At 63.5% G+C, this 57,671-nt stretch carries 44 protein-coding genes (2 of these 44 cut by a window edge); 18 read left to right on the plus strand and 26 right to left on the minus strand.

Annotated elements, in window-relative coordinates:
• Nucleotides 1-2,818 carry the 3' portion of a PDDEXK-like endonuclease domain-containing protein gene (locus AC56LW_RS10795; protein ID WP_499634152.1) on the plus strand. Its footprint begins 1,730 nt before the window's first position, so 2,818 of the gene's 4,548 nt are visible here — the last part of the coding sequence; the start codon falls outside the window, past its left edge; the stop codon is at nt 2,816-2,818.
• Here the strand turns inward: AC56LW_RS10795 and AC56LW_RS10800 are convergent.
• The 9 genes from AC56LW_RS10800 to AC56LW_RS10840 all read right to left on the minus strand — a co-directional run bounded on the left by AC56LW_RS10800 (nt 2,757) and on the right by AC56LW_RS10840 (nt 13,146).
• On the minus strand, nt 2,757-4,160 hold the full coding sequence (locus AC56LW_RS10800) for a sensor histidine kinase (RefSeq protein ID WP_499634154.1): 1,404 nt from the start codon (nt 4,158-4,160) through the stop codon (nt 2,757-2,759). The genes AC56LW_RS10795 and AC56LW_RS10800 overlap by 62 nt on opposite strands.
• On the minus strand, nt 4,157-4,822 hold the full coding sequence (locus AC56LW_RS10805; RefSeq protein ID WP_332531667.1) for a response regulator transcription factor: 666 nt from the start codon (nt 4,820-4,822) through the stop codon (nt 4,157-4,159). The genes AC56LW_RS10800 and AC56LW_RS10805 overlap by 4 nt, the downstream gene beginning before the upstream one ends.
• A gap of 22 nt (nt 4,823-4,844) precedes the next feature.
• Nucleotides 4,845-5,495, minus strand: coding sequence for a tetratricopeptide repeat protein (locus tag AC56LW_RS10810; RefSeq protein ID WP_499634156.1), 651 nt, complete (start codon nt 5,493-5,495; stop codon nt 4,845-4,847).
• Nucleotides 5,492-6,310, minus strand: coding sequence for an SDR family oxidoreductase (locus AC56LW_RS10815; RefSeq protein ID WP_499634158.1), 819 nt, complete (start codon nt 6,308-6,310; stop codon nt 5,492-5,494). The genes AC56LW_RS10810 and AC56LW_RS10815 overlap by 4 nt, the downstream gene beginning before the upstream one ends.
• 1 nt (nt 6,311) lies before the next feature.
• Nucleotides 6,312-6,983 carry an iron-containing redox enzyme family protein gene (locus tag AC56LW_RS10820; protein WP_332531664.1) on the minus strand — a complete coding sequence of 224 codons (672 nt, stop codon included), beginning with the start codon at nt 6,981-6,983 and terminating at the stop codon, nt 6,312-6,314.
• Between the two features lie 11 nt (nt 6,984-6,994).
• Nucleotides 6,995-8,461 (minus strand): AMP-binding protein, encoded by a 1,467-nt coding sequence (locus tag AC56LW_RS10825; protein WP_499634160.1) that lies wholly within the window; start codon nt 8,459-8,461, stop codon nt 6,995-6,997.
• Nucleotides 8,442-9,062 (minus strand): thermostable hemolysin, encoded by a 621-nt coding sequence (locus tag AC56LW_RS10830; protein ID WP_499634162.1) that lies wholly within the window; start codon nt 9,060-9,062, stop codon nt 8,442-8,444. Before AC56LW_RS10830 ends, AC56LW_RS10825 begins: the two co-directional genes overlap by 20 nt.
• Nucleotides 9,063-9,174: 112 nt before the next feature.
• Nucleotides 9,175-10,284 carry an esterase-like activity of phytase family protein gene (locus tag AC56LW_RS10835; RefSeq protein ID WP_499634163.1) on the minus strand — a complete coding sequence of 370 codons (1,110 nt, stop codon included), beginning with the start codon at nt 10,282-10,284 and terminating at the stop codon, nt 9,175-9,177.
• 84 nt (nt 10,285-10,368) lie between these two features.
• A complete protein-coding gene (locus AC56LW_RS10840; RefSeq protein WP_499634165.1) occupies nt 10,369-13,146 on the minus strand; it encodes a TonB-dependent receptor in 2,778 nt (925 codons plus the stop codon).
• Between the two features lie 213 nt (nt 13,147-13,359).
• On the opposite strand from AC56LW_RS10840, the gene AC56LW_RS10845 reads away from it, so the two are divergent.
• Nucleotides 13,360-14,064, plus strand: a complete 705-nt coding sequence (locus AC56LW_RS10845; RefSeq protein WP_499634167.1) for a hypothetical protein — start codon at nt 13,360-13,362, stop codon at nt 14,062-14,064.
• Between the two features lie 18 nt (nt 14,065-14,082).
• Here the strand turns inward: AC56LW_RS10845 and AC56LW_RS10850 are convergent, their stop codons facing one another.
• Together AC56LW_RS10850 and AC56LW_RS10855 are read right to left on the minus strand one after the other, a co-directional pair.
• Nucleotides 14,083-14,442, minus strand: coding sequence for an H-NS histone family protein (locus AC56LW_RS10850; protein WP_499634169.1), 360 nt, complete (start codon nt 14,440-14,442; stop codon nt 14,083-14,085).
• 54 nt (nt 14,443-14,496) lie between these two features.
• A complete protein-coding gene (locus AC56LW_RS10855) occupies nt 14,497-15,747 on the minus strand; it encodes a TonB C-terminal domain-containing protein (RefSeq protein ID WP_499634171.1) in 1,251 nt (416 codons plus the stop codon).
• Between the two features lie 329 nt (nt 15,748-16,076).
• On the opposite strand from AC56LW_RS10855, the gene AC56LW_RS10860 reads away from it, so the two are divergent.
• The gene (locus AC56LW_RS10860; RefSeq protein WP_499634173.1) at nt 16,077-17,468 is read left to right on the plus strand and encodes an ethanolamine ammonia-lyase subunit EutB; all 1,392 of its coding nucleotides are present in this window, start codon (nt 16,077-16,079) and stop codon (nt 17,466-17,468) included.
• Nucleotides 17,469-17,478: 10 nt separating this feature from the next.
• Nucleotides 17,479-18,294, plus strand: coding sequence for an ethanolamine ammonia-lyase subunit EutC (gene eutC, locus AC56LW_RS10865; protein ID WP_499634175.1), 816 nt, complete (start codon nt 17,479-17,481; stop codon nt 18,292-18,294).
• A 54-nt stretch (nt 18,295-18,348) separates the two neighbouring features.
• On the opposite strand, the gene AC56LW_RS10870 is transcribed toward eutC, so the two are convergent.
• The 5 genes from AC56LW_RS10870 to AC56LW_RS10890 all read right to left on the minus strand — a co-directional run bounded on the left by AC56LW_RS10870 (nt 18,349) and on the right by AC56LW_RS10890 (nt 23,767).
• On the minus strand, nt 18,349-19,431 hold the full coding sequence (locus tag AC56LW_RS10870) for a porin (protein WP_499634176.1): 1,083 nt from the start codon (nt 19,429-19,431) through the stop codon (nt 18,349-18,351).
• A gap of 90 nt (nt 19,432-19,521) precedes the next feature.
• Nucleotides 19,522-20,214, minus strand: a complete 693-nt coding sequence (locus AC56LW_RS10875; protein ID WP_332531653.1) for an RraA family protein — start codon at nt 20,212-20,214, stop codon at nt 19,522-19,524.
• Nucleotides 20,215-20,230: 16 nt separating this feature from the next.
• A complete protein-coding gene (locus AC56LW_RS10880; RefSeq protein ID WP_499634179.1) occupies nt 20,231-21,163 on the minus strand; it encodes a hydroxyacid dehydrogenase in 933 nt (310 codons plus the stop codon).
• A gap of 8 nt (nt 21,164-21,171) precedes the next feature.
• Nucleotides 21,172-22,560: an MFS transporter gene (locus tag AC56LW_RS10885; RefSeq protein WP_499634181.1), complete on the minus strand. Its 1,389-nt coding sequence runs from the start codon at nt 22,558-22,560 to the stop codon at nt 21,172-21,174.
• Between the two features lie 307 nt (nt 22,561-22,867).
• Nucleotides 22,868-23,767, minus strand: coding sequence for a LysR family transcriptional regulator (locus AC56LW_RS10890; RefSeq protein ID WP_332531650.1), 900 nt, complete (start codon nt 23,765-23,767; stop codon nt 22,868-22,870).
• A 381-nt stretch (nt 23,768-24,148) separates the two neighbouring features.
• On the opposite strand from AC56LW_RS10890, the gene AC56LW_RS10895 reads away from it, so the two are divergent.
• A complete protein-coding gene (locus tag AC56LW_RS10895; protein ID WP_499634183.1) occupies nt 24,149-25,129 on the plus strand; it encodes a tripartite tricarboxylate transporter substrate binding protein in 981 nt (326 codons plus the stop codon).
• A 147-nt stretch (nt 25,130-25,276) separates the two neighbouring features.
• Here the strand turns inward: AC56LW_RS10895 and AC56LW_RS10900 are convergent, their stop codons facing one another.
• Together AC56LW_RS10900 and AC56LW_RS10905 are read right to left on the minus strand one after the other, a co-directional pair.
• Nucleotides 25,277-27,475: an OsmC domain/YcaO domain-containing protein gene (locus AC56LW_RS10900; RefSeq protein ID WP_499634184.1), complete on the minus strand. Its 2,199-nt coding sequence runs from the start codon at nt 27,473-27,475 to the stop codon at nt 25,277-25,279.
• Nucleotides 27,476-27,808: 333 nt separating this feature from the next.
• The gene (locus AC56LW_RS10905) at nt 27,809-28,807 is read right to left on the minus strand and encodes a GlxA family transcriptional regulator (protein WP_499634442.1); all 999 of its coding nucleotides are present in this window, start codon (nt 28,805-28,807) and stop codon (nt 27,809-27,811) included.
• A 137-nt stretch (nt 28,808-28,944) separates the two neighbouring features.
• Between AC56LW_RS10905 and AC56LW_RS10910 the strand changes: the two genes are divergently transcribed.
• The 5 genes from AC56LW_RS10910 to AC56LW_RS10930 all read left to right on the plus strand — a co-directional run bounded on the left by AC56LW_RS10910 (nt 28,945) and on the right by AC56LW_RS10930 (nt 38,244).
• Nucleotides 28,945-29,493: a cysteine hydrolase family protein gene (locus tag AC56LW_RS10910; protein WP_499634185.1), complete on the plus strand. Its 549-nt coding sequence runs from the start codon at nt 28,945-28,947 to the stop codon at nt 29,491-29,493.
• Between the two features lie 612 nt (nt 29,494-30,105).
• Nucleotides 30,106-32,949, plus strand: coding sequence for a TonB-dependent receptor (locus tag AC56LW_RS10915; RefSeq protein ID WP_499634186.1), 2,844 nt, complete (start codon nt 30,106-30,108; stop codon nt 32,947-32,949).
• Nucleotides 32,950-33,050: 101 nt separating this feature from the next.
• Nucleotides 33,051-34,148 carry an amidohydrolase family protein gene (locus AC56LW_RS10920; protein WP_499634187.1) on the plus strand — a complete coding sequence of 366 codons (1,098 nt, stop codon included), beginning with the start codon at nt 33,051-33,053 and terminating at the stop codon, nt 34,146-34,148.
• Nucleotides 34,145-36,838 carry an alpha-galactosidase gene (locus tag AC56LW_RS10925; RefSeq protein WP_499634189.1) on the plus strand — a complete coding sequence of 898 codons (2,694 nt, stop codon included), beginning with the start codon at nt 34,145-34,147 and terminating at the stop codon, nt 36,836-36,838. The genes AC56LW_RS10920 and AC56LW_RS10925 overlap by 4 nt, the downstream gene beginning before the upstream one ends.
• The gene (locus AC56LW_RS10930; RefSeq protein WP_499634190.1) at nt 36,835-38,244 is read left to right on the plus strand and encodes a DUF4832 domain-containing protein; all 1,410 of its coding nucleotides are present in this window, start codon (nt 36,835-36,837) and stop codon (nt 38,242-38,244) included. The genes AC56LW_RS10925 and AC56LW_RS10930 overlap by 4 nt, the downstream gene beginning before the upstream one ends.
• 31 nt (nt 38,245-38,275) lie before the next feature.
• On the opposite strand, the gene agaR is transcribed toward AC56LW_RS10930, so the two are convergent.
• The 5 genes from agaR to AC56LW_RS10955 form a co-directional block, all read right to left on the minus strand.
• On the minus strand, nt 38,276-39,043 hold the full coding sequence (agaR, locus tag AC56LW_RS10935; protein WP_183552891.1) for a transcriptional repressor AgaR: 768 nt from the start codon (nt 39,041-39,043) through the stop codon (nt 38,276-38,278).
• 78 nt (nt 39,044-39,121) lie between these two features.
• Nucleotides 39,122-40,090 (minus strand): N-acetylglucosamine kinase, encoded by a 969-nt coding sequence (locus tag AC56LW_RS10940; RefSeq protein WP_499634192.1) that lies wholly within the window; start codon nt 40,088-40,090, stop codon nt 39,122-39,124.
• The gene (locus AC56LW_RS10945) at nt 40,074-41,258 is read right to left on the minus strand and encodes an SIS domain-containing protein (RefSeq protein ID WP_499634194.1); all 1,185 of its coding nucleotides are present in this window, start codon (nt 41,256-41,258) and stop codon (nt 40,074-40,076) included. Before AC56LW_RS10945 ends, AC56LW_RS10940 begins: the two co-directional genes overlap by 17 nt.
• Nucleotides 41,252-42,562 carry a D-tagatose-bisphosphate aldolase, class II, non-catalytic subunit gene (locus AC56LW_RS10950; protein ID WP_499634196.1) on the minus strand — a complete coding sequence of 437 codons (1,311 nt, stop codon included), beginning with the start codon at nt 42,560-42,562 and terminating at the stop codon, nt 41,252-41,254. Before AC56LW_RS10950 ends, AC56LW_RS10945 begins: the two co-directional genes overlap by 7 nt.
• 3 nt (nt 42,563-42,565) lie before the next feature.
• On the minus strand, nt 42,566-43,537 hold the full coding sequence (locus AC56LW_RS10955) for an EamA family transporter (protein WP_499634198.1): 972 nt from the start codon (nt 43,535-43,537) through the stop codon (nt 42,566-42,568).
• A gap of 289 nt (nt 43,538-43,826) precedes the next feature.
• On the opposite strand from AC56LW_RS10955, the gene AC56LW_RS10960 reads away from it, so the two are divergent.
• The 5 genes from AC56LW_RS10960 to proX all read left to right on the plus strand — a co-directional run bounded on the left by AC56LW_RS10960 (nt 43,827) and on the right by proX (nt 51,400).
• A complete protein-coding gene (locus AC56LW_RS10960) occupies nt 43,827-45,827 on the plus strand; it encodes an NPCBM/NEW2 domain-containing protein (protein WP_499634200.1) in 2,001 nt (666 codons plus the stop codon).
• Nucleotides 45,828-45,845: 18 nt separating this feature from the next.
• On the plus strand, nt 45,846-47,516 hold the full coding sequence (locus AC56LW_RS10965) for a sodium:solute symporter family transporter (protein ID WP_499634202.1): 1,671 nt from the start codon (nt 45,846-45,848) through the stop codon (nt 47,514-47,516).
• A 534-nt stretch (nt 47,517-48,050) separates the two neighbouring features.
• Entirely contained in the window at nt 48,051-49,286 is a 1,236-nt protein-coding gene (gene proV / locus AC56LW_RS10970) for a glycine betaine/L-proline ABC transporter ATP-binding protein ProV (RefSeq protein WP_499634204.1), read from the plus strand.
• The gene (gene proW / locus AC56LW_RS10975; protein WP_499634205.1) at nt 49,283-50,341 is read left to right on the plus strand and encodes a glycine betaine/L-proline ABC transporter permease ProW; all 1,059 of its coding nucleotides are present in this window, start codon (nt 49,283-49,285) and stop codon (nt 50,339-50,341) included. Before proV ends, proW begins: the two co-directional genes overlap by 4 nt.
• A gap of 57 nt (nt 50,342-50,398) precedes the next feature.
• Nucleotides 50,399-51,400: a glycine betaine/L-proline ABC transporter substrate-binding protein ProX gene (gene proX / locus AC56LW_RS10980; RefSeq protein ID WP_499634445.1), complete on the plus strand. Its 1,002-nt coding sequence runs from the start codon at nt 50,399-50,401 to the stop codon at nt 51,398-51,400.
• Nucleotides 51,401-51,829: 429 nt separating this feature from the next.
• On the opposite strand, the gene AC56LW_RS10985 is transcribed toward proX, so the two are convergent.
• Nucleotides 51,830-52,207, minus strand: a complete 378-nt coding sequence (locus AC56LW_RS10985; RefSeq protein WP_332531631.1) for a winged helix-turn-helix transcriptional regulator — start codon at nt 52,205-52,207, stop codon at nt 51,830-51,832.
• Nucleotides 52,208-52,509: 302 nt separating this feature from the next.
• Here AC56LW_RS10985 and AC56LW_RS10990 point away from each other — a divergent pair, with 302 nt between their 5' ends.
• The 3 genes from AC56LW_RS10990 (at nt 52,510) to AC56LW_RS11000 (ending at nt 54,716) form a co-directional block, all read left to right on the plus strand.
• Nucleotides 52,510-52,887 carry a VOC family protein gene (locus AC56LW_RS10990; protein WP_499634207.1) on the plus strand — a complete coding sequence of 126 codons (378 nt, stop codon included), beginning with the start codon at nt 52,510-52,512 and terminating at the stop codon, nt 52,885-52,887.
• Between the two features lie 115 nt (nt 52,888-53,002).
• Entirely contained in the window at nt 53,003-53,974 is a 972-nt protein-coding gene (locus AC56LW_RS10995) for an alpha/beta fold hydrolase (RefSeq protein WP_499634447.1), read from the plus strand.
• A 184-nt stretch (nt 53,975-54,158) separates the two neighbouring features.
• Nucleotides 54,159-54,716: an HD domain-containing protein gene (locus AC56LW_RS11000; RefSeq protein WP_499634209.1), complete on the plus strand. Its 558-nt coding sequence runs from the start codon at nt 54,159-54,161 to the stop codon at nt 54,714-54,716.
• A gap of 176 nt (nt 54,717-54,892) precedes the next feature.
• On the opposite strand, the gene guaA is transcribed toward AC56LW_RS11000, so the two are convergent.
• Both guaA and guaB read right to left on the minus strand, forming a co-directional pair.
• Nucleotides 54,893-56,503: a glutamine-hydrolyzing GMP synthase gene (guaA, locus tag AC56LW_RS11005; RefSeq protein ID WP_332531628.1), complete on the minus strand. Its 1,611-nt coding sequence runs from the start codon at nt 56,501-56,503 to the stop codon at nt 54,893-54,895.
• Between the two features lie 100 nt (nt 56,504-56,603).
• A protein-coding gene (guaB, locus tag AC56LW_RS11010) for an IMP dehydrogenase (RefSeq protein ID WP_183552919.1) crosses the window boundary here: on the minus strand, nt 56,604-57,671 show its 3' portion. The gene runs 393 nt beyond the window's last position; only the last 1,068 of its 1,461 coding nucleotides appear in the window; its start codon lies off the right edge, out of view — the gene reads right to left on this strand; it ends in the stop codon at nt 56,604-56,606.

Below are 57,671 nucleotides of genomic sequence, written 5' to 3' on the forward strand. Positions count from 1 at the left end.
CGCGGATCTCGTGTACTGCAATGCGCGGCTGCCAGCAGCCGACGCCCTGCCCCCGGCGCAGGCCACCGGCCGTCTGCACGACACGCTGCTGGCGATGCACGACATCGAGCGCGACGAAGCCAGCGGCGCGCTGCCGCCACTGCGCGCGACCACGCCTGACGTGTTTGCCGCCGCACAGGCGTTGCAGACGGCGCTGGCCGGCGCCATTGCCACCGCCGCCGAGGTCGAGGCCTCGGGCTTTGACTGGGCGCACGCCGTGCGCCTGAAATCCCGCCAGTCGCAATTCGTCACCGAGCGCGGCGCATTCGAGGCGCTGCTGCCCGAGATGGATGCGCTGCTGCGCGCACGCGCCGAATTCATGCAGCGCCCCGTCACGGCGCCGACCGAAGCACTCGCCAATCCAAAAGCCGTCGACGCCATCAACCGCGCCGTCGAGACGGGCAAGCCGTTCGGCCTGCTCTCATTCGGCGGCGGCGACGTCAAGGGGCAGATCGCGGCGATCCGCGTGGCCGGCCTGGCGCCAGCCTCCAGCGACGACTGGGCCCACGTGCAGCGTTACGCCGCGCTGCAGAACCGCCTGCACTCGTTCGCCGTGCGCTGGAATGCGTTCGCACCCGACCTGTCGCTGCCGGTCCTGGAGGCGGACGTGGCGCAACTGCGCGCCATCGAGCAGATCCTGACCACGGCCCGCGCCGCGCATGCCCAGGCAACCACGCATGACGTGCAGTTGCCTCGCCTGGCCCAGGCGGTGTTCAGTCAGCCGCCGACGAACGACCTGCTGGGCCGCGAGGCCGACCTGCTACGCGTGCGCGACTACCTGGCGCGGCACCTGGCGCGCGCCAATCTCGAACAGGCCCGCACCGCCATGGCCGCGCTGCACGGCTTGCTGGCCGGCGCCGATGGCCCGGTCGGCATGCGTCTGCGTGACTTCGCCGCGCAGACGCTCGGCACGCCTGGCCTGACGGCCGATACGGTCAGCGCCGATTACGCAGCGTTGCTCGCGGAGCTGCGCCGCATCGCTGCGCTGGCGCCCGACCTGGCCGCCGTGCGCGACCTCGCCGGGCAAGTGGCGCAGCATGGCGCGGCGCGGCTGGCGACGCGCTTGACGACGATCCCGGTCGACGCCCACGGCGACGACGCCGTATTCCCGGTGCGCTGGCGCGATGCCTGGACCTGGGCGCGCTTGAAGACGTACCTGGACGGCATTGATGCCCGCGACGAGATGCTGGGCCTGGCCGAGCGCCGCCACGAACTCGAACGGGGCCTGGCGCGCCTGTACGAGCAGCTGGTGTCAAAATCGTCCTGGCTGGCCACGCGCCGCCTGGCCGGCCAGAACGTCCTGAGCGCGCTGGAAACCTACCGCACATCGATGCGCAAACTGGGCAAGGGCACGGGCGTGAATGCTGGCCGCTACCGGCGCGACGCGCAGGAAGCGATGGTCAATGCGCAGGCCGCCGTGCCGTGCTGGATCATGAGCCATGCCCGCGTGTCCGAAACGCTGCCGGCCACGCTCGGTGCGTTCGATCTCGTCATCGTCGACGAAGCCAGCCAGTCCGACCTGTGGGCGCTGCCGGCAGTCTTGCGCGGCAAGCAGCTCCTCGTGGTTGGCGACGATCGCCAGGTCTCGCCCGAAGCGGGCTTTGTCTCGGCCGCCAAGATCACCGACCTGCGCCGGCGTTTTCTGGCGGGCCAGCCATTCGAAGCGGTGCTCACGGCCGACATGTCGCTGTACGACATCGCCTCGACCGTGTTTGCCGCCTCGAAGGTCATGCTGCGCGAGCATTTCCGCAGCGTCGCGCCGATCATCGCCTATAGCAACCGCGTGTTCTACAAGGGCTTCATCCAGCCGCTGCGCATTCCCAAGGCGTCCGAGCGGCTCGATCCGCCGCTGATTGACGTGTTCGTGGCCAACGGCTATCGCGAAAACAAGGGTCTGAACCGCCCCGAGGCCGAATTCATCGTGGCCGAGATCGATGCCATCCTGCGCGATCCGGCCTATGCCGGTCGCACGCTGGGCGTGGTGTCGCTGCTGGGGCCCGAACAGGCGCAGCTCATCGACAAAATGGTGCGCTCGCGCTGCGACATGGCCGAACTGGTCAAGCGCAACTTTGCCTGCGGCGACGCGCGCCTGTTCCAGGGCAGCGAGCGCGATATCATGTTCCTGTCGATGGTCGCCGACAGCAAGCAGCACCACGCGCTGTCCGGCGTGCAGTTCGACCAGCGCTTCAATGTCGCCGCTTCGCGCGCGCGCGACCGCATGTACCTCGTACGCTCGGTGAAGCTCGAAGAACTGTCCACGCTCGATTTGCGACGCACACTGGTCGAACACTTCGCCAAGCCGCTCGAAGCCAATGAAGAAGCCACGAGCCTGATCGAACTGTGCGAATCCGGTTTCGAGCGCGACGTGTACACCGAGTTGTTCGAGCGCGGCTACCGCGTCATTCCGCAAGTGCCGGCGGCCGGCTACCGCATCGACATGGTGGTGGAAGGCGCGCACGACCGGCGCCTGGCGATCGAGCTCGATGGCGACGACTTCCATGGGCCGGACCGGTGGCAGGCCGACATGGGGCGCCAGCGCGTGCTCGAACGGGCCGGCTGGACCTTCTGGCGCTGCTTTGCGTCGACCTGGTCGCTGCAGCGCGCAACGATCCTGGCCGAGCTGCTGGCGCGCCTGGCGGCGATGGGCATCGAGCCGCTCGGGGCCATGGCGCGCACGCCGCTGCTCGTCGAATACCGCGAATGGGGACGTGACGCGCTTACCGAGGAAACGCCACCGTCACCACACAGCCTTGACCATCTGCCTTCCGGGCAATCATGACCGTGGCCCCGTGCTGGTCGGCGATCTGGCGCACGATGCTCAGGCCCAGGCCGGCCCCCGACTTGCCACCGGGCCGTAGCCGGTAATAAGGACGGAATACATTTTCCGTCTCCTCGTCCGGCACCGGATCGCCATCGTTGGATACGCGCAGCAGGCATTGGCCCTTGCTGCAGTCGATGGCCACGTCGATGTCGCCGCGCGCCAGGCCATGCCGGGACGCGTTCTCGATCAGGTTGCGCAGTAACTGCTGCAGCCGGTACGGGTCGCCCTGCACGCTGCAATCGTGGGTGGCGGACAAGCCGAGTGACTGGCCGCGCCGGTCGAGCAAGGGTTCCTGCAGCGCCATCACGTCGCGGCAGACTTCGGCCAGCGAGACCTCGCGCTGCAACTGCATGTCGGTGCCGGACGCAAGGCGGCTGAAGGTCAGCAGCTGCTCGGCCAGTTGCGTCGTGCGCTCGAGCGCCCCAACCGCCTCGCCAAGCGACACATCGCACTCGGCCTGATTGGCCGCGCGCAGCGCATTCTGCACATGCAGCTGCACCGCCGCGATCGGCGTGCGGATCTCGTGCGCCGCCGCATCGATGAATTGCTGCTCACGCTCGAACGCCGCAGCTACCCGCTGCAACAGGCTGTTGAGTTCATCGACCACCGGCGCCAGCTCGCGTGGCAAGTCGGGCAGTTCGACGGGCGCGAGCGACTCCGGCTCGCGCCGGGCAATGGCATCGGCCAGCGTGCGCAGCGGCGCCAGGTTTGTCGCCAGCACCAGGTTGACCGCCAGCACCAGCAGGATGCCGCCGATGATGACGGGCGCCAGCACCGATGCGCCCAGCTGCTCGACCATCTCTTCGCGCACTTCGTCCTTCTCGGCCACGACCACCCACATGTGGCCCGATTTGAGGGCAAACACCTGCCACAGGGTCTCGCCCAGCAGCTTGCTGGTATAGCCTGCCGCCAGGGGTCCGAGCGGCGCTTCGGGCGCCGACGCCGATCGGGCCACCAGGCGCCCTTCGGCGTTCCAGACCTGGAAGGCGATCTTGTGTTCGTACGGATGACCATACGGCGTTGCGCCGCCCGAGTAGCCGAGCCGCCGGGGAATCGGGATCACGATGGGCGCGCCGATGGTGGCGGTTTCGAGCTGGTGGGCCACCAGTGTTTCGAGCACGCGCGCCGAACTGGCCAGGCGCGCGCTGAAGAATTCCTCGGACTCGTAGCTGGCAAACCAGTGGGCGGCCAGCGAGATGCCCCCCAGGATCAGGAGCATGCACGCCATCGTGCGCACGATCAGGCGCCGGCGGATCGAATAGCGACGGCCGCTTATGTGACTGCTCGTGCGGCCGCTCATGTGGCCAAATTCCCGATACGGTAACCAAGCCCGCGCACCGTCTTGATCAGCTCAGGATCGGTCTTGCGCCGCACGTGATGCACGTAGACGTCGATGGCATTGCTGGCCACGCCCTCGCCCCAGCCGTACAGCGACGCTTCGAGTTCGCTGCGGGTAAACACCTTGTTTGGCTGCTCGACGAGCCGCCTGAGCAGCATGAATTCGCGGTGCTGCAGATCGATCGGCTGGTTTTTCCAGCTGACCGCCATGCCCGCGAGATCCAGTGCCAGGTCGCCGAAGCGCAGCTGGTTGACCGACAGGCCGGCGCGGCGCCGCTCCAGTACCCGCACCCGCGCCAGCAATTCATCGACATCGAACGGCTTGATCAGGTAATCGTCGGCGCCCAGGTCGAGGGCGACGATCCGGTCGCGCACCGCATCGCGCGCCGACAGCACCAGTACCGGCACGGCGTTGCCGGCGCGCCGCACCCGTGCCAGGACGTCGATGCCGTCCAGGCGCGGCAGGCCGAGGTCGAGGATGGCCAGGTCGAACGCATTATGTTCCAGCGCGGCGACCGCCGCCACGCCGTCGCCCACGTGTTCGACCGTGTAACAGGCCCGCCCGAGGGCGAGCTTCAGGCCCGATGCCAGCGATTCGTCATCTTCGACAAGTAGTATTCGCATCCCGCGCCTCTCCAGCAGGTTGTTATTTGCGCTTGGCCGCAACCTGCGCCAGCAACGCTTCGGCTTCGGCACGCCGTCCTAAATCGGCCAGCTTGCGGCCTGGCCGCGCCGGCGCCTGCAGCGCCTTGCGCAGGCAGCGTTCGGCGCCGGCAAAGTCACCCTGACGATACAAAAAGTCGCCAAGGAAGTAGTTGGCGTCGATGCCGTCCGGGTTCAGCGCCAGGCCCTGCTGCAGGTACTCGCGCGCCTTGTCCTTGTCGCCAAAGCCGATCGGCCACCCCGGCACCTGATAATACAGGCTCCCGAGGCTCGTGTACGCAGAACCGCCCAGCGCCTTCGGGTCGGCTTGCAGCGCCGCTTCGAAATCCTTCTTCGCTGTTTTGGCCAGGCCCAGTGCGCCCAGGCCGCCCTTGGCGCCGGCGTGGCTGGCGACGACGATACCATGCCAGATCAGCACGCCGGCGCTATCCGGATAGCGCGACAGTACCGTGTCCGCTTCGGCGCTCAGCGCCTCGAATGCGCGCTCCTGCCCACCGGCGGGCGCGCCGTACTTCACTTGTTCCCAACGTTGTTGCAGCGTACCGACGGCGTCGTCGGCGGGTGCGGCCAGGGCGACATTGAAGGCCGCCATGCCCAAGACGAATGTGGTGAGTGTGCGATGCGATATTTTCATGATGACCTCGGTTGTGCGCGGCGGACAGGCGCCGGCATGTGTTTGCGAATGACAGGTAACTGGCCGCGGATGGCCCGGTCGGGCAAGGCAGGCAGCAGATGGTTGAGCAGGACCAGCAGCGCTTCCTTCAGCCCCGGCTTGTGCTCCCACGCCGAGCCTTCGATGAACGCGCATAGCTGGCGCGCCACATCGGCCGGCTCGTCCAGCGGCACGCCCATCTCGGCGTTCATCGCTTCGACCGGGCCGGCATTGATCGGCGTGCGGGTCGCGCGCGGGATGAAGTGCCGCACTTCGACGCCGGTATCGGCCAGCTCGCGCCGCAGCGCCTGCGTGAAACCGCGCAGGCCGGCCTTGCTGGCGCAGTAGCCGGCAAACCCGGGGTAGCCCAGATAGCCAAACAGCGAGCCGACATTGATGACCTGCGCACGCGTGGCGTTGCGCAGTTGCGGTAGCAAGCGCTGCGTGAGCAGCATCGGCGCGAGCAGGTTGACCTCGAGCAGGTTGCGCAGCGCCGCCGGATCCTGGCTCTGGAACGCATGGAAGTCGTTGATGCCGGCGTTGTTGATCAACAGGCTGACGCCACCGAGCTCGCTCGACGCAGCAGCCGCGGCGTCGAGCGTGGCCGCCTGCGTCGTGTCACCCACCACGATACGCACCAGATGCGGTCCAAGCCGTTCGCGCAGCGTCTCGAGCACCCCGCGGTTGCGGCCGACGAGCACCATCGACGTGCAATACGGCGCCAGGGCCACCGCGAGTGCCTGGCCGATGCCCCCGCTGGCGCCGGTCAGCACCAGCCGCCATGTCATGTGCGCCATGCTAGACCCCGGCCAGGCTGGCGCTGCGCTGCGGCAGACTGCGGAAGATGTCGCCATACAGGCGATACATCATGCGCGCGCTGTGGATGATCGCCTCGCGGTCGGCGGCCCGCTCGACCCGGTTCATCAGGCTCACGAAGAACGCGACGTGGGCCAGGTCGAGACTGCCGTGCGACGTCAGGTAGCTGAACGCGGCATCCGGCAGATCAAGGCGCAGCTGGATGGTCTGCGCGGCCTGCGTCGCCAGCGCGGTGCTGGTGCCTTCCAGCACGTGCACCATGCCGAAGAAGCCGATCGGGTTGCCGCGGTCGATCCCGTGGTAGGCGTAGGCCACCATCAGTTCGGTCGCCGGCAGCGGCCGTGAATCGCGCGCCAGCTTCGGGTCGCCGCCACAGGCGGCGATATCGGACAGAATCCACTCCTCGTGGCCGATTTCTTCTTCGATGTATTCGGCAATGGACTGGCGCAGCCACCCTTGCTCGTCACCCAGCCGGCTGCCGCATGCCATCATCAGCGGGACCGTGTGCTTCACGTGGTGATAGGCCTGCGTCAGAAAGGCCACGTACTGGGGCAGGTCGATGTCGCCCGTCAGTGCCTGCTGGATCAGCGGCGTGCCCAGTAGTTGCTGGCGCTGGGGTTCGGTGTGCTGGCACAGGATGTCATAGAACTGCATACATTGCTCCTTCAGGACTGGTAAATTTGTTCGATGTGCGCCGCGCAGCGCAAACGCGCCGTGTCGCGCCGCAGGCGTCCGTTGACGGTCGCGGTGCCATCGGCTTCGCTGAATGGCGCGGTGCGGAACCACGCGCCGATGCGCGCATAGTCGGGCAACTCCTGGTTGACCCGTTCGACGGCGGCGTCGATCACCGCATCCGGCGCATCCGCCTGCAGCGGCACGATGGCCGCCGCCAGGTAAGCGCGCGCGTCGCCGACCACCATCGCCTGGGCCATGACGCCCGTGCCGAGCAACAGCGACTCGGGCCACTCGGGCGACACGTTGCGTCCATAGGCGGTGACCAGCACGTTGTTCTTGCGCCCGTCGATGTGCAGGTAGCCGTCGGCATCGAGATGACCGATGTCGCCGGTGCCCAGCCAGGTGTCCTGGCCAGGCGCATGGTCTCCGGAAGGCTGGCCCAGATAGCCCGCCATGACCCCGCCGCCGACTTCGATCTCGCCGTCCGGCGCGATGCGTACGCTGCGATTGGGCAGCGGTTTGCCAGCGCTGCCGATCCGCGCCTGCCCCGGGAGATTGAGTGACACGACCGAGCCGCACTCCGACAGGCCGTAGCCTTCGTAGACGGGGAAACCCCTGGCCTGCGCCGCCTCGATCAGCGCCCTGGGTGTCCTGGCCCCGCCGACGGCGATGAACTTGAGACTGGCAATGCGTGGATCGTCCGGCCGGACCGCGGCCACCAGCGCCTGCAGCATCTGCGGCAACAGGATGACGCTCTCGGCGCGCGTGGCGGCGATGGCGGCAAGGCAGACGCCGGGATCGAACGACGCCGCGCCGCGCAGACCGGTCATGGCCAGCGGCAGGCTGATATTCAGCGCGCCCGACAGCATGGCGGTGTAGGTACCGGCGATGTTTTCAAGCAGCACCGACAGTGGCAGCAGATTCAGATGGCGCCGGATGTTCAGGCCGGCCAGCGCATCGGCCAGCACCTGCGCCAGTGCCCACTGCTGGCTGGAACCCAGGCACACGCCTTTCGGCTGGGCGGTGGTACCCGACGTGAACGTCACTTTCTGCACGCCGGGCGGCACGGTGCCAGGCATCTCGGCGCCGGCATACAGTGATAAAGCGCCCGGCGTGGCGACCGCCGTGGTGTAGCCCAGCGCGCCGGCCAGCGCCGCATCGACGCAGAACAGCCCATCGACTGCGGCCTGCGTCAGCGCGTGGCGCCATTGCGGCGGCGTGAAGAACGATGGCAGCGGCACCAGCGTCATGCCCGCCTCGTGCACGGCCAGGTCGATGGCGATCCATTCGGGACCGTTGTCGGCCAGAATCGCCAGCGCAGCGCCCGAACGGAACGTCGCGCGCAGCATCTGCGCCAGCGCCTCGACACGCTCGATCAGCACGCTGGCACTCCAGGTACCGTGCGCGCCTTCCAGCACCGCGCCGTTTGGGGGGAGATTAGCGCGCCAGTTGATCATGACCGAATCCAATATTGCCGAACATGACTTGCGGATGGGTCGCGTAATAGCTGCCCCATGCCCCCTGTGCCTGCCCCAGGCGCGCCGGATCGGCATCCGCCAGCACCGACGGTGCCAGCCGCAGCCGTGCGAATGAATTGAGCAGCGCGCGCGTGGCGGTGAACGTGACCCAGACCAGGCCCTGGCAATGCAGCTGGTGCGTCATGGCCACGATCAGGGCGCGCGCGGCGCCCGCATCGGTACTGGCCAGGTTGCCCACTTCGACGATGCTGCCGCGTGCGACCGGCCGGCCGGTGCGCGCGCCGATTTCGCTCTCGACGGAACCGTCCAGATAATGTTCGAGAAACAGCCGGCCTTCGCCCGCCAGCGAATAACCGAGCGCAGCAACCCAGCGCCCGGCGCTGTCGCGACGGCCGGCGAGCGTATGGCAGAAATGCTGCAGGGTGGCGCCGTAGACGCGGGCAAACTCGGCGGCGATGAAGGCTTCGAGCGATGCGCGTTCCGGATGGTCCGGCGCCACGAGTTCAAGAGTGCGCCCGGCCCCTGCTGCGGCAGATGGCGTGGCGCTGGCGCGGGTAGCGCATGGCATGGTGGTCGACACTGGTCACTCCTTTTGTTGTTCCCATGGCGAAACTTATGGGGGCAACATTAAGGCCAGATTAATCGACGCCGGCAGTGCGGAGAGTCAGCGGGACAGTGACCCTGGCCGGTGCTTAGCGCCAGGTGCTGTCGGCCCCGGCATCGAAGACGAGAAAGCGCGACGGCCCATCCCTGAAATTATTATCCGAGGCGATCACCAGCGAACGGTGGCCATTGGCCAGCCTGGGTCCCCACGCCATCGCCTCGTAATTGTCGGACCACCCTGCAGGCAGCTGCGCATTGCCCAGCAACTGGCGCTTGACGGCCGGCCGCACGCCAGAGGCAATCGGCGCGTCCGGGTCGAGCGCGCTGGCGCCCTGCAGGTCGACGTCATACAGGCGCACATCGAACGTGAAGTCGTGCGCCGTCTGACGGCCTGCGCGCTCGATCACCAGCAGGCGGCGCGGTCCGATGGCCAGGATTTCGGCAATGCCGTTTTCGCTATAGCCGCCCGGGCGGCCCGGCGGCAACACCGGCTCTAGCCGGTACGCGTACTGCGCCAGGATGCGGCCCTGCCGGTCCAGCAGACTGAGTCGCGTGAGCGCGCCCTCGCCCGGCGCCGACGCCTGGCCGTCCTGGATCAGCGCTCCTTCCATCGCCAGCCACAGATGCTGGTCATCGGCACTGAAGCTCAGGCCCTCCGGCCCCGCATTGCTGCGTCCACCGGCTTGCGCATCGGGCTGGATCTGCAGCGCTGGGGGAAATGGCGGCGCACGGAGGGGCGTGCCATCCATGCCGGTGCGGGCCAGCAGCATCGGCGAGCGCGCGGCGCGATCGCCTTCGCCGGCAAACCAGAGACTGCGCTCGAGTGGGTCGATGCGCAGCGTCTCCAGGTCGGCCACCTGTCCGGGCTCGCCGCGCCGCGCATACGGCGCGCCGCCAGCCTGCACCAGCGGCTGCATGCCGCTGATCTGCACGCCCGCGACACGTTGCGCGTCGTAGTCGATGCGGGCGCGGTAAAAACGCGTCGGGCCATGCACGCCCCGATCGTCGCTGATGATGAGCCATTCCCTGGCCACGCTGTCGTAATCGATGCCGGACAAGCCGCCGACGCGCGTCTCACCGACGCGCATGTCACCTGCCAGTTGCGCGGTGCCGATCAGGCGCAGGTTGGGAGAAGGCGTGCTGCAGGCAGTGAGCAGCAGCGCAGCAGAAATGGCGAAAAGCCGGCGAAGGAAGGTCATGGCGGTCTGCGAAAATTCCGGCGCACCCGCCGGCAAACGGCCATTATCCCTCAAGCGCCGGCCCGACCGCCAGCCTGCCCTGCCTTACATCCTGAAGCGCAGGCTCACGCCATACGTCGTCGGGTTGTAGCGGATATCGCGCGGCTGGTACTGTCCCAGCGAACTTTCATACTTCGTGCGCGTCAGGTTGATGGCGTCAAATTGCAGCGACACGTTGTCGTTGATCTCGTAGCCGATGCTCAGGTCGACAAAGGTCGCCCCCTTGACCACGCGGTCCTGGCCAAACGGCGCTTCGGCGATCTGCTCGACATAGTCGCCCCGGCGCGTGGCGGCCAGGCGGCCGGTGAAGCCGCTGCCTTCGTACAGCAGCGCAAAATTGTAGCTCTGGCGCGAGACGCCGGTGAGCGCCGTCGTCGTGAACTGGTCGCTGTCGAACGCCGTGCGCGACTGGTTGTCGCCATCGATATAGGTGGCATTGAACTGCGCACCCAGGCCGCTCCAGGCGCCCGGCAAGAAGTCGGCAAACTTCTGGATGCCGAATTCGGCGCCACGCAGGCGGCCCTTGCCCGAATTTTGTGGGCGCGTCACGCGATACAGCTGGCCGTCGATGGTTTCATCCTGCGTGAAGCTTTGCTGGTAGCCGTCGATATCGCGGTGGAACAGTGCAATCTGCGCATAGCCATTTTTCTTGAAGTAGTACTCCAGTGTGGCGTCGAGGTTGGTGGATTTGGTCGGCTCCAGCAACGGGTTGCCAGCCCCGCCGCTGCCCGCCACGTTGACCGTCGGCGCAATCAGGGACAGCGATGGATTGAGCGCACCGAACTCGGGCCGCGTGATCGTCTTCCCGACCGACAGGTGCGATTGCAGGTTCTCGCGCCAGCCGATCGTCGCCGTGGCGCTTGGCAGCACATTGGTTTCCGACGTCGACTGGTCGATGTCGGTGATCACGTCGCCAATGCGGCTCTGGCCGCGCAGGTCGCGGTTCACGCGCACGACGCGCACGCCGGCTTCGCTCTTGATGCCCACGCCGGCAATCTCATGGTCCCAGCGCCCCGCCGCATACAGCGTGACATTCTGTTCTTTCTGGTCGAACGCGCGCGCCGGGTCTTCGGCAATGCGTCCGCTCGCCAGGCCATAACCATTGCGCACCGCGTCGGCCTGGTCGATCAGGAAGTCAGCCGACGGCGCGCTCCAGGCGCCACCCAGGCGGTCCAGCCCCGGCACCAGGTGCTGGAAGGACGGGCCGAAGGCGCCGATCGGGGTCGGGCGCGCGCCGGTAAAGTCGGCATGGCCTTCGGCGCCGTGATAGCTCGCCTTGCGCGACGACAGCCGCACGCCGCCCAGCAGCGCCTTGAAGGCGCCGTCGCCCGGCATCCGGTAGACGGCGTCGGTGCGCCACTGCAGCTGGGTGCCGGCCTGCTCGTTCCAGTTCTGCACCATCCCGCGCAGCACATACGCATTCGGGTCTTGCAGCACGTTGGCGTTGCCGCCCTTGGTGATGGCATTGAAGCCGCCATGGCCGTCGGCGCCATACGCGTACACATTGGCGCTCACGCCAGGCGCCTGCTGATCGACGATCAGCGTGTCGTTGACGAACTTCGAGCGCGTGTAGCCCACCTGCGACTCGACCGACAGCGGGCCCTCGAGGTATTTCAGGCCCAGGTTCAGGTAGTGCGTGGCGGTGCGTTCGTTCTGGCCCCAGGTGCTGGTGGCGGTGTACGGCTCCCAGTCGTTGGCACCACCGAACTGCGCGGCCGGCGCAGTCGCCGACAGGATCGGGCAGATGACGCCGAGCGACGTGGCGCAGCCATTGGACTGCTGGCCCAAGGTCACGCCGGTCAGGCGCGGCGCCGAACCGACATTCGAAAAGGCGTAGTTGACGGCGTTGCGACCCTGGTAACCCATGCCCAGATATTGTGCGGTGGCCGTCGTGCGCGGATTGATCTTCCACTGGAAGGCGCCGTGCACGCTCTGGCGTTCGCGCGCGCCTTCGTTGTAGGTGCCGCCGATATGCGGCAGCTGGCCCAGCACCTCGCCAGGGGCGAGCGGTGCAAACGGCGCCGACTCGCCCAGGCGCGTGGCACTGCCGTCGGGGCGCACCGAGAACACGTTCGACGGCCGGTCGTTGTATTGCACCGGATAGGCCCAGTTGTCGCGGTTGACGGCGACGTCGAACAGCGCGCCCATCTCGCCAAAATCGGTGTCCCAGCGGTTGCTGACCAAAAAGCCGCCGCCCGGGCTGTGCTTGTCGGCCGTATTGCCGCTGCCGTTGATCTGGTTGACGCGGTCTTCGACGTAGCCGGTGGCCACGAAGCCCTTGGCGTCGAACGGCGCGCGCAGGCGAATATTCACGGCGCCGGCGATGCCGCCCTCGAACTGGTTCGCGGTGGCCGATTTGTAGACTTCCATGCCGCCAATCGACTGCACCGGCAAATCCTGGTACGCCAGGCGACGTCCGGCCGCAGTGAAGATCTCGTTGCCGTCCAGGGTCGTGGCGACGTCGGGCAAGCCGCGGATGGTGACGTTGCTGGTCTCGCCGCGATCGCGGCCGACCTGCACGCCCGCGACGCGCTGCAGCGCATCGCCCGCATGGCGGTCGGGGAACTTGCCGATATCGTCGGCGTTGATCGCATCGACCACCTGCGCTGCATCGCGCTTGATGTCTTCGGCCGAGCGCAGGCTCTGGCGCAGGCCCGTGACCTTGATGACGGTAAGTGCGGCCGGCGCGGCATCAGCAGGTGCTTCCGGCGCCTGGGGTGCCGGGGCCAGCGAGTCGGTGACGACCTGCGCGAAGGCTGGTGCGCCATACGAGGACAGCAGCATGATGGCGGCACATACCGGCGTGAGGTTCAAACGGCGCATTCATTCTCCTGAAGTCTGCATGGATCGGGCGTGCCGCGGTCGGCGGCGCCTGAAATGTGTCTTCATAACGCAGCATGATGCCATCCAGTTGACATAAATACACCAGAAAAATTTTTCTCTCGGAGTGACTGATCGGTGAAATGTGAGAATGTGCGAATTACGAACGCACGGCGCTGACTATACTTGGCGGATATGTACTTACGTCCGCTATCGTTGTCATCTTCCGAAAATCGCGTCCTGGGCATCGGCGTCGCCATGCTGCTGCACGCCGCCTTGCTGGCCGCATGGCAGGCAAGCCGCCAACGAGCGCCCGACGACGAGCGACAGGCGGTCTTCACCCAGTGGGTGCACGTGCCTGACAGCGGGCCGCAGCCTGCCACACGCGATGTCCGCGTTCCCGCAGAACGCAAACGCACAACTGTCGCTGCACCAGCCGCCCGGACTGGCCAAGCGGTAGCGTCGGGTATCGAACAGCCAACCACCGGGCCGGACGTTGTTCTTTCAGCCGATGGTCGTGACGTGACGCCTGTTGAAGGGAGCGCGCGACTGAGCGTCGAGCAAGCCCTGCGCGAAGCGGGCGCCATCGAGCGCACGCTGCGCAAGAGCAGCAAGGCGTATATCGTCGCGCCGCCGGACAGCCCGCAGATCCGCATGGCCCGCGGGTTTGCCGAGGCGGCGGCGGTCGCGCCGGGCCGCTGGTACGAAGCGCCCAAGATCGTTGAACTTGTCAATGACGGCGGCGACGGCGCGCGACGCACGCGCGTCGTCACGGCTGGCGGCATCTATTGCATCACCGAGCGCTCGCCGGCAACGAGCATCGACATGATCGAAAAGTTCGGCAAGCAGAGGATCACGAACTGCGGGCATGAACACGAGCAGCCTGTCAATGCCCAGGAATGGCGTACCGCGCGCGATTGACGCTGACCGGGCCGCGGATCAAACCGACGTCTTGATGTCCTCGAGCGACTTGCCGGCGGCAAGCCATGCCTTGACCCAGGCCGGTTGACGGCCACGACCGCTCCATTGCTGGGCAGAATCGTCGGGATTGGTGTAGCTGACAGCGGCGGCGGTCGGCTTTCCTGGTACCGGCGCTTTGATCGCCAGCACCTGTTTCTCGGTCAGGCCGGCATTGCGGGCGATGTGGAGGATCTGTTCGCGCGCCTTGCTGATGCTGAGGAAATGGTGCGTTTTGAGTGCATCGTTGACCTGTTCTTCAAGAGCACGAAGTTTGGCCAGCGAATATTTGGAGAGGTCTTGCATGGTTGCAGGTTGCTTTAAGGTGAGTGAAAACAGCACCCTAACATGCCCGGCCACCTGTTGGCGAACCGATCGGATGGTGTTTCTGCGTTCTTACTGGAGGCGCACCGCCACATCGAACAGCCACGTCCGGCGAATTTCCACCACATCGTACTGGCGCGCGAGCGCCGGCGGGAACGGTCCATACGGCGCGTGACTGGCGATGATCTGGCGGATTGCCTCGTCGACCGCAGGCACGCCACTCGAGGTCACGAACGTCACCCGCTCCACCGAACCGTCGCTGCGCACGGCCACGGTCACGAGCGGCTGCCGGTGCGGCTGCCTGACGATATCGCGCACGGCGCTCAGGCTCATGTTCAGCTCGATCTTGCGGCCCATGGCTTCCGCGTACGCCACAAGGTCAGCGTTGGCGTCAGCGCGGCCCAGCAGCCAGCCGCGACGCTGCCCGCCGGCGGCGTCACGCTGCGCGGCTTCCTGGTTCAACTGCCGGCCGATCGCGCGCAGGCGCTCTTCACGCTGCGTCTCCTGCGCGGTTTGCACGGGCGCCGCTGGCGCTTGCGGTAACTGCGCGAGGCGTGCTGCTTCCTGCTTGACTGCGTCCTGGCGTGCTGCTTCCTGGCGTGCTGCTTCTTGACGCGCAGCTTCCTGACGTGCAGCTTCCTGACGTGCTGCTTCCTGTTGCGCCAGTCTCGCCTGCTCCTGGCGGGCTGCTTCAGCACGGGCGGCGTCAAGACGGGCCTGCTCCTGACGCGCTATTTCCCGTTTGGCCTGCTCCTGCCTGGCGATTTCTGCCCGGGCAACCTCACGCTGGGCCGCCGCATCGCGGTTGGCTTCCTCGATGCGCTGTGCATCGGCACGTTCGGCTTCGCGTTGCGCCGCCTCGGCACTGGCCAGCGCGTCCCGCGCGGCTTGCTCACGTACCTTTGCTTGTGCCTGTGCCTGGGTCTGTGCCGCCAGCTCGGCAGTCCGCTGCTGTTCAGCCGCAACGGCTGTCGCTGCGCGCGCAGCCTCGCGCTGGACCACCTGTTGGCGCACGCGTTCTTCCTCGATCGCCGTCTCCCGCTTGTCGTCATCGAGTGCGATGATGCGCGCCCCGGCCGCGTCGTCGTTCTGTGGCGTCGGCGCTGGCGCTGGCGCTGGCTGGACCCTGGTGACCGGCGCTTGCGGCACGGAGGGCGCAGGTGCGGTTGCTGCTGGTGCGGCCGGCAGCGTCGGCTGGCTCGCGACGACCGGTGCTTCTGCCTTCGTCGCGGGTACGTGCTGCGGCACTGGTGCTGCGGCTGGCGCCGGCGCCAGCCTGACATTGAGTTCAGTCGCCGCGAGGCGTCGCTCTTCCCACGGCATGCGCAATCCTGGAAGCCCGAACACATCGCCCTCAAGCGGAATGCTTAGCAGCAGAGCGTGGATCACCAGGGATAGCAGCAGTGCCAGGCGCATTCGCCAGGAAAAAGCAGGCGTGTCGGAAGGGGTTCTCACATTGTCGGATCGGTCGGTGTCGGCGTGATGGTGGCGAGTTGCCAATGGTGCAAGATCAGCGGCGATGCTATCACACCGCTGCCGCCATCGCCACGCGCCCTGAACACACACGACCTGTGGCACTATCGCTGCTAACATCAGCGTCGTGCAGCGCAATCGCCCGCTATTGCCCCCCCTACAAGCGAAGGACCGCCTTCATGCCTCGGATCTCCCATGTCGTCGGCACCAAAACGTATTGGTTCGCCGATCTACGCGACCTGCTGGCCAAGGCCACGCCGGCACGCTCGGGCGACCATCTCGCCGGTGTTGCCGCAGGCAGCGCCAAAGAGCGCGTCGCCGCGCAGATGGCGCTGGCCGACCTGCCCTTGCGCACCTTCCTGAACGACGCCGTCGTACCGTACGAAACCGATGAAGTCACGCGCCTGATCATCGACAGCCACGACGCTGCCGCGTTCGCGCCGATCCGCCACCTGACCGTGGGGAGTTTCCGGGAGTGGCTGCTGGGCGACGCGGTCGACGGGGCCATGCTGGCGCGCGTTGCCCCTGGCATTACGCCGGAGATGGCGGCGGCCGTATCGAAGATCATGCGCATCCAGGACCTGGTGCTGGTAGCACGCAAGTGCCGCGTGATCACCCGCTTTCGCAACACGATCGGCCTGGCCGGCACGCTGTCGACGCGCCTGCAGCCGAATCATCCGCTCGACGACCTGTCGGGCATCGCAGCCAGCCTGTTCGACGGTCTGATGCATGGCAGCGGCGACGCGGTCATCGGCATCAATCCGGCCACCGACAATGTCGCGCAGGTGGTCAAGCTCGTCACGATGCTGGACGATATCATCAGCCGCTACGACATCCCCACCCAGTCATGCGTGCTGACGCACGTGACCAATACGATCGAGGCGATCGGGCGCGGCGCGCCGGTCGACCTGGTATTCCAGTCGATCGCCGGTACGCAAGCGGCCAACGCCAGCTTCGGCATCGACCTGGCGCTGCTCGGCGAAGCCCGCGCTGCTGCCCTGTCGCTGGGCCGCGGGACGGTCGGCAACAACGTCATGTATTTCGAGACCGGCCAGGGCAGCGCGCTATCGGCAAATGCCAACCACGGCGTGGACCAGCAAACCTGTGAGGCCCGCGCGTATGCTGTGGCGCGCGCATTCGAGCCGCTGCTGGTCAACACCGTGGTGGGCTTCATGGGGCCGGAATACCTGTACGACGGCAAGCAGATCATCCGCGCCGGCCTGGAAGACCACTTCTGCGCCAAGCTGCTCGGCCTGCCGATGGGGTGCGACGTCTGCTACACCAACCACGCCGAAGCCGACCAGGACGACATGGACGTGCTGCTGACGATGCTGGGCACGGCCGGCTGCACCTTCGTGATGGGGATTCCCGGCGGGGACGACATCATGCTCAATTATCAGACGACGTCCTTCCACGATGCGCTGTATGCGCGCCGCGCGCTCGGCCTGCAGCCGGCGCCAGAGTTCGATGCGTGGTTGCGCGCGATGGGTATTTTCAAGGGCGCGGGCCAGGTTGAGCTGGGGCGGACCGTGCCCCCGGCATTTCAACGCGCGCTGCTGCAGTCATCCTGAGGTTGCTCCCATGTCCGATTCGATTGACGCCCCCATTGCCGGCGCCGCACCTTGGCAAGCCTTGCGCAAATTCACGGACGCCCGCATTGCGCTGGGCGCTGCCGGCATCAGCCAGCCGACAGACGCACAGCTCGACTTTCAGCTCGCGCATGCGCGGGCGCGCGACGCCGTGCATCTTCCGCTCGACATTGATGCGCTCAAGCCAGCATTGCAGGCAGCGTGGCCGCACGCTGACCAGCCCCTGCTGCTGCACAGTGCGGCTGCGAACCGCAACGTCTATCTGCAGCGGCCGGATCTGGGGCGGCGGCTCGATGCCCCATCACGCGCGCTTCTGACCGATCGTGACGATGGCAACCGCCGCTGCGATCTGGCCATCGTCGTGGCGGATGGTCTGTCGTCACACGCGATCGCGCAGAATGCCGCGCCGTTTCTCGCAGCGCTGCATTTACAGTTGGCCGCCGAAGCGTGGACGCTGGCGCCGTTGGCGATCGTCCAGCAAGGCCGAGTGGCCGTGGGCGATGAATTCGGTGAATTACTGGGCGCGAAGATCGTCGTTGTGCTGATTGGCGAACGCCCGGGTCTGAGCGCACCGGACAGCATGGGCATCTATATGACGTGGGCGCCACGCGTCGGCCTGACGGATGAGCGTCGCAACTGCATCTCGAACGTCAGGCCGGCGGGGTTGGATTATGTCCAAGCCGCTGCCCGGCTGCATTATCTGCTTAGGCAGGCGCAACTACGGCAGTTGAGCGGCGTGGCACTCAAGGACGAGACGTCCCAGGATGACGTGCTGCCGGGCGGCGGCGGGCCGGCGTTCCTGCTGTAGGCAGTGAAGCAAACCACTTCACGACGCGCCTACGGCGCAGGTGCACACGATTTTTCAGAAAACGTGTCGCATCCCGGCGTTGAATGCACGATCTCCGGAGCCCGTCTCGCCATTACTACCGACCGTATAGCCAGCGCCATTTTTATTCACGACAGCACCGTACGATGTGTAGAGGGTGCTCCGCTTTGACAGTGCATACACATAAGCGACGCCCCAGGCACGCGCGTCTTGATCGACATTTGTCCTGTCGTCCTTGCGCATGACAGACGCGATGAGAGTCCCACCAGGCACTGGCGCTGACAAACCGAGCAACATGGCATTGCTGTTCGTTGACGGCGTTGGCCGGACACCGCCAAATGGATTATTGGGATTCTGTATCGGTGCGCTGTTGAAGCCCTTGTCCCTGCCATATGCAGCGTGCAACTTCAAGACCGTGAAATTGTAATTTGCCGCTATCAGGTGGTTGGTGCTGTCGTCTCTCGAAATTGGCGCGACACCCGGTGACCCAGCGACATCGGTATTTTTTTTGTTATACGCATAACGTACAGCGAGTTTCCCGCTCGCGTACCCGATGGACCCGCCCATCTGCCGCCCGGTCTTGCTGCTGCTGGCTTGCTCACCAAAACTGTAAGCCAGATCGGCAGTAAACCCTTGCATGACCGGCGCCGTGTACTGGATCGTGTTACTGGTCCGTACATTCGTCCCGGAATCGGGAAACAGATTCTTGGATGTCCCTGCATAACCAGTCACGAACGGGTCAGCGACCTGGCCCAGTGTTTGGTGCCAGGGCGTGTACTGGCGGCCAATTGACAACGCACCCGCACGTGTCTTCAAACCGACAAACGCCTGACGATTGAACAGCGTTCCCGCAACATCCACCTCGCCGTTATCGATGCGGTAGCCATTCTCCAGCGTGAAAAATGCGGACATTCCATCACCGAGTTCTTCATTGCCGCGAAAGCCGATGCGCGATGCAGAAACGCCGCCATTGGTAATTTTGTTCACGTTGCCGCCGGCGCCACCGCGCTCATGGACGATAGCAGCATCGGCGATGCCGTAGATCGTTACACTGGATTGGGCAAAGGCCGCATTCGCGCCAAGGGCAAGGCTGAGTACTGATAACAGTTTCTTGTTCATGTCATTCTTTTTCAGTTAAATGAAACGATCACTGAAGCAAGCTGCCCTCAGCCAGGCCGGGGACGCGCATTGCCATCCCCTGCGTGGTGATCAAAGCAGGGTTTCTTCCTTGCCGATCACGCCTGCCATCCGCAGTGCGTCGTCGAGCCAAGGCGACACCAGCAGCCCTTCTTCGATTTCTTTCAGGCGCTGGGCTTCCGCCTTGAGCTTCTGGTGCGCCGCCAGCAGAACGGCGGGCACGTCGGTACGAGGAATCACCACCACGCCATCGCAGTCGGCGACCACCAGATCGCCCGGATGCACGGCCACATCACCGATTGCAACGGTTGTGCCCACGCGTCCGTCAAGACCCTTCGTTGGGCCGGCCGGATTGCGGCCTGCTGCAAAGATCGGCAGCGGTCCGTTCCCGAGCGTGTCGGTATCGCGAATGGCGCCGTCCATGACAAAACCGCCGATGCCGGCCGCGATGGCCTGTGTTGCCATCAATTCGCCAGCAAGTGCGCTCGACTCGTAGCCTTTGCCATCAACGACGATGATGTCGCCAGGTCTGGCCAGGGCCAAGGCAACGTGAAACAGCAGGTTGTCGCCCGGCCGTACCTCGACCGGGAATGCAGGGCCGGCCAGCTTCATTGTTGGAGACAGCCCCTGGATGCGTGCGTGAAGGGCGCCGCGGCGTCCTGCAACGTCACACAGGACAGCGGATTGGAATTGCCGTGCCTCATCGACCAGATTGGCAGAAACACGCTCGAACTCGGCGACATTGTCGAATTTCGTAGTTTTCATTGGGGTCCTTTGGTGATTACTTGTTGTTGAGAACATGGGGCGGCGTTTCGCCAGACAGGACTGCAAGCACTGCGCGTGCAGCACCGAATCCCATTCGCTGAAGTGCTTCACGGCTGCTGCCTGCCACGTGGGGAGAGCCGACAAAATTATCGAGACTGAGTAAGGGGTGCTCTGCAGGCGGCGGCTCGATTTCAAAAACGTCACTCCCTGCACCAGCAATCCGGCCGTCAAGCAAGGCGGCATGCAACGCCAACTCATCGACGATGCCGCCGCGCGCGGCGTTGATCAGAATCGCGGTCGGCTTCATCATTGCGAGTTCCGCAGCGCCGATGAGATGTCGCGTGCTGTCCATGAGTGGCACGTGGAGACTGATGACGTCAGCGTCGGTCAGCACGCTCGACACGTCACGTACCTGGCGGGCGCCGCACTGTTCGAATGCCGACGCCGGCGCATACGGATCGTAGGCAATCACCTCGGCGGCAAACGCATTGCGGAAAAGGCTTGCCGTACGCGAGCCGATGTCCCCGATACCAATCAGGCCGAGGGTCTTTCCGCCAAGCTCGATTCCGTCCTGCACCTGTCCAGGCACGCTTGTTCGCAGGCGCCGATCTGACAGTGCGACCCGGCGCGCCGTGGCCAGGGCTAGGGTCAGCACATACTCGGCCACCGCGTCCGCATTCGCGCCGGGCGTGTTGGTTACCGTGATTCCCTTGCGTGTCGCGGCAGGGATATCGATGTTATCGACGCCACTGCCATGCTTGGCGATAATCTTCAGGTGTTGCGCTAATGCGATCTCAGCTTCACGCATCTGGAATGTTCTGACGATCATCGCAGTTGCCTCAGTCCGCCAATCCTTCTCACGCGACATGGGAAAATCGACGACTTCGTGATGAGCGCGCAGAAAATCAACCGCCTCTTGCGCAATGCGGTCCATGATAAAAATTGCCATTTTTTGCCTTAAGGAGCTGAAGAAGATTTGGTAGTTCCTGACAGCGCATCCACGTCGGTGGCGGTGTCTGAAAAGCGCGTGCGAACGCGCGGTTCGATCATCGAGACGACCAGCACGAACGTCAGCAGCGAGGTTGCTGCAAGAAGGCCGAATACCCACGTCCAGCTGAACTTGTCGAGCAACACGCCGACCACGAATGGTGTGAATGCCCCGCCGAGAGACCCTGCCGTATTAACGATCGAGGCCGTGAACGGGACGCGTTCTTTCGCGGCGATGGCCATCGGGTAGACGAGGAACGTCGAATACCCCAGATTCAGCAACACGCCAACGCAAAAAAACATCGCAGACAATGCCAGCGGAGCGGCCGGGGCATGAATCAGAGCAAACATCGACAGCACCGTTGCAGCTGAAGTAATCAGCATGACGGGCTTGCGACGACGGGCGAATACGCGGTCTGACAGCCAGCCGCCAAGGATGTTGCCGACAATGGCGCCCACCCAGGGAGCCGACGCGACCAGCCCCATTTTCATAATCGAGTAGTGTTTGACCGAAACAAGGTAGGTCGGAATCCAGGTCATGATCGTGTAGGTGATGCCGACCATAAAGAAGTATCCCAGGGCACAGGCCCATACATTCCACGACCGCAGGACTTCTTTGTTGGTCTGAAGAAGATCCACATCGCGGGTACGGATCAGGCCATCAATCCAGTCACGCGAACTGACGACCTGCTTAGGCTGCGTGGTGCTGTCGCCTCCATCCTGGCGTGGTGCATCCTTGATATACGCGACCTCAGCCGGCGAACACCGTTTTGATTCGGAGGGGTCATCGCGCACCAGGAAATACCACAACGCCGCGCACACGAACCCGGGTATGCCGAAAATGAAAAACACTTCGCGCCAACCGAAATGCAGCATCAGGAACGCGCACAGCGGCGGGACGAATGCAGGCGCAAATTTGATGGACGACATGAATACGCCAGTAGCGAGTCCCTTTTCCTGAGGAGGAAACCAGCGATTGATCGTCGACACGATACCGATATTGATCGGACCTTCAGCAGCTCCCAGCACGAACCGCGCGAGTTTGAGTTGTAGCGTAGTTGCGGCCAGACCGGTTACCAGCGTTGCCAGCGACGTCAGCACCATCGAGCCAACGAGCAGCTTGCGCACACCGAATTTCTGGAACAGATAACCTGCCGGAATCTGAATGATGGCGTAACTGATATAGAAGAGACTTGCCAGTGCGCCAACATCAGTGTTGGAGAGGTTGAAGTCCTGGCGAATGACGGGAATGAGTACGCCGATATTGGCGCGGTCCGCTCCAGCAATCATGTAGGTCACGTAGATCATCAGTAAGACGATCCAGCGGTAGCGCGTGCGCTTACCCGAAGAATTCTCCAAGGCTTGTCTCCATGTTCATTATTGTTGTAGGGCTGCAGATCGAGCTGCAGCCTTTCACCCATGGTAGATCACGACCCCAGCAAGAAAAAAGAGAATTATTTCGATCGGCTGCTATTCATTTTTTTCGCGGTAAAAAATATTCGCAGCTAACGCAGAGGCTTTTTTTATTCGGGTATAAAAAGTTTTTCAGCGCTGGTGCGACACGGCTCTGCCATAAGGGCAACGCACGCGTCGTGAACACGGCCGGTTGGACTTCATGCACGGTTTCATGGCGGTCATCGCCATAACACGCGCAAGCCCAGAAAACCTAGAACCCGTACGTCAGTGAATAGTCCACTTCTTCCAGGGCAAGCTGCGCCAGGGTTGGACCGAGCGTGCGCGTGTCATCGGCTCGCCAGCGGAAGCAATATTCAATGGCCGGCAAAGCAGGATTACTTTGAAAGGCGCTGAGCTTGCCTTGCTGAACCATTGGCTCGAGAAACCGGCGCGGGAGAAAACTGATGCCAACGTCTGCGACAGTGAGTCCGACGATAGCGCTCAAACTATTGCACGCGAGGACACGCCGAACGGTGACATTGTGTTGCGATGACCACTGTTGAAAAGATTCGGTCAGCCTCGACTCGCTCGTCATGACAATAATCGGATGTTGCTCGATCTCCTGGATCGTCAGCTCGTCCTTTGCGGCAATGCGTTGCGGCGACGCCATCCAGGCGAAATCGAGCGTTGCCAATGCCACGGTGGACAACATCGTGTTGCCCGAACTGGTTTTTGGCAAAATGGCGAAATCGATCTCCCCCCGCATCAGCTTTTTTTCCAGCGCCGAACCAAGATCGACGTAAGGTTCAAGCAGCAATTGCGGATGCAGCTCATTGATCCGCGAAACAAATTTCGGAAACCATGTCAGCGCGGTCAACTCGCTGATGCCAAAACGGCACGTTCCGCGCAGAGGTTGTGGTCCGCCATGCAGCGATTTGATGTCCGCTTCCATGACCAGCATCTGCTGGGCTTTCGCCAAGACAAGCTGTCCGTGCTCTGTGAGTATCGTCCGATTGGCAGAACGGGCGAAGAGCGACACGCCCAAAGACGACTCCAGTTCCGCGACGCGTTTGGAAAGTGTCGACTGCGTGACATTCAGACGACCGGAGGCGGCGGAAAAGCTGTTGAGAGTAGCCGCCCAGTAAAACGCTTCTAGTTGTTTGAGAGTCATGAAATGTCGTGTGTGGGCAGGTCGATTGGGTTCACATCGTTTGCGATAAATCAGCGTCACTCGACGCCGGTTCGTACGCGCATCGTTGGTGTTCGGGATAACACAAGCCTATCACAACGATCTTCTACCACGAAAAAAGCGAATGACTCCAAATCGAAATTATTCGCTTTTTTCATGCAGAATTCGTGATCTAACATGCGTCCTGAACTGCAGCAGTGTCCCGGAAAGTTTAATGGGGAAATACCCTGTCACAGAACGTGCCTGATCTCCCAACGTTTATCCGGGGCGCTACCTGCAGTCTCAATGCGACCTACCGCGACCCGCGACGCCTTGATGGCCATCAGCAGGCGCTTCAAAATTAAAATAATTGGAGATAAATCGATGAACCGACTGAACAGAAAGAGTGGCCGACAGATTTTGATCAGCGCCATTATCGGCACTGCACTTTGCCAACCAGCCTACGCCGCCTGGCCAAACGACAAACCCATTGAAGTGGTAGTCGGCTTCGCGGCAGGCGGCGGCACTGATCTGCTGGCCCGCAAGATAACGCGGTTCATGCAAAAACCACTCGGCGAAAAAACACAGTTTATCGTCATGAACAAACCTGGCGCGGGAGGCGAAATTGCCACGGGTTACGTTGCACGTGCTGCGGCAGATGGCTATTCCGTTGCGGTTGTCAACATGCCGGGATTTCTGTACGTGCCGATGTCAAAAAAATCCCAATACAAACCCGAAGACTTTCGTTTGGTCGCCCGGATCGTCGATGATCCGACAGTATTGATTGTTCGATCGGACAGCAAATATACCAACGTCGCCAGTGTTCTTGCAGCACTCAAACGGCAACCGGGTTCTGTCTCATTCGGAAATAACGGCATCGGGACGAATAGCGAGATTGCTGCCAAATTGATCAGCAAGCAGACGGGATTGTCGTTGAACGAGGTGCCTTACAAAGGAACGGCAGCACAGCGCACCGACCTGCTCGGTGGTTTCATCGATGTTGCGGTTGTGAGCGCAAGTGAAGTGCCAGAACTCCATCATGGGAAAACGGCCGAATACCGTGCTATTGCGCAGCTCTCCCGAACCAGAATCAAGGCGCTGGCTCAGGTGCCAACGGCGATTGAATCAGGCTTGCAAGTGACGATGTCATCGGAACGTGGATTTGCAGTCCATAAAAATGTTCCTGCGAATATCACCCAACAGCTGCAGAAAGCCGTTGAAACAGTGGTTCGTGATCCTAAATTTGCTGCAGCAAACCCTGGAGATGCCCCTGTTTTTGCCTACCTTACAGGCGCTCAATGGAATGATTCGCTGAATCAAACCCGCAAGCTGTTACAAGAGGTACTTGCGGACAAGCAGAAATGAATGTCGAAAGCGTCGCCAACGTGAGTTATCGGGGTGTCTGACGTCAACGATGGTTCATGGGTGCCTGCATTAGTCATGGTGACTCACCAGGCAGCGGCGGGCCGGCGTTCTTGCTGTAGGTAGCAACAACGCCGGCCCGTCACCAGCTCAGCGCGTCGCCGCCTTCGCCCGCGCTGCGTGCAGCTTCTTGTAGCTGTCGATCAGGCGGTGATGACGGTCGAGCCCTTCCAGTGCCATGCTCGTCGGCGTCAGGCCATGGAAGCGCACGCTGCCGTCCACCGAGCCGAGCACGGCATCCATGCGCTCGTCGCCATACATGCGGCGGAAGTTGGCGACATAATCGTCCAGTTCCAGATCGTCGTCGAGCGAGACTTCCAGCACCACATTCATCGCCTGATAGAACAGGCGGCGTTCGACGGTGTTGTCGTTGTACTGCAAGAACGCACCGACCAGTTCATGGGCATCCTCGAGCTGGCCGAGCGCCAGGTGAATCAGCAGCTTGAGTTCGAGCACGGTCAGCTGACCCCACTCGGTATTCTCGTCAAACTCGATACCGATCAGCGTGGCGATATCCGAGTACTCGTCGAGCTCACTGTTTTCAAGGCGATCGATCAGCGCTTCGAGACTGTCGTCGTCGAGGCGATGCAGATTAAGGATATCGCTGCGGAACAGCAATGACTTGTTCGTGTTATCCCAGATCAGGTCTTCGACCGGATAGATCTCGGAATAACCCGGCACCAGGATGCGGCACGCGGTCGCGCCGAGCTGGTCGTACACCGCCGTATAGACTTCCTTGCCCATGTCGGCCAGGATCGCCAGCAGCGTCGCCGCTTCTTCGGCATTGGCGTGCTCGCCCTCGCTCGAGAAATCCCATTCCACAAAGTCGAAATCGGCTTTGGCGCTGAAGAAGCGCCACGAGACGATGCCGCTCGAATCGATGAAGTGTTCGACGAAGTTGTTCGGCTCGGTGACGGCATTGCTGGCGTACGTCGGCTGCGGCAAATCGTTCAAGCCTTCAAAACTGCGGCCCTGCAGGAGTTCAGTCAGGCTGCGCTCCAGCGCCACTTCGAAACTCGGGTGCGCGCCAAACGAGGCGAATACGCCCCCCGTCTTGCGGTTCATCAGCGTCACGCACATGACGGGGTAGGTGCCGCCCATCGACGCGTCTTTCACGAGCACCGGAAAGCCCTGCTCTTCCAGCGCTGCAATGCCGGCCACGATGCCCGGATATTTCGCCAGCACTTCTTGCGGCACGTCCGGCAGCGACAATTCGCCTTCCAGGATCTCGCGCTTGACGGCGCGCTCGAAAATCTCGGACAGGCACTGCACCTGCGCTTCGGCCAGCGTGTTACCGGCGCTCATGCCATTGCTGACGTACAGGTTCTCGATCAGGTTGGTCGGGAAGTACACGACCTCATTGTCCGACTGGCGCACGTACGGCAGCGCGCAAATGCCGCGCGCGGCATTGCCCGAATTGGTGTCGATCAGGTGCGAGCCACGCAGTTCGTCGTCCGGGTTATAGATCTCGAGGCTGTAGGCATCGAGAATCTCCGCCGGGAGCGCGTCGTTCGGGCCTGGCTTGAACCAGCGTTCGTTCGGATAATGGACAAACGGCGCATTGGCGATGTCTTCGCCCCAGAACGCGCCGGCGTAGAAGTGGTTGCAATTGAGACGTTCGATGTATTCGCCCAGTGCCGAGGCCAGTGCGCTTTCCTTCGTTGCGCCCTTGCCGTTGGTGAAGCACATCGGCGAATGGGCGTCGCGGATATGCAGCGACCACACGTTCGGGACGATATTGCGCCACGAGGCGATCTCGATCTTGATGCCCCAATCGGCCAGCATGCCCGACATATTGGCAATGGTCTGTTCGAGCGGCAGGTCCTTGCCGGTGATGTAGGTGCGCGAGTCGGTCGACGGCTGCAGCGTGAGCAAGGCCTGCGCATCGGCGTCGAGATTCTCGACTTCTTCGATGACGAACTCGGGGCCGGCCTGCACCACTTTCTTGACCGTGCAACGGTCGATCGAGCGCAGGATGCCCTGGCGGTCCTTGTCCGAGATATCGGCAGGCAGCTCGACCTGGATCTTGAAAATCTGCTGGTAACGGTTTTCCGGGTCGACGATATTATTCTGCGACAGGCGGATGTTTTCGGTCGGGATGTTGCGCGTATCGCAGTACAGCTTGACGAAGTACGCCGCGCATAGGGCCGACGAAGCCAGGAAGTAATCGAAAGGGCCCGGCGCCGAACCGTCACCCTTGTAGCGGATGGGTTGGTCGGCAATCACCGTGAAGTCATCGAACTTCGCCTCGAGACGAAGCTTGTCGAGAAAGTTGACCTTAATTTCCATCGCAGATTTCCTCAGTAACGCTCTAAATCGTTCAAAAACATAAAGCCCTGTAAAAACAGGGCTTTATTATTATGCAGACACTCGCAGCTGCCCTGCCAGAAGCTGGCACCACGCAAGCAGCGCGCCATTCTAGCATTATTGCGGTGCCAGATCGTCGCTGGCGGGCGTGATTACCACGTGATCTGGCGTCGGTTCCATGTGCTCGCAAGGTTGGCGCCGCCGCTAACGCGGGGTTTGTCGTTTCGCAAATTCATACGTTGGTTAGTTACATTTCAGCGAGATTAGGCGCCGCTCTACTCGATCCGGTGACCATCCTCACAGCCAGTGCCCTGGTCAGGTTTCAGCGCGCTCAACACTACTGGCCCGAAAGCGCTTGCGGTAGTCGGACGGCGATGTGCGCAGGGCTGCCTTGAAATGCTGCCGAAGCGACAGCGCCGTGCCGAATCCGGATGCGTGCGCGACGCGCTCGATCGACAAGTCCCCTGCCTCGAGCAGCCGCTGGGCATGGATCAGTCGCTGATTCTGCAACCACTGCTTGACGGAGGTGCCGGTAGCAAGGCGGAAATGACGTGTGAAATTGCGCCGGCTCATGGCAGCGCGCTCGGCCAGCATGTCAATGCTGTGCTCCTCGTGCAGATGTTCACCGACCCATTCGAGCAACTGGGCGAACCGCCCTGCCGCAGCGTCATCCGGCAACGGCCGCTCGATGAATTGCGCCTGCCCGCCGTCACGGTGCGGCGCGACCAGGATGTGCTTTGCGACACGGTTAGCGACCTCGGCACCACACAATCGCCGCAGCAGATGCAGGCAGCAATCGAGGCCGGCGGCAACACCCGCCGACGTCAGGATGTCGCCATCATCCACGTACAGCACGTGCCGGTCCACGGCAAGTCGGGGATAGTGCTGCGCGAGCATGTCTGCCGCCTGCCAGTGCGTTGCCACGGTCCGGCCATCGAGCAGGCCGGCCTGTGCCAGCGGAAAGGCGCCCAGGCACAAGCCGACAATGATGGCGCCGCGCGCATGGCCGCGGCGCAGACTGTCAAGCAGGCTGTCCGGTGCACTGCGCCCGTCTGCGTGCCAGGAAGGCATGACGATGATGTCAGCCTCATCGACTGCCGAGAGGTCGGCATCGATCGCGATCGCGAATCCGGCAGAGGTTGGCAACGTGCCCGCCTGCGGTGCGCAGACAGTGATCTCGAACGACATCGCATCGGCGCCGGCCACGTGGCTGCCGAACACCAGACAAGGCACCGACAAATGAAATGGCGTGATGCCCTCGAAGGCGATGACGGCAACTTTTTGGTGGTGGACTGCAGGCGCAATAGGAGGCATGGCCCGATTGTATCGAAAGTTAGCCTTCGGGCCAATGTTCGATGGTGGTCGTTGCGAGCACAATCGGTCTTCCGGCTGGCCCGACACGTGCACGATATTGTCGCTGGCCGCCTCATTTCAATGAAAGGAACATCACCATGAACAAGCATGCTGTCGTCGTCGTCGACCTCCAGAACGAGTATCTCCCTACCGGAAAACTGGCCCTGGCCGGCATCCATGACGCATTGGCCAATGCAGCGCGCGTGATCGCCGATGCCCGCACCAACGGCGACCTGCTCATCCATATTCGCCACGAGTCCACGGACCCGGACGCGCCCGTCTTCACGCCGGGAACGGATGCCGTCCAGATCCACGACACCGTGGCGCCGGCGCAGGGCGAACCGGTCATCGTCAAGAACTTCCCGAATGCTTTTCTCAAGACCCATCTCAAGGCACTGCTGGACGACCACGGCGTCGACAGGGTGACGGTCATTGGCGCCATGAGTCATATGTGCATCGATGCGACGACCCGTGCAGCCTCCGACTTCGGGTACAAGACAACGGTCGTGCACGATGCATGCGCCACGCGCGACCTTGAGTTCGTTGGACAAACCGTGCCGGCCGCGCAGGTGCACGCCGCGTTCATGTCGGCACTTGCGTTTGCCTACGCGTCGGTGGTGTCTGCCGACGACTACCTGGCGGGCTGACAGACCGCTGGTGCCGGACAGGCTGGCGCGACTATCGGGCTGCTGGTAGCCCGATGCCGTGCGCAGTGGCCTGTTCCGGCCCTGGCGCTCTCGCATTCGTTCACGCCCATCCAAATCCCCGCCGACCACGATCGCGTCCCGAAGCCATTTCGGGAATAACCCATCGACCCCGGTCACCAGTTCTCCCTTCCCTCCCCTCCCGCATCCAACCGGTTCGGCACCGTTCGATCGCGCTTCCGATCTGCCTGTGCACAGGCGCACCTCACCAAACAAAAATCCGCGGGAGACCCGACTTTCGAATGAAAGAATTTTCATGAAATACGTTAACACAACGGAAATTCGAAAAAACGAAAGATGTTTTGTATTACACAGAATTTCGCTATAGACTTGGTGTCACAGCGATCGTTCGAGCAATGTCGAAGACTTTCGATATCCCTCAACCGAAAGCTGCGATATGAGGATTCAAGCAATACGAAATAAAACGAAAGAAAGAATCAAGTCACATCAGCTGGTAAGTACTCCGGCTCGTGGAGGCAGTGATCGCAACTAGACAGCCTTTCCGTTTGCCAGCCATTGCCACGCTGCTCCAACAACTTATAAAGGAAGCGTTTCATGAATTCTCCTTCACAGTGCCGCTCGCGCGCCGATCGTCAGGATCGGTTTATGCTCAATCCGCTCACGTCTGCCTGTCTGCTCGCGCTTGCCACACTTGCGACATCGGCCCGCGCTCAGGATGTCATCGCGCCCGATGCCGGCAAACTGGAGCAAGTCGTCGTGACCGGCACCCGTGCCAGCCTGCAGCAATCGCTGGAACTCAAGCGCAATGCCGCTGTCGTACAGGACAGCATCAGCGCGACGGAACTTGGGCGCTTCCCTGACAACAACGTGGCCGACTCGCTCAGTCATATCACCGGCGTCTCGATTTCCCGCACGGCCGGCGGCGAAGGCCAGCGGGTCAGCATCCGCGGCCTGGGCCCTGACTACACGATCACCACGTTCAACGGGCGCCTGCTGGGCACCGACAGCGCGGGCCGCTACTTCGCATTCGACGTGCTGCCGGCCGACGTGATCAGCGGCGCCGACGTCGTCAAGTCGACCCAGGCGCAGTTGATCGAAGGCGCCATCGGCGGCCTGGTGAACCTGCGCTCCGCCAGCCCGTTCGACCAGAAAGGCCAGCGCGGCCTGGTGCGCGCCGAGGCTGACCGCAACGACATGAGCAGCCTGAACGGCAAGAAACTGTCCGCCACCTACAGCAACACCTTCGACAACAAGCTCGGCGTGCTGCTCGGCGTTGTCTATGCCAAGCGCGACGTGCGCACTGACACCGCCGGCAACGACGGCGGCTGGTCGCGCAATCCTATCCCGAGCGACCCAAGCCAGTTCTGGGAATACGGCAATACCTGGGGCGGCGCCATCGATCCGAACGGCAACGGCGTACTCGACCCCAGCGAAGAAGGCCTGATCGGGCCCGGCCAGTTCCGCTTCGGCTCCATCATGGAGAAAAAAGAGCGCATCGCGCTATCGGGCAAGGTGGAGTGGCGGCCCAGCAGCGACGTCAAGGTCATTTTTGACGGCTTCAAGACGCGGCTCGACTCACCCCAGGTGGGCTACCAGCTGTCGTACTACCCGCTGTACGCCCCAGGCCGCTGGTCCGACGTCAAGGTCACCAACAATGTTGTGACAGACCTGACCTTGAACAGCAACGACCCCGAGCTGCGCCTGAATCCCGAAGTGCTGAACAAGACCGAATACCGGGTCGTCGATACCGCGATGTACGGTACCCGGGCCGAATGGCGGATTTCCCCGACGCTGAACGTGGCCGGCGACGTCTATCTGTCCACCTCGAAGCGCGACTCCGGCGGCAAGGACAGCTACGTCGTGCTACGCATGAACCAGCCGAACACGACGCGCATCCGGCTCACTGGCGCCGCCGTGCCCGACGTGACGACCACGCTGGCCGATGGCCGCGATCTGCAGAGCGGCCTGGCCCAGGGCCTGTTCAGCGGCAACGACTTCAATACCCACTTCTACAGCCGCGCGGGCGACAATATCGACGACCGCATCGGCGGCGCGACCGTCAATGCCGACTGGAAGGTGGACCGCTACAGCATCGACTACCTCAAGTTCGGTCTGAGCCAGACCAACCGCAAGAAGTCACGCGACATGATCAACAATGCGTTCAACTCGGGCCAGGATCACTACTCTGGCGAAAACGCGATCAACGTCGGCACCCTGGGCGGCAACGTGATCAACCAGACGCTGAGCCCGAAAGGCTTCCTGTCGGGCGTGAACGGCAACTTCCCGCGCAGCTTCCTTGGCTTTGACGTCGACCGCTACGCGCAGGCACTGGCGGGGCTGGACGGCAAGCCACGGCCAGGCGGCGGCGTCTACAGCTCGACCTTGTCAGCGCCAGCCTTCAACCCGCTGGAAAGCTACCGCGTCGAAGAAAAGACCTCGACCGCGTTCGTGCAGGCCGACCTGGCCGGCGAGCGCTGGTTCGCCGACGTGGGCGTGCGCTTCGTGCGCACCAAGACCGGTGCGCAGGCGTGGGACGCCAAGATCGAAGACATCGTGCAGAACGGCGCATTCAACTTCACGCCTGTCTACGCCGATCCGTCGATCGTGCGTCAGGATGCCACCTACAGCTTCGCTCTGCCGTCGGGTAACTTCACCTATTCGCTGACCGACAAGCTGCAGCTGCGGGTTGGCGCCGCGAAGACGATGGCGCGCCCGTCGGTCGACAAGCTGGCGCCGTCCAGCACCACGGCCAGCATCTCGTGGGGCGACTTCACGCAGATTTACGGCGGCAACGCCGACCTCAAGCCGTACACGGCGCACCAGGCCGACATCTCGCTGGAGTGGTATTACGCCAAGAGCTCGGCACTGACTTTCGCCGTCTATCAGAAAAACATCAAGAACCAGATCACCAATCTCTACCTGGCCGGTCAGGACATCGGTGCACCCGGCGGACGCCTGTTCAACGTGCAGCGCCCCATCAACGGCGACAGCGCCAAGGCGCGCGGCATGGAGATCGGCCTGCAGCACCTGTTCGACAACGGCTTCGGCGTGCGCGCACAATACACGCGCAATCTGTCGAGCAGCTGGGTCGGCGGCATCGAACGCCCACTGGAAGGCATCGCGCCAGCAACGGCATCGCTGGGCATCCTGTACGAACGGGGCCCGTGGAGCATGAGTACCACAGCCGACTTCACCGATTCGTTCGTCACTGCGACCAACGTGATCGGTTCCGGCTTCAACGAGGTGACCAACTCGGTCACCTGGCTCACGGCCCAGCTCGCCTATGATGTGAACAAGTCGCTGCGCATCAGCATCGAAGGTAACAACCTGACCGATGCCGAGCAGGCACCACGACTGACCAACGGCACCGTCAGCCTGCCCAACGGCTATTACCGGTACGGCCGCTCCGTGACCCTGGGCGCCAGCCTGAGGTTCTAATGCAGCACGCGGCGCCATGGTACGTGGCGCCGCACAGCCCATCGCCAGCGCGGGCCGGCCTGTCAGTTCACCGGCCCGCAACACCGAGAACTGGAATCCTGATGCACACTTCTGTTTTTTCCCTTGCCGTCCTGCTCGCCGGGGCCATCCCTTTCTCCGCATACGCCGCGGACGGGTCCAGCTACACAATGGCGGACTATGCCAGCGTTGCCAAGATCGACGCGCACCTGCACCTGCACAATGCTGCGCCGGCGTTCATGGAAGCTGCCCGGCGCCAGAACTTCAAGATCCTGTCGATCAATGTCGACTACCCTGATTTCCCACCACTTGATGACCAGCAGCGCGTCGCCATCGCACTGAAAAAGCAATTCCCGGAGGACGTCGCATGGGCAGTGAGCTTCTCCGTCGATGGTTCCGCCCAACCTGCGTGGCTCGCCGCCACCCGCCACCGCATTGCCGCGTCGATGGAAGCCGGCGCCGTGGGCGTGAAGGTCTGGAAGAACATTGGCATGAGCCTGCGCGGCGCCGACAAAGAACTGGTGATGATCGACGATGCGCGTTTCGCACCGCTGTTTGACGACCTGGCCCGCCAGGGCATCCCGTTGCTGGGCCACCAGGGCGAGCCGCACAATTGCTGGCTGCCGTTAAAACGCATGACGGTCAACAACGACCGCACCTACTTCAAGAACCACCCGCAATACCATATGTATCTGCACCCCGAGATGCCAAGCTGGGAAGCGCAGATGGCCGCGCGCGACCGCATGGTGGCGGCGCACCCGACGCTGCATTTCGTCGGCGTGCACCTTGCGTCGCTGGAGCGCAATGTGGATGAACTGGCAGCGTTCCTCGACCGGTTCCCCAACGCGGTGGTAGACGCTTCGGCGCGCATCGGCCAGCTGCAGTACCAGAGCCAGCGCGACCGCGAAAAGGTGCGCAACTTCTTCATCAAGTATCAGAACCGCATCCTCTACGGCAGCGACATGGCGCAAGAGCCTGGCCAGGATGGGGCCGCACTGGGCCGTGAGGCCGAAGGCGTGTGGCGCATGCACTGGCGTTACTTCAATACGGCAGAGTCGTTCAAGGTCGCCGATCTCGACAAGCCCGTCCAGGGCCTCGCACTGCCGCGCGACGTCGTCGACAAAATTTATCGCACGAATGCCGAGCGCGCCTTCCCCGACGCCTGGAAAGGCCAGCCATGACCGCGCGCCGAGCATTTCTCGGGTGGCTCGGCGCGGCGCCGCTGGCCACGCAGATCCCGCTGGCCCAGGCAGCGCCCGCCTCCGTCACCGGCAAGGGCCATGTACGCGTGCAGGACAGCGCCGTCTCACTGCAATTCGACGAGCAGTTGCGCTGCCGTATCGTCAGCCTGCTGGGCAAGCAGCCTGCCGCGCTGACCGGCTTCGACACCAGCGAGCATCTGGTCGTCGGCGGCAAGCCGCTCGGCCGCTTCACATTGCAGAAGGCCGAGCCAGCCCCGGCCACGACGCCGTTTGGCGCCGGACAAGCGCTGCACCTCGTCGGCCGCTCTGTGGAAGGCGTCGAGAAGCGTGTCACCGTGACCCTGCTCGACGAGCATCCGGGCGTCGCGTTGCTGGACGTGCGCTACGTGAATACCGGTGCCAAGCCGCTGACGATCGACGCCTGGGTGAACGGCGCGCACCGTTTGGCCGCCGCGCCGCGCCATGCGGGCGGCTACTGGACCTATTCAGGCGCCAGCCACGCCGACCGGCGCGACTGGGTCCAACCCGTCAAGCGCGGTTTCGAGCAAGGCAACTTCCTCGGCATGAACGCATCCGACTACGGCGGCGGCACGCCAGTCGCGGATGTCTGGCGCCGCGACGTCGGCCTGGCCGTTGGCCACCTGGCGCTGCAGCCGCTGCTGGTGTCACTCCCCGTCAAGGCGGTCGGCAATGCGGTCGACATCGCGCTGCGCGGCGACGTCCCGCAGACGCTGGCCCCGGGCGCCACGTTGGCCACGCCGCCCACGTTCATCGCCGTGCACCGTGGCGACTTCTATGTGCCGCTCGACCGCTACCGCCGCCTGATGGCCGCGCAGGGCCTGGCAGCTCCCGAGCCGCCGCAAAGCGCCTACGATGCGCAGTGGTGCGCCTGGGGCTACGAACGCGATTTTTCGCTCGACTATGTGCGCGCCACGCTGCCCAAGGTGCAGGAACTGGGCTTCAAGTGGGCCGTACTGGACGACGGCTGGCAGGTCAAGACCGGCGACTGGACGCCCGATCTCGCCAAATTCCCGCGCGGCGGCGACGACATGAAGGCGCTGGTGGCCGACATCCACGCACGCGGCATGAAGGCGCGGCTCTGGATCGCGCCACTTGCCGTGGCCCCCGGCAGCGACGAGCTGCACGAGCATACCGACCTGCTGCTGCTCGACGAGACCGGCGCGGCCCAGGACGTGACCTGGTGGAACTGCTTCTACCTGTGCCCTGCCTACGACAAGACGCAGACGCGCCTGGCCGCGACGCTGCGCATGATCATTGCGGACTGGGGCTTCGACGGCCTCAAGGTCGATGGCCAGCACCTGAACGGCGTCGCGCCGTGCTTCAATCCCAAGCACCAGCACAAGCGCCCCGAGGAATCGGTCGAGGCTGTCGCCGACTTCTACAAGGTCATGCACGACGTGGTGCATGCGGCCAATCCGGAAGCGGTGCTGGAGGTGTGCCCGTGCGGCACCAGCTACGCCTTCCACAACATGCCGTACATGGACCAGGCGCCATCGTCCGATCCGCTGTCGAGCTGGCAGGTGCGCCACAAGGGCAAGACACTCAAGGCACTGATGGGCCCGTGGTCCGCCTATGCGGGCGACCACGTGGAACTGAGCACGGGCGGACAGGACTTCGCTTCCAGCGTCGGCATCGGCGCGGTCGTCGCCACCAAGTTCACATGGCCCGTGGACCCGAAACCCAAGGACTCGTTCCTGCTGACACCCGAGCGCGAAGCGCACTGGCGAAAGTGGGTGGACCTGTACAACAAGGGGCGCCTGGCCGAAGGCCGTTACCGGGGCGAGCTGTACGACCTGGGTTTCGACAAACCGGAAACCCACGTCGTAGAGCAAGCTGGCGCGTTGCACTACGCGTTCTATGCCGATCGCTGGGATGGCATGGTCGCCTTGTGTGGCCTCGGCCCGGGCACCTGGACGCTGCGCGATTCGCTCAGCGGCAGCGTATTGGGCAAGGTCAGCGCCGAAAAGCCAACGCTGCCCCTGCGCTTTACCCACAGCCTGCTGGTCGAAGCGCGGCCCGACGTTCCCGATCAGCTGCCTGTGGCATTTGCCAGCAGCGTCCAGGCCGTGGGCACGGACGGCTTCCCGCACGCATCGCAATGGGCCGATGCGCCCACGACCTTCTTCCGCCACGACTGGCAAGGCAAGCCGCTCGCCGGCCCCCAGTCGACCCGTGTCCAGCTGCTGCGGGGCGCGGGCCACCTGTACCTGCGCTTCATCTGCAAGTACGAGACGCTCACCACTTTCGACCAAGCCGGTTCGGCAAGCGCCATCTGGCCGCTGTGGGAGCGCGATGTTGTCGAGGTGTTCCTGCAGGCGCCGGATCGCGCCGGACTGAAAAGCTATCGCGAGGTGCAGGTTGCGCCCAACGGACTGCTGCAGGAAATCGCGATCGAGGTGTCGGGCAAGCGGCGCATCGACGGCGGCAGCCGCGCCAGGGCGCATGTCGATGCGGGCAACAAGGTCTGGACCGCCGAGCTGGCCATACCAATGCAGGGTGGAGACGGCTGGCGCCTGAACCTGTTCCGCGTCGAAGGCCCCGAAGCTGCCGGTGACAACCGCGTGCATTCGGCGTGGAGTCCGACCCGCACTGCGGCGCCCGACTTCCACGTGCCAGGCGCGTTTGGCCGGCTGCTGATCGACGCATGATGCTGCAGCGCCTGCGTCCACTCGCGCTGCTCGTCATCTTGTCGGCGCACGCCCATGCGGGGCAATCGGCAGACCGTCCGTCAGGCAGTCCCGTCGAGACAACGTTCCAGGCGTCGGCCGACGAGATCGCCAACCCCGAGCGCGGCATGTACGTCTGGGCGGCCGACAACCTGGCGGCGTGGACGCAGGCACAAGCCGATGCACAGTTTGCGGCCGGCTACCGGATCGTCTACGCGCCGGTGCGGCTGGACGCGCATGCCGGCCACGCGCTGCCCGCGACGCTGCTTGCCGACGTGACGAAAGGGTTTGCGGTTGCACGCCGCGCGGGCCTGAAAGTCATCCCGCGTTTCATGTACAACTTCCCGGCAGGCGAAACCGCTTACCGGGCGGCGCAGGATGCACCGCTCGAGCGCGTGCTGGAACATATCGGGCAGCTCAAGCCGGTCCTGGCGGCGAACGCGGATGTCATCGCGTATCTGCAGGGTGGCTTTATCGGGGCCTGGGGCGAATGGCATACCTCGTCGCACGACCTGACCCTGCCGGCGCGGCGCACGCAGATCCGCGCTGCGCTGCTGGCCGCGCTGCCGCCGGACCGCTTCCTGCAAGTGCGCTATCCACCTTATCTGATGGCGTGGGCGCCACAGGCGCCGCGCTGGCGCGACGGTTCGGCTGTGGCACGCATCGGCGTGCACAATGACTGCTTCCTGGCATCCAACACGGATGTTGGCACCTACAGTGAGAATGCAGCGACCCGGCAGCGCGAGCGCGCCTACGTGGCCGCGCTGGCGACGACAGCGCCATTCGGCGCCGAAACCTGCAATCCGGCCGATGCAGTCAACCCGACGCCACGCACGGACTGCGAGGACATCCTGCGCGAAGGCCGGCGCTTCGGCCTGACGTACCTGAACGACAGTTACTATCGCGACCTGTTTCACCAGCGCTGGCAGGCCCAGGGGTGCTTCGCGCAGGTCAAGCGCAGCATGGGCTACCGGTTCGAGCTGGTGACGTTGCGACACAGCCCGCAGATCGTGGCTGGCCAGTCGGGTGAACTGGTGCTGACCGTGCGCAACAGCGGCTGGGCCCGCGCCTTCAACCCGCGTGGTGTGCAGATGGTGCTCCGGCATCGCGCTACTGGCCGGGTCGTACGGCTGGCCCTGGCATCGATCGACCCGCGCGCCTGGCTGCCGGGGCAGACCAGCACCGCAACCGCACGGGTTGCGATCCCGGGCGGCACGCCCACTGGCGCCTGGGACATGCTGCTGGCCTTGCCGGATGGCGCAGCGTCGCTGGCCGACGACGTGCGCTACAACGTGCGGCCTGCCAACGCCGACGATGCCGCCAAAGCGCAGGGATGGGATGCCCCGCTGGGTGCATTTCGTACCGGGACCACGCTGCATATTCTCTGAAGTTCTGCCACGCCGTGCGCGCGTGGCCAGCTTACTCGGCGATCAGCAGTTCAATGCCGGCCTCGCGCAGGCCATCCCGGTATTGCGGACTGATATCGCCGTCGGTGATGACGGTGTGAACGCGGTCGAGCTGCACGATACGGTGCAGGCTGATGAAGCCGAACTTGGAGGAATCGGCGAGCACGATGACCTTCCTGGCGCGTTCGACCATCTTGTGGTTCAGGCTCGCTTCCGCCTCGTGGTGGGTCGTCACGCCGAACTGCAGGTCGAGCCCATCGACGCCCAGGAACAGCTTGTCGAAACTGTAGGCCTGCAGGCAGGCTTCGGCCTGCAAGCCCTGGATCGACAGCGCCTGCTTGCGCAGCAGGCCGCCCGTCAGAATGAGGTCGACGCCTGCGGCATTGACCAGCTCCCACGCGATATTCAGGCCATTGGTCAGCACCGTCACGTTCTGCACGTCGCGCAGGTGGCGCGCCAGCGACAGCGTCGTGGTGCCCGAATCGATGATGATGTTCTCGCCCGGCTTGACCAGGCGCGCAGCCAGCGCGCCGATGCGCTCTTTCTGCTCGTGATTCAGTGCGTCTTTTTGCGACACCGTGTGTTCGGTCGGCGGCATGCGTGCCAGCGTGGCGCCGCCGTGGCTGCGGATGGCCAGGCCCTGCGCCTCGAGCGCACTCAGATCGCTGCGGATCGTGACGGCCGAGACGTTGAGTTGCTTGACGAGTTCGCTGACCTGGACCGAGGCTTGTTCGGTAAGAGCTTTAAGAATGGTGTCGCGGCGCTGACCGGTTTGACCCATGATTGGATACGCAGATTTAATAAAAAAACAGCTTACCAGATTGGCGCACGGCCGGCACGCCATGTGCTTGCCGGCGCATCATTGCGTGCCTGCCAGGCGGTCGAGCGCTGCCGGGTTCAGCGGTATGCCGACCTGGTGCGCGGCATACACGGCCGCACCGAGCACGGGCGGCAGGCGCGGCGCCATCAAGCGATAGGCGCCAGCGCTGCTGGCAGCAAGCACGCGCGCAAACGGCGCGCGTAGTGGCCCATCCTTACCGAATAGCCCACCCGAATACGAGACCGTGACTTCGGTGCCTGGATCGACGCCGAGCTGGCCCCGCACCGCATCGACCAGGGCGGCCACCTCCACCGCCGCCGACTCGAGGATCGCTGCTGCCTGCGCATCGCCCAGCGCTGCCGCTTCGGACACGAGGCGCGACAGCGCGGCCACCTTGCTGCGCTCCCCTTTCAGCTCGCCATAGACGACCTGGCACAGGTCGAGGTCATCCTGCAGCGCCAGGCGCGTGCGCAGCAACCCATGCAGCGGCCCGCGTGGCGCGCGGCCATCGCTCATGCGCGAGAACAGCGCGAGCCCGGCCCGCGCGATCCAGTAGGCCGAGCCCTCGTCACTGAACAATTCACCCCAGCCGCCGGCACGCGCGCCCTGCCCGCCGATGCGCCCATAGGCCATCGAGCCAGTGCCCGCGATGACGCTGATGCCGTCGGCACAGGCCAGCGAGCCGGCCCAGCTGCACACCATGTCGTTGTCGCACAGGTAGCGCCCGTGTCCCAGCACGGTGCGCGGCAGCGCATCGAGTTGCGCCTGCACGGCGCGGTCTTCGCCATACGCGGGCAAGCCGAAGAACGCGAACGCGACGTCGTTCGCGGTCACGCCGGCGGCCGCGAACAACCCGGCGCAGCCGCGCGCCAGCACGTCAGCCGCGCCCTCCATGCCGACTTCGAGGTAATACGCGCTGCTCTGTTCATTGCGCGCCAGGACCTGGCCCTGGCGGTCGATCAGCGCGAACGCCGTCTTGGTGCCACCGCCGTCAACCCCGAGAAACATCGCTGTCCTCCGCCAGTGGATAAATCGTGACACCCTGCACCACGCGATTGACGGTGCCCGACACGCTCGGCGTATCCGGACGCAAGCCCAGCGCCAGCGACTGCAGCAGCGCGAAGGCCTGGCAGAACACGATGTACGGCAGCGCCAGCGCCAGATCCGGTGCCTGCCCGACCGCGTCCAGCGTGATGCAGGCGTCACCCAGCGCCGGTTCATCGCGGCCGCTCAGCGCCAGCACGCGGCCGGCCCGGCCATCACTGCGCAGCTCGCGCAGCAGGTCGAGGTCATAGCGGCGGGCACGGGGATCGTTCGACAACAGCACGACGACCAGCGTGTCGGCATTGACGACCGTCTTCGGCCCATGGCGAAAGCCCAGCGGCGAGTCGAACAGCGCGACGACCTGGCCATCGGTCAGTTCCAGCAGCTTGAGCGAGGCTTCACGGGCCAGCCCGCGCAGCGCATTGCTGCCAAGGTAGACCACGCGGCTAAAATTCTGCGCCACCAACCCGTCCAGCAGCGGCAGCATTGACGCCAGCACCTGCGCGGCCGCAGCCGATGGCCCCGCGGTGGCGCCCGGCGCCAGCACGCCGAACGCACCCGCCGCAGCCAGCAGCATCGAGGTGAAGCTGGTGGTCATGGCGAACCCACGGTCGTGCGTGGCGTCCGGCAGCAGGATCGCATGCGCATTGGCGCGGCCCTGCGCCATCCGGCACAAGGCGCCGTCGGCATTGCAGGTGATGACCAGGTGGTAGATCTCGTCCACGACCCCGTCGGCCAGATCGACTGCGGCCACGCTTTCCGGGCTGTTGCCCGAGCGGCCGAACGACACGAGCAGCGTCGGCACCTTCGGCTGCAGGAACTGCCGCGGGCCCGACACCAGGTCGGTGGTGGGCACGGCGTCTGCGCGCCAGCCGCCGCCCAGCAACGCCGGCGCGAGGCATTCGCCGATGAACGCCGAGGTGCCGGCGCCCGTCAGCACGATGCGCAGGTCGGGCTTCGCGAGCAAGGGCCCCAGGAACGCGTCGAGCGCGCTGCGCTGATGGGCGACCAGTGCCTCGATCTCGGGCCAGACGGCCGGTTGCTGCGCGATTTCGCGCGCGGTAGCGCCGGCGCCGGCGGCATCGAGCCGCTCCGCATCAATGCCCAGAATATTCTTGTCTGCTACTAACATGCTTCCAACTCCTTCGTTGCGGCCCCTGCCATGCAGGCGGCCATGTATTGGCGCAGCACCCTGGCCACGCCCTCTTTGAGCAGATCGACGGGCTGGTTGCAGAGCCGCCCTTCACGCACGGCGTCGTATTGAAACGGCAGGTACTGGCTCAGCAGGGTGAGCGGCGGCGGCGTACGCTCCAGACTGGCCAGCAGGCGCGCCTGCGCGGCCTGGATGGCAGGATGCGGCCAGTAGTAGCGAATCCGGTCACTCAGGCTGTATTGCTGGTCGAAGCGGGCGCGGCGCGGCTCATTGTCGTAATATTTTTGCCACTGCGCCGGCTCGGCACGCATCACCTCCAGCACCGTGTCCTTGAACCCGGAACCCTTGCCATCGCCCGCCATCGCGGCCTCGATATCGGCCAGCGCCCACAGCGTTTCACGCAGCGCGAACGTCGCGCCCGGGCCCACCTTGAGGATCGCAAAATGGCCGGCGACGAGCGCCGCCAGGTTCGCCGCCGTCTGGTAGTCGGTCGAATGGGCCTCGTAGACCAGCGTGGGCACGTCTTCGATCATGCGGCCGAGCTCCACGGCGCGCTCGGGCCGGAAGTCGATCACCTTGTGGTGGTCGAATTCGACGCCCGGCTGCACCACCAGGCCGACCACGCGTGGCCACGCCCCATCCAGTCCGGCAGCAGCAAATGCGGCGCGGTGCGCCGCGATGGTCTGCGTCGCCGCGGCGGGTGTCGTGACGCTCAGCTCCGCCAGGTCTTCATGCGCGCCACCCGGCACCGGCACTTCGGTGCCCACCACATACACGGGCGCCTCACCGCCAGCCGCCTGCCAGGCCCGCTCGGCAACGGCGCACAGCCGCGCAGCCCGCGCGGCCACGACCTCATCCTGCAGCGGCACCGGGTCGCCGGCGCACGACATCGAGCAATCCAGGTGGATCTTGCGAAACCCCGCCGTGACATACTGTTCGATCAGCACCTCGGCCTTCGCCATGGCGGCATCCGCGTGCTCGCCTTGCCAGGCATTGGGGCCCAGGTGGTCGCCACCCAGCAGCACCCGCTCGCGCGCCAGGCCGACGCGGTCGGCGATGGCGTAGACGAAATCGCGAAATGCGCTTGGGGTCATGCCGGTGTAGCCGCCATCCTGGTTCACCTGATTCGACGTCGCTTCGATCAGCACCGGCTGCGCCGGCCCGGCCGCGAGCGTTACTTCCATCGCCGCCTCGAGCACGATCGGATGCGCCGAGCACACCGCGTGGATCCCGACCGCTTCGCCGGCCTTGTGCCGGCGCACCAGATTCAACATGTAGTCCATTTGTCAGGCTCCTTCGGTTGATTCGGCAGGCGCGACGTCGTCCGCCTGCAGCGCAAGAAACAGCGCGGCCGCCAGCGCCAGCCCGATGCCGGCCAGACGGTAGCCGCCCGGCACGGCGCCGGCCAGCGCCATCGCGATCACGGTGGTCAACAGCGGCGCGCCGGCATTGACCAGTGGCGACACCGTCAGCGCCTTGCCATGCCTGAACGCGTACACCAGCGTCAGTGCGCCGATGGCATTGAGCACCTGGGTGGCAGCGGCCAGCAGCGGCCCGGATGGCCCGTAATTGATCGGCTGCGAGAAATCGGTCATCGCCAGTGCCACCGGAATGCACAGCAGCGCACTGGCGGTCATGTAGAAGAAAATGCTTTCGGCATCCATGCGCGTATTGGCCAGCTTGATGAAGTACGCCTGCAGACCCCATGCAACCAGCACGCCGATCGCGAGCACGAACCACAGCCCGTACTGCTGCGGGGCGCCGCCCGGGTTGAAGTCGAACAGCGGCAGCGCGCATACGGCCAGCACGATGCCGAGTACGCCCATGCGGCCCGTACGCTCATGCAGGAACAGCAGCGAGAGCACGATCGTGATGACGGGAGAGAGCGAAATCAGCGGGAAAATCAGGTAGGCCGGGCCGGCTTTGACTGCATAGAACAGCACCATCTGCCCACCCGCGCCTAACAGGCCAATGGCCAGCCCGTAGCCCACGGCAGTGCGGTCGCGGCGCACGCGCCAGCCGGAACGCGCCAGCACGAACAGCGCCGGCGGCACCATCGTCAGCGCCCACACCACATACACCAGCGTTTCGGGAAAACCGTTCTGGGTTGGCAGGCCTGCGAACGCGCCCCACACGCCCCACAGCAGCGCCGTCGCCAGCGCGTAGCCGAGCCAGCGCGGCTTGGCAGCACTGGCGGGAGCTTGCGCAGGCAACGTCGTCTTTTCCAGGGTATCTACTGGATTCACAGGGCCACCCATGCTGTCATCCAATTTGTGCCGTACTCGACGCCATCGCTCGTTGTGCTTTTCATCCGAATCCTCTCCGCCAGGTGCGTTAGTTTCAAACGTTTTCGTTGCTACCCATGCGATAGTAAAGAAGTGCCAAACGAAAAGCAAAGTCTTTCCAAATATTTTCGCTTTCGCGTGTTTTCGCCGACAAAATCGCGCCTTTTATTTTCGAATACTTTCGATTACCATCAGGACGACGGACGCATGCGCCGTCCGACCCTTTCCCGCCCGCAGACAAATTCATCGTCAGGAGATTTGCATGAACCATCGCTGGACTGAAGCACGTGAACCCAAACCCTGGACCGTTGTCTGCGGCAGCCTGGCTGCTGCCCTGGCCTTGTCGGTGACGCAGGTTCATGCAACATCTCCGGATGATCCCCTGGCCCCGGCAGGCCGCTGGGAAGGCAACACGAGCGGCAGCGCCAGCACGCCCCCGATGGGCTGGAACAGCTGGAATGCATTCCGCACGGAAGTCGACGAAGGCAAGGTCATGGGCGCGGCGAAAGTGCTTGCCGACAGCGGTCTGGCAAAGCTCGGCTATAACCATGTCATCCTCGACGATGGCTGGTGGATGAAGCGCCGCGCCAGCGATGGCCGCCTGCAGATTCGCACCGGCATCTTCCCGTCTGCCGCTACCGGTGGGCCGGATGGCACCAGCTTCAAGCCCTTCACCGACAAACTGCACGCGATGGGCTTCAAGGCAGGCATCTACACGGACGTGGGCCGCAATGCGTGTTCGCAAGCCTACGATCTGCATTCGCCCAACCTGCCACAGGGCACGACAGCGGAACGCGAAGTGGGCCTGGACGGCCACGTCACGCAGGACATCAATCTGTATTTCAAGGACTGGGGCTTCGACTATCTGAAGATCGACGCGTGCGGACTGGCCGATTTCATCCCGGGCTCGGACCTGGTCAAGAAGCAGAGCTACCGCGGCATGGCGCCGCTGATCGAACGCGGGTCGATCAACCGCACGGATATCGGCGCCGTGCGCGCCCGTTACGAAACCGTTGCGGCGGCCATCAAGGCCGCGCGCCCGCTGGGTGATTATGTGATGTCAATCTGCGCCTGGGGCATGGCCAACGTGCGCAGCTGGGGCAAGGATGTCGGCAACCTGTGGCGCACCAGCGCCGACATCACGCCAAGCTGGACCAGCATGCTGCACAACTTCGACAGCGCGGCCAAACGTGCGCTGTACGCCGGCCCCGGCCACTGGAACGATCCCGATATCCTGCACATCGGCCATGGCGAATTCGATGCCAACAATCCGGTCGAAGTGCGCTCGCATTTTTCGCTGTGGGCGATGATCAACGCGCCGCTGCTGATCAGCTATGACTTGCAGCATGGTCCGGCGTCGCTGCTCGCCGTCCTGGGCAATGCGGACGTGATTCGCCTGAACCAGGACAAGGCCGGTCACCAGGGCATCGTCGCCTACGATTCCGACGATGCGCAGATCATCGTCAAGACACTGGGTGACGGGCAGCGCAAGGCAGTGGCGCTGTTCAACCGCGGCGCGGCGCCCGCACCGGTGACGCTGCTGGCGATGCACCTGAAACTGGCGGATGGCGCACCGGTCACCCTGCGCAACCTGTGGACCAAGGAAACCCTCACCTTTACCGGCGAGAAGGCCTTTACGCTCGCGCCGCACGAGACGCTCGTGTTTGAAGCGCAAGGCAAGCGCCAGCTGGACAATGGTGTGTATTTGTCGGAGATCCCGGGATCGATCAACGTTGCCGTCGACGGGACGCGCCAGCCGCAACTCGATCCGACCGTGCACCGCATGATCGATCCGTGGTCGAGCACCCGCTCCGGCGGCTCGCGGCCCCAGTACGCGGGCTGGGGCGGCGCGCAGCCGGATGCAACGCCGTTTGGCCAGAGCCTGCAGGTGGCCGGCCAGGTGTTTACGTCGGGGCTGGGGGTGCTGTCGAATTCGCGCCTTCAGGTGAAGAACGATGCCGGCAACGCGCGCTTGACCGCCTCGGTTGGCGTGGATGATTCGACTGAAAACATGGCCGAATCGGTGCGCTTTTACGTGTATGGCGATGGAAAACTGCTGGCTGAAAGTACGCCGGCGCGGTTCGGATCGAAGGCTCAGGCATTGACGGCCGATGTGCGCGGCGTGAAGGTCATTGAACTGGTGGTGCGGGATGCCAAAACCGGCAACGCGGTGCCTGTCGTGGCGACCTGGGGCGATGTGCAGCTGACGCAGGCCGGTGCCGCTGCGTCGGGTCCGCGAACGTCGGGCAGCGACCGCATCTGAGTGCCGGGACACGACACAATGATGACCTCATTCACCAGCCTCGACACCCTCGTCTTCCTCATCTACTTCGTGGCCATTTCGGCCTACGGCATCTGGATCTACTGGAGCAAGAAACGCTCGTCCGGCAAGGCCACCCACGACTTCTTCCTGGCCGAAGGCTCGCTCACGTGGTGGGCCATCGGCGCCTCGCTGATCGCATCGAACATCTCGGCCGAACAGTTCATCGGCATGAGCGGAGCCGGCTTTCGCATCGGCATGGCGATCGCGGTGTACGAGCTGATGGCGGCGGCGACCCTGGTCATCGTTGCCGTGTTCTTCATGCCGATCTACCTGAAGAACCGCATCTATACGATGCCCCAATTTCTCGAGCAGCGCTATGGACCGGCGGTGGCGGCAACGATGGCCGTGTTCTGGCTCGGCCTGTACGTGGTGGTCAACCTTACCGCCATCCTGTATCTGGGCGCACTGGCGATCAGCAGCATCGCCGGGCTGAATGTGCTGGCCTGCATGCTGTTCCTGGCCGTGTTCGCCACCGTAATCACGCTGGGCGGCATGAAGGTGATCGGCTACACCGATGTGATCCAGGTGCTGTGCCTGGTCATTGGCGGGCTCGTTACCACCTGGATTGCACTCGACCTGGTGGCGGCGCTGGCCGGTGGTCAGGGCGCGGTGCGTGGTCTGAGTGAACTGTATCTGCGCGCCGGCGAGCATTTCAACATGGTGCTCACGCGCGACGATCCGAACTACATGGATCTGCCCGGCATGTCGACCATCATCGGTGGCATGCTGATCGTGAACCTCAACTACTGGGGCTGCAACCAGTACATCGTCCAGCGCGCGCTGGGCGCCAACCTGCACACGGCGCGCAAGGGCCTGCTGTTCGCCGCCTTCCTCAAGCTGCTAATGCCGGTGATCGTGGTCTTGCCCGGCATTGCGGCCTATGCGCTCGACAAATCCGGCACGCTTGGCGACGCGATGCGGCCGGGTGGCGAACTCAACCCGGACCGCGCCTACCCTACCCTGCTGGCCCTGCTGCCGGCCGGGCTCAAGGGGCTGGCGTTCGCCGCCCTTGTTGCAGCGGTCGTCGCGTCGCTGGCCGGCAAGGCCAACAGCGTCGCGACGATCTTCACGCTCGACGTCTACAACAAGCATGTCAACCGTGCGGCCAGCGAACAGCGCATGGTCTGGATCGGCCGGATCTCGGTGTTGGCGGCGATGGCCATTGCCGTGCTGCTCGCGCCCTTGCTGGGGATCGACAAGAAAGGCGGCTTCCAGTACATCCAGGAATACACCGGGTTCGTGTCACCCGGCATCCTGGCGATGTTTTTGCTGGGCTTTTACTGGCGCAAGACCACCGCTGCGGCGGCCATGTTTGCCACGATTGGTGGGCTGGTGTTTTCGGTGTTTCTCAAGTTCTTGCCAATGGTGATGGATCTGGGGTTTCTGGCGCCGATCGGTTTTGCGGTCAATAACGGCGCTGGTAGTTACGAAATCCCGTTTCTTGATCGGATGCTGATTGTGTTTGTCATGGTGGTCATTGGCATGGTTTTGTTGAGCACTACGGCGCAGCGCGACGGCAGCAACAAGCGCATGGTGATCGACCGGTCGATGTTCCGGGTTGATCGCGGATTTGCGGTTGGTTCGGTAGTTATTTTTATCGTGCTGGTGGCGATTTACGGCGGTTGGTAGTTTAAAGGCACGTTGTCGCGCCAGTTCGATTTGTCGTTCGAAGGGAACGAGATCGGCAGCGCGCTCGTGTTCACAGCCGGGGCCGTGTCCGAATGTCAGACCTGACCCCGGCTTGTGACTCCGGCTTATGACCCGGCTTGATACTGCTGCAGCAATCATGTTTCAACGCAAAAAGCAATTGTCCTTTGACATCATTGCTGTTATAATTGCGGCCCTTTTACAACAAAACCTCCGTTAGCACACCTGCTATCGATCGCTTTCCATGCCGTGCATGGGGACCGAACCCTGGGCCAACCGCCCGCATCAAGCAACGTTCGCCGCATCGCGGTTGAACGCTACTCAGCGTCACTAACACGCACACAGCATCCGGCACGCACTGCGCATATCGCGAGCGCCGCCACGCCTTTGGCATTGTCGCCGCGTCGACAGGCCAGGCACCGCTGTCTGCATCACCACCATGTCGCGATCTCCGCCGCGGGCCTCGTTGCCTGCGGCGATTTCATTTCATTCGACAGATCGAGGGAGAACCACACCGTGGCAAAACAAATCATCATCGACCAGGTCTTCAAAGTCTTCGGCGATCAGCCGGAAGCTGCACTGGACCTGGTTCGCCAGGGCGCCAGCAAGCAGGACATCCTGGCCCAGACCGCCTGCACCATCGGCGTGTTCGACGCCAGCTTCACGATTGAAGCCGGCGAAATTTTCGTCATCATGGGCTTGTCCGGGTCGGGCAAATCGACCATGGTGCGCATGCTCAATCGCCTGATCGAACCAACCGCCGGACGCATCCTGATCGACGGCAATGACATCAACACCCTGCCCGACGCCCAGTTGCGCGCGCTGCGCCGCAAGGACATCAGCATGGTGTTCCAGTCGTTCGCGCTGCTGCCGCAACTCACCGTGCTCGACAACACCGCGTTCGGCATGGAGCTGGCCGGCACGCCGAAGGCCGAGCGCCACGCGCTGGCGTTGCAGGCACTGGACCAGGTGGGCCTCGCCGGGTATGGCGCCAGCTATCCCGACGAATTGTCCGGTGGCATGCAGCAGCGTGTGGGCCTGGCCCGCGCGCTGGCATGCGATCCCGCCATCCTGCTGATGGACGAAGCGTTTTCGGCGCTCGATCCGATCATGCGCACCGAGATGCAATCGGAGCTGCTGCGCCTGCAGCAGATCAAGCGCCGCACCATCGTATTCATCTCGCACGATCTCGACGAAGCCATGCGCATCGGCGACCGGGTCGCGATCATGAAGGACGGCCATGTCGTGCAAGTGGGCACGCCCGAAGACATCCTGCGCCAGCCTGCCAACGACTACGTGCGCAACTTCGTGCGCGGCGTCGATGCCGCGGCCGTGTTCAAGGCCGGCGATATCGCCCGTAAAAGCCAGATCGTGGTGTCGGAGTCGCCCGCGCGCGGCTCGCGCGCAGCGCTGTCGATGCTCGAAGAACAGGATCGGGCCTATGCCTACGTCGTCGACCCGCAGCAGAAATTCCTGGGCGTGGTCTCGGCCGACTCGCTGCGCAGCGCGCTCGACGGTCACGTCGGCCCGCTGGGCCTGGCGCATGCCTACCTGCCCGACGTCACCACCATCGATGCCGATGAACCGGTGGCCGGCCTGTTCGGCCAGATCGCGCAGATGCCGTATGGCGTGCCTGTGGTGACGAACGATGGCAAATACCGTGGCGCCATCAGCAAGACTACCCTGCTGAAGTTCCTCGACCGCGATACGCCGCCCCTCGCCGCACCAAACAACCCGAAAGGACAAGCATGAATTCCGGCACCGCTATCGCGACCGAGACCCAACCGGTCGCCCCACAAGCTGAGCAGATCAATCCATGGCTGCCGACGCCGCCGCGCGATACCTCCTGGCTCGACGCCGCGCCGGCCGCCTCGCCCGATCAGGCTAGCCTCGGGCTGTCCGACCTGCTGAACGGCTCGCTGTCGCTCCAGTCCGGGATCAATGACGCGCTGGGCTGGGTGGTTGAACACTTCCGCCCATTCTTCCAGATCGTGCGCGCTCCCATCGATGCCACGCTCGACGCCGTCAGCGCGCTGCTGCTGGCTGCGCCAGCGCTCGCGGTGATCGCCGTCATCGGCGTGCTGGCCTGGCAATTCACCACCCGCACGCTCGCCATCGGCACCGTGGTGGCGCTGCTGATCGTATCGGTGCTGGGCATCTGGTCCGACGCCATGATCACGCTGTCGCTGGTGCTGACGTCGCTCGCGTTCTGCATGGTGATCGGCTTGCCGCTGGGGATTTTCCTGGCCAGCAGCGACCGTGCCCAGAACCTCCTGCGCCCATTGCTCGACGCCATGCAGACGACGCCGGCCTTTGTCTATCTGGTGCCAGTGGTAATGCTGTTTGGTATCGGCAATGCCCCGGGCGTGATCGTGACCATCATCTTTGCGCTGCCGCCGCTGGTGCGCCTGACCAATCTCGGCATTCGCCAGGTGCGGCCCGACCTGATTGAGGCAGCGCGCGCCTACGGCGCCTCGCCGTGGCAGTTGCTGAGCCGCGTCCAGTTTCCGCTGGCGATGCCATCGATCATGGCCGGCATCAACCAGTCGCTGATGCTGTCGCTGTCGATGGTCGTGATCGCTTCGATGATCGCCGTCGGCGGCCTTGGCCAGATGGTCTTGCGCGGCATCGGCCGCCTGGACATGGGTCTCGCAACCGTGGGTGGCCTGGGCATCGTGCTGCTGGCAATCACGCTGGACCGCTTGACGCAATCGATGGGACAGCCGCGTCGTGGCGTACGCCACTGGTACCAGACTGGCCCGGCCGGCCTCATCCTGCGCCTGACGCGCGGCAAGCCACAATCATAAAAAGGAACACGAATGCATCGCATGAAAAAATTCACAATCAAACACCAGTCACGACGCATGTTTCGCTGGATCGCCACCATCGCGCTTGGCGCACTGGCGCTCACTACCCACCTGGCCATGGCGCAAACGCCGGCAGACAGCCTTCCCGGCAAAGGGATCAAGGTGCAAGCGCTGCAAAGCCCGGTGGCCGAAGAGACGTTCCAGACCATGCTGGTCGACCGTGCGCTGGCAGCACTGGGCTACGCACCGCAACCCATCAAGGAAGTGGAATACCCGACGGCGCACATCGCCATTGCCAATGGCGATGCCACGTTTCTGGCGGTGCACTGGGATCCGTTACACAAGGATTTCTATGACAACGCCGGCGGCGACGCCAAACTGCTGCGCATGGGCGAGTACGCCGGACCGGCAGCCCAGGGCTACCTGATCGACAAGGCCACCGCCGACAAGTACGGCATCACCAATATCGGCCAACTGCGCGAGCCGCGCCTGGCCAAGTTGTTTGACAACGATGGCGATGGCAAGGCGGACATGGCCGGTTGCAATCCGGGCTGGGGCTGCGAAGCGATGATCGAGCAGCAGATGGACGGCTTCAAGCTGCGCGGCACGGTTACCCATGTGCAGGGCAATTACTCCGCACTGATCGCCGATACCATCGGCCGCTTCAAGCGCGGCTCGCCGATCCTGTATTACGCCTGGACGCCCTACTGGGTCAATGGCGTCCTGATCCCGGGCAAAGATGTCGTGTGGCTGCAGGCACCGAAGACGGCGTATCCGGGCAAGCCCGATACACGCCTGCCCGACGGCAGCGACTACGGCTTTGCCATCAACACGACGCGCTTTGTCGTGAACCGTGCCTGGGCCGAGAAGAACCCGGCAGCCGTGAAGCTGTTCCAGGTGATGCGCTTGCCGATTGCCGATATCGATGCGCAGAATGCGCGCATGCGCAGCGGTGAGAATGCGCAGGCGGATATCGCGCGCCATGTGTCGGGGTGGATCAAGTTCCATCAGAAGGAATTTGATGGGTGGATTGCGCAAGCGCGGGCGGCGGCGCCGTGATCTTGCTGCAGGCTAGGTGCCCCGCTTGCACTGTCGATAAAGGCCTGTGACCAAAACCGGGATGGTGGATGGACGAAGCCCCCTCATCCATGCCAGCCCGGTTGATCAACAGATGAGTCACGGGTATTGTTGGCGTTGAAATACCTTTTCGCTGCACTCCATTCGTTGGTTAGTTACATTTTATACAGCTATTCTGCTGGTTTTTTCGCGCCCATCAACTCCCCATCGTCCTGCCTGTTTCATGCATGTCTGTCATCCGCTATCTCAATTGAGCTAGCGGGCAAAGAAGACCGATGCGTTTCTAAGATGTCCACACAATGAAGAAGTTGACGGTCTTCCTGCACAAAATGACGGACACGCTGCTGCTCAGCGCTCAACAGTTTGTTATTGCCTGGCTGGCGTTGTTGTTCGCACTCGTCGTTCGCAAACCTATCGGTCGTCGTACTGGCTCTGCGCTGCCCTCACCTGTTCCGCGTGCGCATTTACCCAATGCAGAAGGTTCTGCAACGGATCGAGCAAGCTTTCTCCGAGTTCGGTGAGCTCGTATTCAACGCGTGGCGGGACCTCGGGAAAAACCTCGCGCAATATCAGGCCATCGCGCTCGAGGTTGCGCAGCGTTGCCGTGAGCATCTTTTGCGAAATTCCAGGGATGCATTTCTCGATCACGGAAAAGCGGGCGCGCCAATCCGGAAACATCTCCAGGGTCAGCAAAATGAAGATGCTCCACTTGTCCCCTACCTTGGTCAGTATTTCTCGAATCGCACCCGGGTCTTTACTTTTGCAGAGTTCGGTGGGATCAGGCGGCATCGTTCTTCTTTCTCGCGGGCTCAAGACTTACCTCCAGGTTAGTGACTGACTATTAAGTGCCTCCTTACGAAGACTTACAAAGCTCGATATTCTTGCACACCTGAGATGCGGAACTATTTTTAAATGCAACAAGAGTTTCGCAGCCGATTCATGTCGAATAAACCCATATGCGCGGCGTGGCGCCTCACCCGGTGGATCGGCACAGAGCGATGCAGCCTTGGGCATTGAACGAACAACCGTCCGGAACGAGATGCTCGGTGCCGGCCAAACACATTGACGTTTTTGCAACCGGAGAGAAAGCAATGATCGACCACCTCATTTTGACTGTCAGCGATGTCCAGCGGTCGCTGACATTTTACGAAGCGGCGCTGGCGCCGCTGAACATCTCGATGTTCATGCCAATAAAAGGCGACAACGGAAGTCCCGATCTGTGGGGGTTCGGCGATGGCAAGCGCGCGTTCTTCTGGCTGAAACAGGGATCACCGTCTCCGGAGGCCCTCCATTGGGGTTTCGAGGCTGACGACAACCAGCAAGTCGACACTTTCTACGAAGCGGCGATGGCGGCCGGTGCCAAAGACCGCATCTCACCACGCGCAAGGCTGGAGTTTTACCCTGGCTACTATGCCGCCGATGTGATCGATCCCGATGGCTACCATTTTGAAGTGGTGCACAAGGCTTGATCGTGCCTGACAGGATCGGACAGCCAGAACGTGGGCCCATCCTGCACCTGCTGGAAACTGGAAACTGGCGATCGTTCTACCCCTCGGGGTTTTGATATCTCAACGAAAGATACACATGTCCCAATCTACTGTGCCTGGCAATCCCCTGCGTCGCAATCTGCTCGTGGGAAGTGCTGCAGCGATTGCTGGTTCAATCACTGCGATCGGGTCAGCCCAAGCCGCAGTCACCACACCAGCCAAAGGAAAACCAGCCGTGACACATAACATCATCACCACCAAGGATGGCACCCAAATTTTTTACAAGGATTGGGGCGCCGGCCAACCGATCGTGTTTCACCACGGCTGGCCGTTATCCGGCGATGACTGGGATGCCCAGATGATGTTCTTCGCATCCAAAGGTTACCGCGTCATTGCCCACGACCGTCGCGGACACGGTCGTTCTAGCCCCAGCGCCGCCGGGAATGACATGAACACCTATGCTGCCGACGTGGCTGCTCTCGCCGAACACCTGGGACTGCGCAATGCAATTCACGTCGGCCATTCCACCGGTGGCGGCGAAGTCATCCGTTATGTCGCGCTGTACGGCGGCGGGGGACGCGTTGCCAAGGCGGTATTGATCGGCGCGATCACGCCGATCCTGATGAAAACGAGTGACAATCCCGACGGCGTGCCGCCCGAGGTGATCGACGGCATTCGCACAGCAGTGGCCGGCAACCGTGCCCAGTTCTACAAGGAGTTTTCGAGTGGCCCATTCTACGGTTTCAACCGCACGGGTGCGACGGTGCCGATGGGCGTATCGGACAACTGGGTGCGCCAGGGCATGGCCGGTGACATCAAGGCGCAGTACGACTGCATCACAGCATTCTCGGAGACCGACTTCACGGCCGACCTGAAAAAGATCACGATCCCCGTGCTGGTCCTGCATGGCGAGGACGATCAGATCGCGCCGGTCGCGGGCACCGCCAGACGCGCCGTCAAGTTGCTGAAACATGCCACGCTGAAAACCTATCCCGGCTTTCCTCATGGCATGGCGACCACGCAAGCCGATGTGATCAACGCCGACATGCTGGCCTTCTTCCAACCCTGATCACGACCGGGGGTGCGACGATCTTGCATCCCTGATCGACCTGGTTTCCGGTTCCACCATGTCGGCGAAGGAGTCCACCTTGTTTACTCTGTCTCAGATTGAATACGCACAACTGCGCGTCGTATTTCCTGATCTTCCTGAAACACCGCTGATCGTCCGCGCCTTCGATCATGCTCGCGCGCACATGCCAGACTATCTGTTTAACCACGTCCTACGCTCGTGGATCTTTGCCACCCGCATCGCCGCCATGCACGCAATCGCCTACGATGCCGAGGTCGTGGCCGTCTCGACCATCCTGCACGACATCGGCCTCACGCCGCTTGGCGACGGCCCCCATCGCTTCGAAGTCAACGGCGCAGAAATTGCAGCCGACTTCGTACGGCGCCTGGGCTTCGATGCACGCCGCGTACAGCTCGTATGGGACAGCGTCGCCCTGCACGTCACGCCTTCCATCAGTCTGTTCAAGGAGACTGAGGTGGCCCTGTGCGCGCGCGGCATCGGCGTCGACTTCGGCACGCCCGACTACGCGAGTTTTGACCAGGCCGAGATCGACGCGATCGTTACCGCCGTGCCACGCCTGAACATGGTGCGCCAGTTCATGTCCTGTGCCTGCCAGATGGCCAGGGACAGGCCAGAAACCACCTATGACAACTTCATGCGCGACTTCGGTGAGCGCCATGTCCCCGGGTACCAGGCGCCGTCGTGGGTGGACCGTATCCTCAACGGTCCGTACGCGGAATAGGAAGATGGACGGCACTCCGCGGTCTGCATCAAGCCTGGCATCGCGACACGGATCTGGCTATTGACAGAAGGCGTGCTGAGTCCGAGTGGGACCTCTTTGTCGTAGTTCATTCATGAAAAAAGCTCGCCGAAGCGAGCTTTTTCAATTTTCAAACGCAGGGTTTTCCAGAGAAAACCTCACTCCCACTCAATCGTCGCCGGCGGCTTCCCCGAAATATCATACACAACGCGATTAATCCCCCGCACCTCATTGATGATGCGGTTGGAAACCTTGCCCATCAACGCATGCGGCAGATGCGCCCATTGCGCCGTCATGAAGTCCAGCGTCTGTACCGCGCGCAGCGCAACGACATATTCATACGTGCGGCCATCGCCCATCACGCCCACCGATTTCACCGGCAGGAACACGGCAAACGCCTGGCTGGTCGCTTCGTACCAGTTCAGCGGCGCCTTACCGGCATCGATGCCCGGCACGTGCGGCACTTCAAACGGCGTGTTGCGCAGCTCTTCGATGAAAATCGCATCGGCTTCACGCAGCAGGTCGGCGAACTCTTTCTTGACTTCGCCCAGGATGCGCACGCCCAGGCCCGGGCCCGGGAATGGATGACGATAAACCATGTCATGCGGCAGGCCCAGCGCGACGCCCAGCTTACGCACTTCATCCTTGAACAGTTCGCGCAGCGGCTCGAGCAGCTTCAGGTTCAGCGTCTCTGGCAGGCCGCCCACGTTGTGGTGGCTCTTGATCGTCTGGCCCTTTTTACCTTTACCGGCAGACTCGATGACGTCCGGGTAGATCGTGCCTTGCGCCAGCCACTTGGCATTGGTCAGCTTGCCCGCTTCGACCTGGAACACTTCGACGAACTCACGGCCGATGATCTTGCGCTTCTGCTCGGGATCGTTCACGCCGGCCAGATGACCCATGAACTGGTCTTCGGCATCGATGCGAATGACTTTCACGCCCAGGTTCTTTTCGAACATGCTCATGACCATCTTGCCTTCGTCCTTGCGGAGCAATCCGTGGTCGACGAACACGCAGGTGAGCTGGTCGCCGATCGCGCGGTGGATCAGCGCGGCAGCAACGCTCGAGTCGACGCCGCCCGACAGGCCCAGGATCACGTCGTCGGTACCGACCTGTGCGCGGATCTTTTCGACGGCTTCACCGATATAGTCCGGCATGTTCCAATCCGACTTGCAACCGCAGATCTCGTGCACGAAGCGGCCGATGATGGCTTCGCCCTGCGTCGTGTGCGTGACTTCCGGGTGGAATTGCAGCGCGTAGAAACGGCGCTCTTCGTCAGCCATCGCGGCGATCGGGCAGCTGTCGGTCGAACCCATCAGCTTGAAGCCTTCAGGCATGTCCAGGACCTTGTCGCCGTGGCTCATCCAGACCTTGAGCATGCCGTGGCCTTCGTCGGTGACGAAGTCGTTGATGCCGTTGAGCAGCGCGGTATGGCCACGGGCGCGCACTTCGGCATAGCCGAACTCACGCTTCAGGCCGTTTTCGACCTTGCCGCCCAGCTGGGCCGCCATGGTCTGCATGCCGTAGCAGATACCCAGTACCGGCACGCCGGCTTCGAACACTGCCTGCGGCGCGCGTGGCGAGTCGCCTTCGAGCGTCGAATTGTGGCTGCCCGACAGGATGATGCCCGAAGCGCCGTAGTTGCGGACGAACTCGTCGCTGACGTCGTAGGGGAAGACTTCGGAGAAGACGCCGGCATCGCGCACGCGGCGGGCGATCAGCTGGGTGACCTGGGAACCGAAATCGAGGATGAGGATTTTCGAATGCATAGGGAAGCTTAATGTAGTCGGTGGTGAGCGAAACGTATGGTGGCTGGCATCGCCACCCACCATAGAAAACGCGGCCATCAATGGCCGCGTCGAAGGTCGATTACTCCGAACGGTAGTTCGGCGCTTCTTTCGTGATCTGCACATCGTGCACGTGCGATTCGCGCATGCCAGCAGACGTGATCTCGACGAATTCGGCTTTCGAGCGCAGCTCTTCGATGGTGCTGCAACCGCAGTAACCCATCGACTGGCGCACGCCACCGATCAGCTGGAAGATGATCGCCAGCACGCTGCCCTTGTAGGCCACGCGGCCTTCGATGCCTTCAGGGACGAACTTGTCGGCCTTGCTCGACGCTTCCTGGAAATAACGGTCGGCCGAACCGTCGGCCATCGCGCCCAGGCTGCCCATGCCGCGGTACGACTTGTAGCTGCGGCCCTGGTACAGGATGACTTCGCCCGGTGCTTCTTCGGTACCGGCGAACATGCTGCCCATCATGACGGTGTGCGCGCCTGCAGCCAGTGCTTTCGAGATGTCGCCCGAGAAGCGGATGCCGCCGTCGGCGATGCACGGCACGCCCGTCCCTTCGAGTGCTTCGGAGACGTTCGAGATCGCGGTGATCTGCGGCACGCCCACGCCGGCGACGATGCGGGTGGTGCAGATCGAGCCAGGGCCGATGCCGACCTTGACCGCATCGGCGCCGGCTTCGACCAGCGCCAGCGCGGCCGATGCGGTGGCGATGTTGCCGCCGATGACATCCACGTGCGGATAACGGTCCTTGATCCAGCGCACGCGGTCGAGGATGCCCTGCGAGTGACCGTGGGCGGTGTCGACCACCAGCACGTCCACGCCGGCAGCGACCAGCAGTTCGATGCGCTCTTCATCGCGTTCGCCGACGCCGACAGCGGCGCCCACCAGCAGCTTGCCCTGCGAATCTTTCGAGGCCAGCGGGTGTTCGTGCGACTTCTGGATATCCTTGACGGTGATCAGGCCGCGCAGTTCGAAGTTATCGTTGATGACGACCACGCGCTCGAGGCGGTGCTTGTTCATCAGGCGCTTGGCTTCGGCCGTGTCCGCGTCTTCTTTCACGGTGACGAGCTTGTCGCGCGGCGTCATCTTGGCGCGCGCTTCGGCTTCCAGGTCTTCCTCGAAACGCAGGTCGCGGTTGGTAAT

Source organism: Telluria sp. LT2P80 (assembly GCF_059685955.1).

Excerpts from the sequence above, each read along its gene's own strand:
- AC56LW_RS10800 (WP_499634154.1), bottom strand. The coding sequence starts at position 4,160 with ATGAGCGGCCGCACGAGCAGTCACATAAGCGGCCGTCGCTATTCGATC.
- AC56LW_RS10805 (WP_332531667.1), bottom strand. The coding sequence starts at position 4,822 with ATGCGAATACTACTTGTCGAAGATGACGAATCGCTGGCATCGGGCCTG.
- AC56LW_RS10810 (WP_499634156.1), bottom strand. The coding sequence starts at position 5,495 with ATGAAAATATCGCATCGCACACTCACCACATTCGTCTTGGGCATGGCG.
- AC56LW_RS10815 (WP_499634158.1), bottom strand. The coding sequence starts at position 6,310 with ATGGCGCACATGACATGGCGGCTGGTGCTGACCGGCGCCAGCGGGGGC.
- AC56LW_RS10820 (WP_332531664.1), bottom strand. The coding sequence starts at position 6,983 with ATGCAGTTCTATGACATCCTGTGCCAGCACACCGAACCCCAGCGCCAG.
- AC56LW_RS10825 (WP_499634160.1), bottom strand. The coding sequence starts at position 8,461 with ATGATCAACTGGCGCGCTAATCTCCCCCCAAACGGCGCGGTGCTGGAA.
- AC56LW_RS10835 (WP_499634163.1), bottom strand. The coding sequence starts at position 10,284 with ATGACCTTCCTTCGCCGGCTTTTCGCCATTTCTGCTGCGCTGCTGCTC.
- AC56LW_RS10840 (WP_499634165.1), bottom strand. The coding sequence starts at position 13,146 with ATGCGCCGTTTGAACCTCACGCCGGTATGTGCCGCCATCATGCTGCTG.
- AC56LW_RS10855 (WP_499634171.1), bottom strand. The coding sequence starts at position 15,747 with ATGCCGTGGGAAGAGCGACGCCTCGCGGCGACTGAACTCAATGTCAGG.
- AC56LW_RS10860 (WP_499634173.1), top strand. The coding sequence starts at position 16,077 with ATGCCTCGGATCTCCCATGTCGTCGGCACCAAAACGTATTGGTTCGCC.
- eutC (WP_499634175.1), top strand. The coding sequence starts at position 17,479 with ATGTCCGATTCGATTGACGCCCCCATTGCCGGCGCCGCACCTTGGCAA.
- AC56LW_RS10870 (WP_499634176.1), bottom strand. The coding sequence starts at position 19,431 with ATGAACAAGAAACTGTTATCAGTACTCAGCCTTGCCCTTGGCGCGAAT.
- AC56LW_RS10875 (WP_332531653.1), bottom strand. The coding sequence starts at position 20,214 with ATGAAAACTACGAAATTCGACAATGTCGCCGAGTTCGAGCGTGTTTCT.
- AC56LW_RS10880 (WP_499634179.1), bottom strand. The coding sequence starts at position 21,163 with ATGGCAATTTTTATCATGGACCGCATTGCGCAAGAGGCGGTTGATTTT.
- AC56LW_RS10890 (WP_332531650.1), bottom strand. The coding sequence starts at position 23,767 with ATGACTCTCAAACAACTAGAAGCGTTTTACTGGGCGGCTACTCTCAAC.
- AC56LW_RS10895 (WP_499634183.1), top strand. The coding sequence starts at position 24,149 with ATGAACCGACTGAACAGAAAGAGTGGCCGACAGATTTTGATCAGCGCC.
- AC56LW_RS10900 (WP_499634184.1), bottom strand. The coding sequence starts at position 27,475 with ATGGAAATTAAGGTCAACTTTCTCGACAAGCTTCGTCTCGAGGCGAAG.
- AC56LW_RS10905 (WP_499634442.1), bottom strand. The coding sequence starts at position 28,807 with ATGCCTCCTATTGCGCCTGCAGTCCACCACCAAAAAGTTGCCGTCATC.
- AC56LW_RS10910 (WP_499634185.1), top strand. The coding sequence starts at position 28,945 with ATGAACAAGCATGCTGTCGTCGTCGTCGACCTCCAGAACGAGTATCTC.
- AC56LW_RS10915 (WP_499634186.1), top strand. The coding sequence starts at position 30,106 with ATGAATTCTCCTTCACAGTGCCGCTCGCGCGCCGATCGTCAGGATCGG.
- AC56LW_RS10920 (WP_499634187.1), top strand. The coding sequence starts at position 33,051 with ATGCACACTTCTGTTTTTTCCCTTGCCGTCCTGCTCGCCGGGGCCATC.
- AC56LW_RS10925 (WP_499634189.1), top strand. The coding sequence starts at position 34,145 with ATGACCGCGCGCCGAGCATTTCTCGGGTGGCTCGGCGCGGCGCCGCTG.
- AC56LW_RS10930 (WP_499634190.1), top strand. The coding sequence starts at position 36,835 with ATGATGCTGCAGCGCCTGCGTCCACTCGCGCTGCTCGTCATCTTGTCG.
- agaR (WP_183552891.1), bottom strand. The coding sequence starts at position 39,043 with ATGGGTCAAACCGGTCAGCGCCGCGACACCATTCTTAAAGCTCTTACC.
- AC56LW_RS10940 (WP_499634192.1), bottom strand. The coding sequence starts at position 40,090 with ATGTTTCTCGGGGTTGACGGCGGTGGCACCAAGACGGCGTTCGCGCTG.
- AC56LW_RS10945 (WP_499634194.1), bottom strand. The coding sequence starts at position 41,258 with ATGTTAGTAGCAGACAAGAATATTCTGGGCATTGATGCGGAGCGGCTC.
- AC56LW_RS10950 (WP_499634196.1), bottom strand. The coding sequence starts at position 42,562 with ATGGACTACATGTTGAATCTGGTGCGCCGGCACAAGGCCGGCGAAGCG.
- AC56LW_RS10955 (WP_499634198.1), bottom strand. The coding sequence starts at position 43,537 with ATGGGTGGCCCTGTGAATCCAGTAGATACCCTGGAAAAGACGACGTTG.
- AC56LW_RS10960 (WP_499634200.1), top strand. The coding sequence starts at position 43,827 with ATGAACCATCGCTGGACTGAAGCACGTGAACCCAAACCCTGGACCGTT.
- AC56LW_RS10965 (WP_499634202.1), top strand. The coding sequence starts at position 45,846 with ATGATGACCTCATTCACCAGCCTCGACACCCTCGTCTTCCTCATCTAC.
- proW (WP_499634205.1), top strand. The coding sequence starts at position 49,283 with ATGAATTCCGGCACCGCTATCGCGACCGAGACCCAACCGGTCGCCCCA.
- proX (WP_499634445.1), top strand. The coding sequence starts at position 50,399 with ATGTTTCGCTGGATCGCCACCATCGCGCTTGGCGCACTGGCGCTCACT.
- AC56LW_RS10985 (WP_332531631.1), bottom strand. The coding sequence starts at position 52,207 with ATGCCGCCTGATCCCACCGAACTCTGCAAAAGTAAAGACCCGGGTGCG.
- AC56LW_RS10990 (WP_499634207.1), top strand. The coding sequence starts at position 52,510 with ATGATCGACCACCTCATTTTGACTGTCAGCGATGTCCAGCGGTCGCTG.
- AC56LW_RS10995 (WP_499634447.1), top strand. The coding sequence starts at position 53,003 with ATGTCCCAATCTACTGTGCCTGGCAATCCCCTGCGTCGCAATCTGCTC.
- AC56LW_RS11000 (WP_499634209.1), top strand. The coding sequence starts at position 54,159 with ATGCCAGACTATCTGTTTAACCACGTCCTACGCTCGTGGATCTTTGCC.
- guaA (WP_332531628.1), bottom strand. The coding sequence starts at position 56,503 with ATGCATTCGAAAATCCTCATCCTCGATTTCGGTTCCCAGGTCACCCAG.